The organism is Halomonas sp. ND22Bw (assembly GCF_003011945.1).
GTDB lineage: Bacteria > Pseudomonadota > Gammaproteobacteria > Pseudomonadales > Halomonadaceae > Halomonas > Halomonas halophila.
This window is the reverse complement of record NZ_PXWD01000007.1, coordinates 57261-112950: the sequence shown is the minus strand read 5'-3', so window position 1 is coordinate 112950 and position 55690 is coordinate 57261. Positions and strand designations below refer to the sequence as shown.

Annotated in this window: 50 protein-coding genes (2 of these 50 only partly in view); 23 read left to right on the top strand and 27 right to left on the bottom strand. The window is 70.2% G+C overall.

Annotation, left to right across the window (positions count from 1 at the left end):
• The 5 genes from edd to CVH10_RS10685 form a co-directional block, all read left to right on the top strand.
• On the top strand, positions 1-1118 hold the 3' portion of the coding sequence (gene edd / locus CVH10_RS10705) for a phosphogluconate dehydratase (RefSeq protein WP_035598952.1). 769 nt of this gene lie to the left of the window's left edge; 1118 of the gene's 1887 nt are visible here — the last part of the coding sequence; its start codon lies beyond the left edge, outside the window; it ends in the stop codon at positions 1116-1118.
• Positions 1119-1285: 167 nt separating this feature from the next.
• A complete protein-coding gene (glk, locus tag CVH10_RS10700; RefSeq protein WP_035598949.1) occupies positions 1286-2251 on the top strand; it encodes a glucokinase in 966 nt (321 codons plus the stop codon).
• A 40-nt stretch (positions 2252-2291) separates the two neighbouring features.
• Positions 2292-3281, top strand: a complete 990-nt coding sequence (locus CVH10_RS10695; protein ID WP_035598947.1) for a D-hexose-6-phosphate mutarotase — start codon at positions 2292-2294, stop codon at positions 3279-3281.
• The gene (locus CVH10_RS10690; protein ID WP_106488670.1) at positions 3278-4153 is read left to right on the top strand and encodes an aldo/keto reductase; all 876 of its coding nucleotides are present in this window, start codon (positions 3278-3280) and stop codon (positions 4151-4153) included. Before CVH10_RS10695 ends, CVH10_RS10690 begins: the two co-directional genes overlap by 4 nt.
• A 30-nt stretch (positions 4154-4183) precedes the next feature.
• Positions 4184-5140: a carbohydrate kinase gene (locus CVH10_RS10685; protein WP_106488669.1), complete on the top strand. Its 957-nt coding sequence runs from the start codon at positions 4184-4186 to the stop codon at positions 5138-5140.
• A gap of 16 nt (positions 5141-5156) precedes the next feature.
• On the opposite strand, the gene cra is transcribed toward CVH10_RS10685, so the two are convergent.
• The gene (cra, locus tag CVH10_RS10680; protein WP_106488668.1) at positions 5157-6164 is read right to left on the bottom strand and encodes a catabolite repressor/activator; all 1008 of its coding nucleotides are present in this window, start codon (positions 6162-6164) and stop codon (positions 5157-5159) included.
• A 216-nt stretch (positions 6165-6380) separates the two neighbouring features.
• On the opposite strand from cra, the gene ptsP reads away from it, so the two are divergent.
• Genes ptsP through CVH10_RS10665 form a run of 3 tightly spaced genes read left to right on the top strand, consistent with a single transcriptional unit; the run spans position 6381 to position 12000 of the window.
• Positions 6381-9272 carry a phosphoenolpyruvate--protein phosphotransferase gene (gene ptsP, locus CVH10_RS10675; protein ID WP_106488667.1) on the top strand — a complete coding sequence of 964 codons (2892 nt, stop codon included), beginning with the start codon at positions 6381-6383 and terminating at the stop codon, positions 9270-9272.
• Positions 9272-10246 carry a 1-phosphofructokinase gene (pfkB, locus tag CVH10_RS10670; RefSeq protein WP_106488666.1) on the top strand — a complete coding sequence of 325 codons (975 nt, stop codon included), beginning with the start codon at positions 9272-9274 and terminating at the stop codon, positions 10244-10246. Before ptsP ends, pfkB begins: the two co-directional genes overlap by 1 nt.
• On the top strand, positions 10243-12000 hold the full coding sequence (locus tag CVH10_RS10665) for a PTS fructose-like transporter subunit IIB (protein WP_106488665.1): 1758 nt from the start codon (positions 10243-10245) through the stop codon (positions 11998-12000). Before pfkB ends, CVH10_RS10665 begins: the two co-directional genes overlap by 4 nt.
• Before the next feature lie 100 nt (positions 12001-12100).
• Here CVH10_RS10665 and CVH10_RS10660 read toward each other — a convergent pair whose 3' ends face one another.
• The 4 genes from CVH10_RS10660 to zwf form a co-directional block, all read right to left on the bottom strand.
• Complete coding sequence (locus CVH10_RS10660) at positions 12101-12544, bottom strand: hypothetical protein (RefSeq protein ID WP_106488664.1); 444 nt, start codon at positions 12542-12544, stop codon at positions 12101-12103.
• Positions 12545-12823: 279 nt separating this feature from the next.
• Complete coding sequence (locus CVH10_RS10655; RefSeq protein WP_106488731.1) at positions 12824-13486, bottom strand: bifunctional 4-hydroxy-2-oxoglutarate aldolase/2-dehydro-3-deoxy-phosphogluconate aldolase; 663 nt, start codon at positions 13484-13486, stop codon at positions 12824-12826.
• 29 nt (positions 13487-13515) lie between these two features.
• Positions 13516-14181: a 6-phosphogluconolactonase gene (gene pgl / locus CVH10_RS10650; RefSeq protein WP_106488663.1), complete on the bottom strand. Its 666-nt coding sequence runs from the start codon at positions 14179-14181 to the stop codon at positions 13516-13518.
• Positions 14182-14301: 120 nt separating this feature from the next.
• Positions 14302-15810, bottom strand: coding sequence for a glucose-6-phosphate dehydrogenase (gene zwf, locus CVH10_RS10645; protein WP_106488662.1), 1509 nt, complete (start codon positions 15808-15810; stop codon positions 14302-14304).
• 229 nt (positions 15811-16039) lie between these two features.
• Here zwf and CVH10_RS10640 point away from each other — a divergent pair, with 229 nt between their 5' ends.
• Entirely contained in the window at positions 16040-16903 is an 864-nt protein-coding gene (locus CVH10_RS10640) for a MurR/RpiR family transcriptional regulator (protein WP_106488661.1), read from the top strand.
• 258 nt (positions 16904-17161) lie between these two features.
• Here the strand turns inward: CVH10_RS10640 and CVH10_RS10635 are convergent, their stop codons facing one another.
• From CVH10_RS10635 to CVH10_RS10615, 5 genes are all read right to left on the bottom strand, one after another.
• Complete coding sequence (locus CVH10_RS10635) at positions 17162-18052, bottom strand: SMP-30/gluconolactonase/LRE family protein (protein WP_106488660.1); 891 nt, start codon at positions 18050-18052, stop codon at positions 17162-17164.
• Positions 18049-18654: a 2-dehydro-3-deoxy-6-phosphogalactonate aldolase gene (locus CVH10_RS10630; protein ID WP_106488659.1), complete on the bottom strand. Its 606-nt coding sequence runs from the start codon at positions 18652-18654 to the stop codon at positions 18049-18051. The genes CVH10_RS10635 and CVH10_RS10630 overlap by 4 nt, the downstream gene beginning before the upstream one ends.
• A gap of 16 nt (positions 18655-18670) precedes the next feature.
• Positions 18671-19651, bottom strand: a complete 981-nt coding sequence (locus tag CVH10_RS10625; protein ID WP_106488658.1) for a 2-dehydro-3-deoxygalactonokinase — start codon at positions 19649-19651, stop codon at positions 18671-18673.
• An 11-nt stretch (positions 19652-19662) separates the two neighbouring features.
• Positions 19663-20811, bottom strand: coding sequence for a galactonate dehydratase (dgoD, locus tag CVH10_RS10620; RefSeq protein WP_106488657.1), 1149 nt, complete (start codon positions 20809-20811; stop codon positions 19663-19665).
• A 76-nt stretch (positions 20812-20887) separates the two neighbouring features.
• Positions 20888-21637, bottom strand: coding sequence for a FadR/GntR family transcriptional regulator (locus tag CVH10_RS10615; protein WP_106488656.1), 750 nt, complete (start codon positions 21635-21637; stop codon positions 20888-20890).
• A gap of 194 nt (positions 21638-21831) precedes the next feature.
• On the opposite strand from CVH10_RS10615, the gene CVH10_RS10610 reads away from it, so the two are divergent.
• The 3 genes from CVH10_RS10610 to CVH10_RS10600 are packed head-to-tail and all read left to right on the top strand — an operon-like array spanning position 21832 to position 24958.
• Positions 21832-22686, top strand: a complete 855-nt coding sequence (locus CVH10_RS10610; protein ID WP_106488655.1) for a putative selenate ABC transporter substrate-binding protein — start codon at positions 21832-21834, stop codon at positions 22684-22686.
• Positions 22686-23450 (top strand): ATP-binding cassette domain-containing protein, encoded by a 765-nt coding sequence (locus tag CVH10_RS10605; RefSeq protein ID WP_106488654.1) that lies wholly within the window; start codon positions 22686-22688, stop codon positions 23448-23450. Before CVH10_RS10610 ends, CVH10_RS10605 begins: the two co-directional genes overlap by 1 nt.
• A complete protein-coding gene (locus CVH10_RS10600) occupies positions 23447-24958 on the top strand; it encodes an ABC transporter permease (RefSeq protein ID WP_181244387.1) in 1512 nt (503 codons plus the stop codon). Before CVH10_RS10605 ends, CVH10_RS10600 begins: the two co-directional genes overlap by 4 nt.
• A 245-nt stretch (positions 24959-25203) precedes the next feature.
• Here the strand turns inward: CVH10_RS10600 and CVH10_RS10595 are convergent, their stop codons facing one another.
• Positions 25204-25566: a RidA family protein gene (locus tag CVH10_RS10595; protein ID WP_035596551.1), complete on the bottom strand. Its 363-nt coding sequence runs from the start codon at positions 25564-25566 to the stop codon at positions 25204-25206.
• Positions 25567-25867: 301 nt separating this feature from the next.
• Between CVH10_RS10595 and CVH10_RS10590 the strand changes: the two genes are divergently transcribed.
• The 4 genes from CVH10_RS10590 to CVH10_RS10575 all read left to right on the top strand — a co-directional run bounded on the left by CVH10_RS10590 (position 25868) and on the right by CVH10_RS10575 (position 28357).
• A complete protein-coding gene (locus tag CVH10_RS10590; RefSeq protein ID WP_035596548.1) occupies positions 25868-26149 on the top strand; it encodes a DUF2282 domain-containing protein in 282 nt (93 codons plus the stop codon).
• Positions 26150-26214: 65 nt separating this feature from the next.
• Positions 26215-27096 (top strand): DUF692 domain-containing protein, encoded by an 882-nt coding sequence (locus CVH10_RS10585; RefSeq protein WP_106488653.1) that lies wholly within the window; start codon positions 26215-26217, stop codon positions 27094-27096.
• Positions 27093-27890 carry a DNA-binding domain-containing protein gene (locus tag CVH10_RS10580; protein ID WP_106488652.1) on the top strand — a complete coding sequence of 266 codons (798 nt, stop codon included), beginning with the start codon at positions 27093-27095 and terminating at the stop codon, positions 27888-27890. Before CVH10_RS10585 ends, CVH10_RS10580 begins: the two co-directional genes overlap by 4 nt.
• Positions 27887-28357 (top strand): DoxX family protein, encoded by a 471-nt coding sequence (locus CVH10_RS10575; RefSeq protein ID WP_106488651.1) that lies wholly within the window; start codon positions 27887-27889, stop codon positions 28355-28357. Before CVH10_RS10580 ends, CVH10_RS10575 begins: the two co-directional genes overlap by 4 nt.
• Here CVH10_RS10575 and CVH10_RS10570 read toward each other — a convergent pair.
• From CVH10_RS10570 to CVH10_RS10545, 6 genes are all read right to left on the bottom strand, one after another.
• Positions 28339-29526 carry an MFS transporter gene (locus CVH10_RS10570; protein ID WP_035596539.1) on the bottom strand — a complete coding sequence of 396 codons (1188 nt, stop codon included), beginning with the start codon at positions 29524-29526 and terminating at the stop codon, positions 28339-28341. The genes CVH10_RS10575 and CVH10_RS10570 overlap by 19 nt on opposite strands.
• A gap of 70 nt (positions 29527-29596) precedes the next feature.
• Positions 29597-30451 (bottom strand): universal stress protein, encoded by an 855-nt coding sequence (locus tag CVH10_RS10565; RefSeq protein ID WP_106488650.1) that lies wholly within the window; start codon positions 30449-30451, stop codon positions 29597-29599.
• 106 nt (positions 30452-30557) lie between these two features.
• Positions 30558-30905: a putative quinol monooxygenase gene (locus CVH10_RS10560; RefSeq protein ID WP_035596534.1), complete on the bottom strand. Its 348-nt coding sequence runs from the start codon at positions 30903-30905 to the stop codon at positions 30558-30560.
• Positions 30906-30977: 72 nt separating this feature from the next.
• Positions 30978-32468, bottom strand: coding sequence for a SulP family inorganic anion transporter (locus CVH10_RS10555; protein ID WP_035596529.1), 1491 nt, complete (start codon positions 32466-32468; stop codon positions 30978-30980).
• A gap of 459 nt (positions 32469-32927) precedes the next feature.
• Positions 32928-33707, bottom strand: coding sequence for a slipin family protein (locus tag CVH10_RS10550; RefSeq protein ID WP_106488649.1), 780 nt, complete (start codon positions 33705-33707; stop codon positions 32928-32930).
• Between the two features lie 52 nt (positions 33708-33759).
• On the bottom strand, positions 33760-35313 hold the full coding sequence (locus CVH10_RS10545) for a nodulation protein NfeD (protein ID WP_106488648.1): 1554 nt from the start codon (positions 35311-35313) through the stop codon (positions 33760-33762).
• Positions 35314-35541: 228 nt separating this feature from the next.
• Here CVH10_RS10545 and CVH10_RS10540 point away from each other — a divergent pair, with 228 nt between their 5' ends.
• From CVH10_RS10540 to CVH10_RS10520, 5 genes are read left to right on the top strand one after another with little or no spacing between them, the layout of a single operon-like run.
• Positions 35542-36798 carry an ABC transporter substrate-binding protein gene (locus CVH10_RS10540; protein ID WP_106488647.1) on the top strand — a complete coding sequence of 419 codons (1257 nt, stop codon included), beginning with the start codon at positions 35542-35544 and terminating at the stop codon, positions 36796-36798.
• A 42-nt stretch (positions 36799-36840) separates the two neighbouring features.
• Positions 36841-38553 carry an ABC transporter permease gene (locus CVH10_RS10535; protein ID WP_106488646.1) on the top strand — a complete coding sequence of 571 codons (1713 nt, stop codon included), beginning with the start codon at positions 36841-36843 and terminating at the stop codon, positions 38551-38553.
• Between the two features lie 8 nt (positions 38554-38561).
• On the top strand, positions 38562-39260 hold the full coding sequence (locus CVH10_RS10530) for an ATP-binding cassette domain-containing protein (protein ID WP_106488645.1): 699 nt from the start codon (positions 38562-38564) through the stop codon (positions 39258-39260).
• Entirely contained in the window at positions 39257-39856 is a 600-nt protein-coding gene (locus tag CVH10_RS10525; RefSeq protein ID WP_035594798.1) for a sigma-70 family RNA polymerase sigma factor, read from the top strand. The genes CVH10_RS10530 and CVH10_RS10525 overlap by 4 nt, the downstream gene beginning before the upstream one ends.
• Positions 39853-40053, top strand: a complete 201-nt coding sequence (locus tag CVH10_RS10520; RefSeq protein WP_035594800.1) for a zf-HC2 domain-containing protein — start codon at positions 39853-39855, stop codon at positions 40051-40053. The genes CVH10_RS10525 and CVH10_RS10520 overlap by 4 nt, the downstream gene beginning before the upstream one ends.
• Before the next feature lie 9 nt (positions 40054-40062).
• Here CVH10_RS10520 and CVH10_RS10515 read toward each other — a convergent pair whose 3' ends face one another.
• From CVH10_RS10515 to doeA, 10 genes are all read right to left on the bottom strand, one after another.
• Positions 40063-40746 carry a haloacid dehalogenase type II gene (locus CVH10_RS10515; protein ID WP_106488644.1) on the bottom strand — a complete coding sequence of 228 codons (684 nt, stop codon included), beginning with the start codon at positions 40744-40746 and terminating at the stop codon, positions 40063-40065.
• A gap of 152 nt (positions 40747-40898) precedes the next feature.
• Positions 40899-42308 (bottom strand): aminotransferase, encoded by a 1410-nt coding sequence (locus CVH10_RS10510; protein ID WP_106488643.1) that lies wholly within the window; start codon positions 42306-42308, stop codon positions 40899-40901.
• Positions 42309-42549: 241 nt separating this feature from the next.
• Entirely contained in the window at positions 42550-44031 is a 1482-nt protein-coding gene (locus tag CVH10_RS10505; protein WP_106488642.1) for an NAD-dependent succinate-semialdehyde dehydrogenase, read from the bottom strand.
• Between the two features lie 187 nt (positions 44032-44218).
• Entirely contained in the window at positions 44219-46996 is a 2778-nt protein-coding gene (locus tag CVH10_RS10500; RefSeq protein WP_106488641.1) for an aminotransferase class I/II-fold pyridoxal phosphate-dependent enzyme, read from the bottom strand.
• A gap of 36 nt (positions 46997-47032) precedes the next feature.
• Entirely contained in the window at positions 47033-48022 is a 990-nt protein-coding gene (locus tag CVH10_RS10495; protein ID WP_081945808.1) for a C45 family autoproteolytic acyltransferase/hydolase, read from the bottom strand.
• Between the two features lie 56 nt (positions 48023-48078).
• A complete protein-coding gene (locus CVH10_RS10490) occupies positions 48079-49554 on the bottom strand; it encodes a biotin carboxylase (RefSeq protein ID WP_035594817.1) in 1476 nt (491 codons plus the stop codon).
• Positions 49555-49733: 179 nt separating this feature from the next.
• The gene (locus CVH10_RS10485; RefSeq protein WP_035594820.1) at positions 49734-50603 is read right to left on the bottom strand and encodes a carbon-nitrogen hydrolase family protein; all 870 of its coding nucleotides are present in this window, start codon (positions 50601-50603) and stop codon (positions 49734-49736) included.
• A 170-nt stretch (positions 50604-50773) separates the two neighbouring features.
• Positions 50774-51253 carry an Lrp/AsnC family transcriptional regulator gene (locus tag CVH10_RS10480; RefSeq protein ID WP_106488640.1) on the bottom strand — a complete coding sequence of 160 codons (480 nt, stop codon included), beginning with the start codon at positions 51251-51253 and terminating at the stop codon, positions 50774-50776.
• On the bottom strand, positions 51250-52263 hold the full coding sequence (gene doeB, locus CVH10_RS10475) for a N(2)-acetyl-L-2,4-diaminobutanoate deacetylase DoeB (RefSeq protein ID WP_106488639.1): 1014 nt from the start codon (positions 52261-52263) through the stop codon (positions 51250-51252). Before doeB ends, CVH10_RS10480 begins: the two co-directional genes overlap by 4 nt.
• Positions 52264-52274: 11 nt before the next feature.
• Positions 52275-53474 carry an ectoine hydrolase DoeA gene (gene doeA / locus CVH10_RS10470; RefSeq protein WP_035594829.1) on the bottom strand — a complete coding sequence of 400 codons (1200 nt, stop codon included), beginning with the start codon at positions 53472-53474 and terminating at the stop codon, positions 52275-52277.
• 208 nt (positions 53475-53682) lie between these two features.
• Between doeA and CVH10_RS10465 the strand changes: the two genes are divergently transcribed.
• On the top strand, positions 53683-55086 hold the full coding sequence (locus CVH10_RS10465; protein WP_106488638.1) for a PLP-dependent aminotransferase family protein: 1404 nt from the start codon (positions 53683-53685) through the stop codon (positions 55084-55086).
• A gap of 105 nt (positions 55087-55191) precedes the next feature.
• Positions 55192-55690, top strand: partial view of a methyl-accepting chemotaxis protein gene (locus CVH10_RS10460; protein WP_106488637.1) — the 5' portion only. It continues 1124 nt past the right edge of the window; only the first 499 of its 1623 coding nucleotides appear in the window; it begins with the start codon at positions 55192-55194; its stop codon lies beyond the right edge, outside the window.

The window sequence follows — 55690 nt, the reverse complement described above, 5'->3', positions numbered from 1 at the left end:
GAACCGAGATGCGCGAGGCGCTGACCCGCTTCGCCACCGAGCAGGCGATCCGCAACACCGAGCCCGGCGGCAGCTACCGCCCCTTCTACCAGCAGATCGACGAGCGCGCCATCGTCAACGCCGTGGTCGGCCTGCTGGCCTCCGGCGGCTCCACCAACCACACCATGCACCTGGTGGCCATGGCCGCGGCGGCCGGCATCACCCTGACCTGGGACGACTTCACCGACCTCTCCGCGGTGACGCCGAGCCTGATGAAGGTCTACCCGAACGGCCAGGCGGACATCAACCACTTCCAGGCCGCCGGCGGCATGAGCTACCTGTTCCGAGAGCTGATCGGCGCCGGCCTGATCCACAGCGACATTCCCACCGCGTTCGGCACCGACATGACCGCCTACACCCAGGAGCCGTTCCTGGAGGACGGCAAGCTGGTGTGGCGCGAGGGTCCCGAGGCCAGCCTCGACACCGAGGTGCTGCGCGGCGTGGATGAGCCCTTCGCGCCCACCGGCGGCCTCACCGTGCTCGACGGCAACCTGGGCCGCGGCGTGATCAAGGTCTCGGCGGTGCAGGAAGCGCATCGCCTGGTCGAGGCGCCGGCACGCATCTTCGAGGATCAGAACGAGCTCAAGGCGGCCTTCGACGCCGGCGAGCTGGACCGCGACGTGGTCGCCGTGGTGCGCTTCCAGGGCCCCAAGGCCAACGGCATGCCGGAGCTGCACAAGCTGACGCCCTTCCTCGGCGTGCTGCAGGACCGCGGCCACAAAGTGGCGCTGGTCACCGACGGCCGCATGTCCGGCGCCTCGGGCAAGGTCCCGGCGGCCATCCACATCAGCCCCGAGGCACTGGACGGCGGCCCGCTGTCCAAGCTGCGCGATGGTGATATCGTGCGCCTCGACGCCAACGCCGGCACCCTCGAGGCCAAGGTGGATGCCGCGACCTGGGCCGACCGCGAGCAGCGGGTGGCCGAGCTGGACCACTACCACGTCGGCCTGGGCCGCGAGCTGTTCGGCGGCTTCCGCCACCTGGCCATGCGCGGCGAGGAAGGCGCCGGGGTGTTCGGCGGCTTCGAGGCCGACGACCTGGCCCGCCAGGCCGGCCAGATCCACGACGAGGACGCCTGAGGCCTCGCCCGATGCTACGCCGGCGGTAAGCGGCACTGCCATGATGCCCGTCGCCGCCCTCATGGGGCGGCGATCGGGTGCATGGGACCGGCCCGGCTGTCGTGACTGATCGAGAGACGAATCGACGATGACCCGACCGGCATGACTGATTGAGAGACGAATCGACGATGACCCGACCCGCACTGATCGGCGATATCGGGGGCACCAACGCCCGCTTCGCCCTGGTGACCCCGGGGGGCTTCGAGCCCCACGACATCCTGAGCCTGCCCTGCGCCGACTACCCTGGCCTGGTCGAGGCCATACGCGACTACCTGGAACGGGTCGGCGCCGTGGGCGATGATGCCCCCCGGGAGGCCTGCCTGGCCTTCGCCTGCCCGACCCACGGCGAGCGGATCAAGATGACCAACAACCCCTGGTCGTTCACCCGCGCCGAAGTGAAGGATGCCCTGGGGCTGGAGCTGTTCAAGCCGATCAACGATTTCACCGCCCAGGCCCTGGGCGTGCCCCACGTGGCCGACGACGAGCTGGTCGAGGTCCAGGCCGGGGTCGCCATCCCCCACGCCGCCCGGCTGGTGATCGGCCCTGGCACCGGGCTCGGCGTGGCCGGCGTCTTTCCCGGCCGCCACGCCTGGATTCCACTGCCCGCCGAGGGCGGCCACGTGACCTTCGCCCCCACCGACGAGCGCGAACACAACCTGCTGCGCCACTTCCGCAATCGCTACGGGCGCATCTCCGTGGAGCGGCTGCTGTGCGGCCAGGGACTGCTCGATCTCTATCTGGCGCACTGCTCGCTGAAAGGCACCAACCCGCGCTACGCCACGCCTGCCGAGGTCACCGAGGCGGCCGGCGAAGATCCCCTCGCCCGTGATACCCTGCTGCGCTTTCTGAAGATCCTCGGCGACGTCAGCGGCGATGCCGCGCTCACCCTCGGCGCCCGGGGCGGGGTCTACCTGTGCGGCGGCATCCTCCCGCGGCTGCTCGACTGGCTGCCGCAGAGTCGTTTCCGCGAGGCCTTCGCCGACAAGGGCCGCATGAACGGCTACAACGCCGACATTCCGGTCCGGGTCGTCACCGCCCCCTGGACGGGCCTGCTGGGCGCCGCCGAGGCCCTGCACAACGAAGAGGTCGAATAGCTCGACGCCAGGCGTCGATCGGCCCGATGGAGGAGATCGCATGATTCCCGCATCCCTGCGCGCCCTGCTGGACGCCACCGACGGACAGCGCCGCGCCGAATGGGCCGGCCGCGAGGTGTGGCTGGCCAACGAAGCCTGGGGTGAACTCGTGGTGTCGCTTCAGGGCGCCCAGGTGCTTCACTATCTTCCCGCGCCCGATGCCGCGCGAGCCGCAGGCGCTTCTGTGTCGCCGCTCTCTAACGCGTCCGAAGACACGCGAACGCGCACCAGCACTCCCAGCCCGGATCAGAGCGAGGAAGCCCTGGTGGACGGTGGCTGGCTGTGGGTCACGCCCACGCCCCAGGCGCTGCCCGGCGCCATCCGCGGCGGCATCCCGCTGTGCTGGCCGTGGTTCGCCGACGAGAACACCGCCGACGAGTCCGAGGACCGTTCCGGTCCGATGCACGGCCCAGCGCGCAAGGCCGACTGGCGCCTCGACGCCGTGGACGAGCACGAGGAAGGCGTCGAGCTGCACCTCTCGCCGCTGGAGCGCCTGCACTCCCAGCTGGTGCCGCGGGCGGTGATCCAGGCCAACGCCAATCGCCTGCACGTGGAGCTGATCACCGAGCACCGCGGCGAGACCCCGGTGAAGATCACCGGCGCCCTGCACAGCTACCTGGCGGTGGCCGATGCCCAGGCCTGCCGCGTCGAGGGGCTGGCCGGCGCCCGCTACCTGGACAAGCTCGCCGACTTCGCCGAGCGCGAGCAGCAGGGCGAGCTGGGCGTGCGTGGCGGCCTCGACCGCATCTACCACACCAACGCCGAGCTGACGCTGGACGACGGCCAGCGCCGGCTGCGCATCGCCCGCCAGGGCAGCGACTCCGCGGTGGTCTGGCATCCCGGCGACGAACGCCCGGCCGATACCTCCGCCGCCGCGGCCGGCCACTTCCTGTGCGTCGAGTCGGCCAACACCCGGCTCGACCCGGTATGGCTGGTGCCCGGCGCCCAGCACCTGCTGGGCACCACCCTCTCGCTCGAGACCGGCGCATGAGCCACCCCCCGACCTTCGAGGCGCCCTTCGCGCTGGGCATGATGAACCTGCACCAGGCACCGGCGCTGCACGCCGCCGAACGGCTGGCCGACTGGATCGAGGCGCGCCTCGATCAGGGCCTGGCCTGGTTCGACCATGCCGACATCTACGGCGACCGCGCCGGCGAGCGACTGTTCGGGGACGCGCTGCGCGCCCGCCCCGGCCTCGCCCGGCGGGTACGGGTGGTGACCAAGACCGACATCGTCACGCCCGGGCGCGACGGCTCGCCGTTCGCCGTCAAGCACTACGACAGTTCCCCGGCCTACGTGACCCAGGCCATCGACGCCTCGCTCGCGCGGCTCGGCGTGGCGCGGCTGGACCACTTCCTGCTGCATCGTCCCGACCCGCTGATGGACGCAGAGGCCACCGGTCGCGCCCTGGACGACGCCATCGCGGCCGGCAAGATCGGCGCCGCCGGCGTCTCCAACTTCCTGCCGGAGGCCTGGCGCCGGCTGCAGGCCGGCATGCACGGTCGCCTGTCGGCGCATCAGCTGCAGCTCTCGCTCGACCATAGCGCGCCGCTGTTCGACGGCCTCTACGATGCCGTGATCGGCGACGGCCAGGCCCCCATGGCCTGGTCGCCGCTGGGCGGCGGCCGAGCGCTGGACGGCCCGGCGGCCGCGCTGCTGCGTTCCCAGGCCGAGGCCCACGGCGTCAGCCCCGCCGGACTGGCCCTGGCCTGGCTGCGCGCCCTGCCCGGGCGGCCACTGCCGGTGATCGGCAGCCTCAAGCCCGAGCGCATCGAGACGCTGTACCGGGACGCCTCGCTCGAGCTGTCGCGTCCGGCCTGGTTCGCCCTGCTCGAGGCCGCCCGCGGCCACGAGGTGGCCTGAGCCCGCCCCTTCATCACAAGGAACCCCACCATGCTGCCCGTTATCGCCTTCGGTGAAGCCCTCGTCGACATGCTCTCCAGCCGGCTGGGAGAGGCCGACGAGCGCACGCCTGAGACCTTCACGCCCTATGCCGGCGGGGCCCCGGCCAACGTCGCCGTGGCCTGCGCCCGGCTCGGCGTGCCCAGCCGCTTTCTCGGCATGCTCGGCGAGGACCACTTCGGCGACTTCCTGGCCGCCGAGCTCTCGGCCCAGGGCGTCGACGTCTCCGGCGTGACGCGCACCCGCGAGGCGCGCACCGCGCTGGCCTTCGTCTCCCGCGACGCCGAGGGCGAACGCACCTTCGACTTCTATCGCCCGCCCGCCGCCGATCTGCTCTATCGCCTGGAACACCTGCCGGCCGGCGTGTTCGCCGAACCGGCGATCCTGCATCTGTGCAGCAACAGCCTGACCGACCCGGCCATCGCCGAGACCACCCTGGCGATGGCCGAGATGGCGGCCCGGGCCGGCTGCCTGGTCAGCGTCGACGCCAACCTGCGCCACAACCTCTGGGCCGACGGCCGCGCCGACAGCGCCCTGGTCACCCGGCTGCTCGACAGCGCCGATCTGCTCAAGCTGTCCCGCGAGGAGGTCGACGACCTGCGCGGCGATCATCCCGAGGACGACTGGCTGGCCGAGCGCCTGGCGGCCGGCGTCAAGCTGGCGGTGATCACCGACGGCGGCGGCGACGTGCGCGCCCTCGGCGCCGGGCTGTCGCTGGCGGTCACCCCGCCGGCCGTACAGGCCGTCGACACCACCGCCGGCGGCGACGCCTTTATCGGCGGGCTGCTGGCCGGCCTATCCGAGCAGGGCTTCGCCGAGGGCTGGCACCAGGACGCCCAACGCCTGGAAAGTGCCCTGGCCTTCGCCTGCCGCTGCGGCGCTCACGCCGTCACCCGCCCGGGCAGCTACGTGGCACTGCCCACCCGGGACGATCTCGCCTCGGCCTGATCGCGTCGCCGCCTTCTCAGGAGGCGGCGCCCTCCCCCGCTTCTCCCGCGCGCCAGCGCATCCGCCGCGGCACCGCCCGCCGCCCCGGGGTGCCCTCGCCCCGGGCCGCGGCCAGCGCGCTCTCCAGCGTCGCCTCGGCCATGCGATCGTGATCCTGCTCGGCGGAATTGACCGCCACCGGCAGGAAATCCAGCAGCCGGCTGTCGCCGAAGGTGGCCAGCCGCAGCGATGCCGGCAGCCCGCCGGCCTCGAGCAGGGTGTCGAGCACACCGTCGAACAGCGAATAGGACGCCGTGACCAGCGCGTCCGGCAGGCCGTGCTCGTCGATGACCCGACGCATCAGCCGGGCGCCCTCGGCACGATCGTAGCGCTCCCCGGACAGCACCAGGGCCGCCGCCTCGCGCCCGGCCAGCGCCCGCTGGAAGCCGCTGCGCCGCTCCTCGGTGATCGACAGCCAGGGCACCGCATCCAGCCATACCACCCGCGACGTCTCGGGCGACACCACCGAGGCGGCGAGCCGCTCGGCGGCCTCGGCGTCGTTGCTGACCACGCTGGCGAAGCGCTCGGCATCGAAGCCGCGGTCGACGGCCACCACCGGCAGCCCCTCGGCCTGCAGCTCGGCGTAGAAGGGATCGTCCATCGGCAGGCTGCTGGCGGTGATCAGCACCTCGCAGCGCCGCGCGCGCAGCGCCAGCGCCAGGTCGCGCTCGACCTCCGGCCGGTCGTCGGAGCCGGCGATCAGCAGCTGGTAGCCCGCCTCCCGGGCGCCGCGCTCCAGGCGCTTGGCCAGCCGCGCGTAGGTCACGTTCTCCAGGTCGGGCACGATCAGCCCCAGGGTGCGGCTGGAGCCGCGGCGCAGGGCCGCCGCCTGGGGATCGACCCGATAGCGATGGTGTTCGACCACCGCCATCACCCGGTCGACGGTGTCCTGGCTGATGCGCCGTTTCTCGGCCTGGCCGTTGATGACATAGCTGGCCGTGGTGCGTGACACGCCGGCCAGACGAGCGATTTCCGCGAGCGTCATGGATTCCCCCTAGACTGGACGAGGCATTCTACGCGGGAGTGCCGCGCCACCATCCCCTGCCAAAGTCGTAGACATCTGGACTTGCCAAGCCGGATGAAGCGTTCCAGCATTCGTGTCATCGAAGGTGACACGATTCACCTTGCCCGCACAAGCCACCGCAACGCCCCGGGAACCATGGAATGGCCCGGCGTCGCTCCCGACGAACCGGAGACATCGATGTTGACCCTACGCCAGGATGACGTCCTGCTCGGCTGTCGCGCCGAGCACTGGCGCGACGCGCTGGATCAGGCCGCCGAATCGCTGCACGCCGCCGGCCTGGTCGCCCCCGAGTATCGCGACGGCCTCCATGCCCGGGAGGCCCAGTCCTCGACCTTCCTCGGCAACGCCATCGCCATTCCCCACGGCACCCCGGAGAGCCGCGAGCACGTGCGCGCCACCGGCGTGCGGGTGCTGCAGTTCCCCGAGGGTATCGAGTGGCACGATGGCCAGCGCGTCCACGTGCTGGTGACCATCGCCGCCCAGAGCGACGAGCACCTCGACATCCTGCGCCAGCTGACCCATGTGCTCGACCAGGACGGCATCGCCGAGCGCCTGGCCGGCGCCGAGCGGGCCGCCGAGATCGCCGAGCTGCTGTCGAAGGCCGTGGTCGAGGCCAGACTCGACGCCGACACCCTGTGCCTGGGCTTCCCCGCCCGCGACCATGGCGAGCTGGCGCTGGCCGGCGCCGCCCGGCTGCGCCAGGCCGAGTGCGTCGACGCCGCCTTCGTCGCCGCCGTGGCCGAGACCGCCCCGCGCGCCCTGGGCCGCGGCCTGTGGCTGGTGGCCAGCGACCGCGGCGTCGGCGTGCCGGCGCTGGCGCTGGCGACCCCGGCCGAGCCACTCGAGGCCGATGGCGCCCCGGTACAGGGCGTGTTCTGCCTGGCGGCACAGGGCCAGGCCCACCGCGGCCTGCTCGAGCGCATCCTGGCGCTGCTCGAGAGCGACGCCCCCGAGACCCTCCACCGGCTCGATGCCGACGCCCTGCTGGCGCGATTGGCCGGCGAGTCCGCCGCCGCCCGCCAGCGCCTGGCCACGGTGCTCAACGCCCACGGCCTGCACGCCCGCCCGGCCAAGCAGCTGGTCCAGGTCGCCCGCGCCCAGGGCACCGCGGTGCGTGTGCGCCTGGCCGAGGGCGGCAGCGAGGCCGTCTCGGCCGCCAGCCTGACCAAGGTCATCAACCTGGGCGCCCGCCGCGGCCAGCAGCTGATCTTCACCGCCGAGGGCGAGACCGCCGAGGCCGCGCTGGCCGCGGTCTGCCAAGCCGTGGAGGAAGGCCTCGGCGAGCACGTCGAGCCATTCGACGCCTACCGCGAGCCGGTGACCGCGGAGCCGGAAAACAGCCCGGCCCTGGAGCCGCTGGCCGACGATGTCGCCCACCCGGCGGTGGCCGCCTCGCCGGGGCTCGCCATCGCGCCGGCCTTCGTGCTGACCACGCCGAGCTTCGACTACCCGGCCCGCGCCGCCGATCCGGCCGCCGAGCGCCGGCGGCTCGACGCTGCCCTCCGCGAGGGTGGCGAGCAGCTCGAGGCGCTGATCCAGCACGCCCGCGGCGGCGAGGTCTCGCAGATCCTGTCGATGCACGAGGAGATGCTCGGCGACCCCGAACTCCACCAGGCCGCCCGCGAGGGGATCGACGAGGGCGCCTCCGCCGAGGCCGCCTGGTGGGAGGCCATCGATACCGCCGCCCAGGCCCAGGAGCGCCTGGCCGACAAGCTGCTCGCCGAGCGCGCCGCCGACCTGCGCGACGTGGGCCGCCGGGTGCTGGGCATCCTGTGCCGGGTCGAGCTGCCCGAACCGCCGGATTATCCCTACATCCTGGTCACCGACGACATCGGCCCGTCCGACGTGGCCCGCCTCGACACCAGCCGCGTGCGCGGCCTGCTGACCGCCCGCGGCGGCGCCACCGCCCACAGCGCCATCCTGGCCCGGGCACTGGGCATCCCCGCCGTGGTCGGCGCCGGCGAACGCATCCTGACGCTTGCCAGCGGCACCGAGCTGATCCTCGACGGCGAACGCGGCCGCGTGACCCCGGCCCCCGCCGCCGAACGCCGCCAGGCCGCCGAGCAGCGCCTGGCCGAGCGCCGCCGCCGCGAGGCCGAGGCCTGGGAGGCCCGCTTCGAGCCGGCCCGCACCCGCGACGGCCACCGCGTCGAGGTAGCCTCGAACCTGGGCAACACCGCCCACGCCGCCGATGCCGTGGAGCGCGGCGCCGAGGGCGTCGGCCTGCTGCGCACCGAATTCGTGTTCATGGCCCACGCCGAGATGCCCGGCCTGGAGACCCAGATCGGCGAATACCGCGAGGCCCTCGACGCCCTCGACGGCCGCCCGCTGGTGGCCCGCACCCTGGACGTGGGCGGCGACAAGCCGCTGCCCTACTGGCCGGTGCCCCAGGAGAGCAACCCCTTCCTCGGCCTGCGCGGCATCCGCCTGGCGCTGACCAAACCCGAGGTGCTCGAGACCCAGCTGCGCGCGCTGCTGATGGCCGCCGCGCCCTCGGCCGAGCCGCCGCGCGACGCCCGGCCGCTGCGCATCATGCTGCCGATGGTCAAGGACGTGGCCGAGTTCCGCGCCGCCCGCGCCATCCTCGACCGGCTGCTCGAGGAGCTGCCGGCCGGCGAGCGCAGCGACGACGTCCAGCTCGGGGTGATGATCGAGGTCCCCTCCAGCGCCCTGCTGGCGCCGACCCTGGCCGCCGAGGTCGACTTCTTCTCGGTCGGCACCAACGACCTGACCCAGTACACCCTGGCCATCGACCGCGACCATCCCGAGCTCTCGGCCCAGGCCGACGGCCTGCACCCGTCGGTGCTCAAGCTGATCGAGATGACCGTGGCCGCGGCCCACGCCGAAGGCAAGTGGGTCGGGGTGTGCGGCGAGCTGGCCAGTGACGCCACCGCGGTGCCGGTGCTGGTCGGCCTCGGCGTCGACGAGCTCTCGGTCAGCGCCCGCCAGGTGCCGCTGGTCAAGGCGCGGCTGCGCGAGTTCGACCTCGATGAGGCCCGCGACCAGGCCGCGCTGGCGCTCTCTCAGGCCACCGGCGAGGCGGTCCGCGACGCCCTGGAGGCCCGCTGATGGCTCGCCTGCTGACCCTGACCCTGAATCCCGCCCTGGACCTCTCGGTGTCGCTGGAGCGGCTGGCGCCCGGCGAGGTCAACCGCACCAGCGCCACCCACCTGGAGGCCGCCGGCAAGGGCGTCAACGTGGCCCGGGTGCTGGCCGCCCTGGGCCATGAGGTCTGCGTCTCGGGCTTTCTCGGCGCCGACAACGACGGCCCCTTCCTGCGCGCCTTCGAGGCCGCGGGGCTCGAGGACGCCTTCCTGCGCGTGCCCGGCGAGACCCGCATCAACGCCAAGCTGGCCGAGGCCGACGGCCGGGTCACCGACGTCAACGGCCCGGGCCCGGCCATCGACGCCGAGGCCTGGCAGGCGCTGCTCGACCGGCTAGAGACGCTGGCCGCCGATGACGCCCGCCGCCCCGAGGCGGTGGTGATCGCCGGCAGCCTGCCGCCCGGCGTCACGCCCCAGGCACTGGCCGAGCTGATCGCGCGGTTGCGCGGCGCCGGCCTGCCGGTGTGGGTCGATACCAGCGGCCCGGCGCTTACCGCCGCCATCGCCGCCACCCCCACCGCGGTCAAGCCCAACGAGCAGGAGCTCGCCGCCTGGGCCGGCATGCCCCTCGACAGCGAGGCCGCGCGCCTGGCGGCCGCCCGCCGCCTGCACGAGGCCGGCATCGAGGAGGCGGTGCTCTCCGCCGGCGCCGAAGGCGTGCTGTGGGTCAGCCGCCGCGGTGCCTGGCAGGCGCTGCCGCCGGCCATGACCGTGGTCAGCACCGTGTGCGCCGGCGACACCCTGCTGGCCGCGCTGCTGCACGGCGTACTCGAAGGGCACGCGCCGGACGCGGCGCTGCGCCTGGCCACCGCGCTGTCCGCCGAGGCGGTCCGCCATGTCGGCGTGGGCAACGTCCGCGCCGCCGATTTCCCGTCACTCCAACAACAGACGCGCGTCCACCGCCTTGGCGGCGACGACGCCGGGGGAGCCCTCGCATGAACGTCATCCTCATCACCGCCTGCCCCAGCGGCATGGCCACCACCTTCCTCGCTGCCCGGCGCCTCGAGCAGGCCGCCGAGCGGCTGGGCTGGCAGACCACCGTGGAGATGCACGGCGAGCTTGCGCCGGTGCAGCCGGTCTCCGCCGAGGCCATCGCAACCGCCGACCTGGTCGTCGTCGCCGCCGACCACGTGCCGGACCCGCAGCGCTTCAAGGGCAAGCCGCTGTTCCGCGCGACCATCGACCAGGCGCTGCCCGACCCGGGCGGCTTCCTCGAGCGCGCCCGGCGCGAGGCCGAGGCCTTCGTGCCCGGCGGCGAGACCCACGCCACGCCGGTTTCCGAGCCCGGCACCGCAGCCGGGGCCAGCGCCATCGTGGCCGTCACCGCCTGCCCTACAGGGGTCGCGCATACCTTCATGGCGGCCGAGGCCCTGGCCGAGGCGGGCAAGGCACTGGGCCATCCGATCCGCGTCGAGACCCAGGGCTCGGTGGGCGCCCAGGACCAGCTGACCGAGACGGAGATCCGCGACGCCGAGGTGGTGATCCTGGCCTGCGACATCGAGGTCGACCCGACCCGCTTCGCCGGCAAGCGGATCTATCGCACCTCCACCGGCAGCGCGTTGAAGCAGCCGAAGCCGACCCTCCAGGCGGCACTGGCCGAGGCCGCGGTGGAAGACGGCAGCGCCGCGCCCGCGAGCGGCGGCGAGGCCAAGAAGAGCCTCAAGGAGCGCGGCGTCTACAAGCACCTGCTGACCGGGGTGTCCTTCATGCTGCCGATGGTGGTGGCAGGGGGCTTGCTGATCGCGCTGTCGTTCGTGTTCGGCATCGAGGCCTTCAAGGAGGAAGGCACCCTGCCCGCGGCGCTGATGCAGATCGGCGGCGGCACGGCCTTCGCGCTGATGGTGCCGGTGCTGGCCGGCTATATCGCCTATTCCATCGCCGACCGCCCCGGCATCGCCCCGGGCATGATCGGCGGCATGCTGGCCTCCGAGATCGGCGCCGGCTTCATCGGCGGCATCCTGGCCGGCTTCCTCGCCGGCTACGTGGCCAAGGCGGTGACCCGTTACGTCAAGCTGCCGGCCAGCGTCGAGTCGCTCAAGCCGATCCTGATCATCCCGCTGGTGGCGAGCCTGGTGACCGGCCTGACCATGATCTACGTGGTCGGCGAGCCGGTGGCGGCGATTCTCTCCGGGCTGACCACCTTCCTCGAGAACATGGGCTCCACCAATGCCCTGCTCCTCGGCGGACTGCTGGGCGCCATGATGTGCTTCGACATGGGCGGGCCGGTGAACAAGGCCGCCTACACCTTCGGCGTCGGCCTGCTGGCCTCCGAGACCTATGCCCCCATGGCGGCGATCATGGCCGCGGGCATGGTGCCGGCGATCGGCATGGGCATCTCGAGCTTCGTCGCCAAGTCGAAGTTCTCCGAGCCGGAGCGCGAGGCGGGCAAGGCATCGTTCGTGCTGGGCTTCTGCTTCATCAGCGAGGGCGCCATTCCCTTCGCCGCCAAGGACCCGCTGCGGGTGATTCCGGTCAGCATGGTCGGCGGCGCGGTGACCGGCGCGCTGTCGATGCTGTTCGGCGCCAAGCTGATGGCGCCCCACGGCGGCATCTTCGTGCTGCTGATCCCCAACGCCATCACGCCGGTGCTGCTGTACCTGGCGGCGATCGTCATCGGCTCGCTGATCACCGGCCTCGGCTACGCGGCGCTCAAGCGCGGCGGCCAGGCGGTGGCGGTCGAGGCCGGCGCCTGACGCCTGACGCCAGCCAGCGACCGGCAGGACATCCGGCACGAGAACGCCCCGGCAGGCCATCCTGGCCTGCCGGGGCGTTCTCGTTGAGACACGGGTCGAGCTACTTCACGTGCACCGTGAGGCATTCGCGCAGCTGGCTGCACTCCTGCTGCTTGTGACGGGCGAAGGACAACAGGGCCGTCTCGAGCTCCGGCGTGGCGTTGGTGTCCAGCAGCAGGCGCGACAGCCGGCTGGCCTCGTCGGCGGCGTCCAGCGCCTCCTTCAGCGCCTGGTCGACGCCCATGGCCTCGACCGGGGGAATCGCGGGCGTCTCGTCGCGGCTGACGCAGGCGGTCAGCTCCATGCGCTCGGCGGCCTCGGTCAGGGCCTCGAGCTGCTGCTCGCACTCGGCGCCGAGGTCGGCCACCACGCGGCTGATGTCGGCGTGGCGCTTGGCCAGCGCCCGGGCGAGGCGGCGGTAGCGCTCGAGATCCCGACTCTCGAGGCCACTGGCCAGCGTCAGCCGATCCTGGGCGAGCAGGGTAAGCGGGGCGATATCGTTCATGGGTCGCTTCCTCGTGTTGTCGAAGGGACGGGCGCCGCGACGCAAGCGACGTCACCCAGACCAAGCAAGGAGCGGGCCAAGGCCTCCATCACGCTGATTTCACGCGCATTAGACCAACGTCGATGTCTCGAGAGAGCAGGCCGCGCACCGCCGTGGACGCGGCACGCCCGCTCCTGATCGTCCATGGTGCAGGCCACAAAAAAGCCCCGGCCATGAAGGCCGGGGCGCAAGGACAGCCAACGGCTGTCGAGAGAGAACCCGATGGGTCGATCGAAAGACTCAGTGGTGGAAGCGCTCCGCGGCCTCCTGGGCCAGCCGGCGGATGGCGTTCCAGTCCTCGGCCTCGACCAGCGACTTCGGCGTCAGCCAGGAACCGCCCACGCACATCACGTTGGGCTGGGACAGGTAGTCGCCGGCGTTGTCCAGGCTGATACCGCCGGTCGGGCAGAAGCGCGCCTCGGGAATCGGGCCGGCGAAGGCCTTCAGCGCCTTGACGCCGCCGCTGGCCTCGGCGGGGAAGAACTTGAAGCGGCGATAGCCATACTGCCAGCCGATCATCAGCTCGGAGACGGTGGCCACGCCGGGCAGCATCGGCACCGAGCTCGATACGCCGTAGCGATAGAGCGCCTCGGTGGTGCCCGGGGTCACCACGAAGTCGGCGCCGACCTGCTCGGCCTGGCGATACTGCGCCGGGGTCAGCACGGTACCGATGCCGACGCTGGCCTGGGGCAGCGCCTCCTTGATGCGGCGGGTGGCCTCCAGCGCGCAGTCGGTGCGCAGGGTCACCTCGAGCACGCTAAGGCCGCCTTCGACCAGGGCGGTGGCCAGCGGCACGGCATCTTCCACACGCTGGATGGCGAGCACCGGGATCACCTCGGCCTTGAGGCAGATGCTGTCGATCTCGGTGGTGCGGGTGGAAGGCAGCTGTTTGTCGATGGTCATGGTCATGGCTCCAGAAAGGGGTCCGGGGCTCAGGGCGCCCAGTAGATGCCGAGCGGGCCGGCCAGGAAGGCGCGGATCGGCAGCGCCCGGGTGTCGTCGCCGGCCAGGGCACGGCCGAGCACTGTGCGCTTCTCCTCGCCGGTGATATGCAGGAAGTGACGCGGGCAGCGGTGCAGCCGATCGGCGCTCAGGGTGATGCGCGGCTGGGGCTGGCTCGGCGTGCGCACCGCCACCACCGAATCGGCGGTGGACAGCGCCAGGCCGAGCTCCTGGCTGTCCGGGAACAGCGAGGCGGTATGGCCGTCGCCGCCCATGCCCAGGATCACCACGCTGGCCGGCCAGGTCAGCGCCGCGAGGCGCTCGCTGACCTCGGCCACGCCCTCCTCGGGGGTGGCGGCGGCGCTGGTCAGCGGCACGAAGGTGGCCGCGGCGGCCGGCCCCTGCATCAGGTGGGCACGCACCAGGCGGGCGTTGCTGTCGTCGGCGTCTTCCGCGACCCAGCGCTCGTCGGCCAGGGTCACGTCGACGCGGGACCAGGGCAGGTCCATGGCGGCCAGGGCCTCGAAGAACGGCACCGGGGTGGAGCCGCCGGACACCACCAGCAGGGCGCGCTCGCGCTCGGCCAGGTCGGCCCTCAGGGCCTCGGCCACGGCCTCGGCAAGCTGCCGGGCCAGTTGCTCACGGGATTGGCTCATCTCAATCGTCCTCGTTCCTGCCGGTCTCAGTAGTCTTCATACCAGCGGCGGCCGTCCTGGGTGATCATGGCGGTCTTGAGAGAGCCGCGACGGGTCGCCCCAGGAGCCGGCGCATATGCCTTAGTAGTCTTCATACCAGCTGCGGCCGTCCTGGGTGATCATGGCGATGGAGGCGACGGGCCCCCAGGAGCCGGCCGGGTAGCGGCGCGGTGCCTCGGCGCGGTCGTTCCAGGCCTCGATCAGGCTGTCGCACCACTGCCAGGCGTGCTCGACCTCGTCGCGGCGCACGAACAGGTACTGCTGGCCCTTCATCACCTCGAGCAGCAGCCGCTCGTAGGCGTCCGGAATCCGCGCCTTGGGGAAGGCACTGTTGAAGTCCAGGTGTAGCGGGCCGCGGCGCAGACGCATGCCCTTGTCCAGGCCACTGTCCTTGGTCAGCACCTCCAGCGCGATGCCCTCCTCCGGCTGCAGCCGGATCACCAGCTTGTTGGCGGCCAGGTCGCGCTGGTCCGGATCGAAGATGTAGTGCGGCTGCTGACGGAAGTGGATGACGATCTGCGACATCTTGGCCGGCATGCGCTTGCCGGTGCGGATGTAGAACGGCACGCCCGCCCAGCGCCAGTTGGCCACCTCGGTCTTCATGGCCACGAAGGTCTCGGTGTGGCTCGAGGTGTTGGCGCCTTCCTCGTCGAGGTAGCCCGGCACGGTCTGGCCGTCGATGGTGCCGCCGATGTACTGGCCGCGCACCACGTCACGCCCCAGCATCTCGTCGGTGAACGGCTTGAGCGCCTTGAGCACCTTGACCTTCTCGTCGCGGATGGCGTCGGCGTCGAGGTTGGCCGGCGGGTCCATGGCGATCAGGCACACCAGCTGCAGCAGGTGGTTCTGCACCATGTCGCGCAGCTGGCCGGCCTCGTCGAAGTAGCCCCAGCGCCCCTCGATGCCGACCTTCTCGGCCACCGTGATCTCCACGTGGGAGATGTGGTTCTGGTTCCACTGGGTGCCGAACAGCGGGTTGGCGAAGCGCAGCGCGATCAGGTTCTGGACCGTTTCCTTGCCCAGATAATGGTCGATGCGATAGATGCTCGACTCGGGGAACACCGAACCGATGGCGTCGTTGACCTCGGCCGAGGACGCGAGATCGTGGCCGATCGGCTTCTCCACCACCACGCGGCTCGAGGCGTCGAGGCTGCCGCTGGCGTCCAGGTGACGGCAGATGTCACCGTAGATCTTGGCGCCCACCGACAGGTAGACCACCATCGGCTGCTCGGCGCCCTGGCGCCACTCGCGGATGGCGGCGTAACCTTCGGGCTGGGTGAAGTCGAGCTGCAGGAAGTCGAGCCGTGCCATGAAGCGTCCCAGCACCTCGCGGTCGAGTTCCTCGGCCTTGACGTAGGTCTTCAGGGACTTCTCGACCCGCGCCTTGAAGGCGTCGGCGTCCAGCTCCTGCCGGGCCAGCCCCAGCAGCCGCGTGGAGGGATCGAGCAGTCCCTCGCGCTCCAGATGGAAGAGCGCCGGGAAGAGCTTGCGCTGGGCCAGATCGCCGAGCGCGCCGAACAGGGCCAGATCGATTGCCGTACCGAAGTCGCCGAAGGAACGTCCATCCTGGGGCCGCTTGTGTTGGCTCATGACCACCCTCATCTGGTTAAATTAACAAAATAATAGCCTATTGCGCCGACCATCTCCAAAAACTTCTGTAAATTTACTACTAAATATGGAGAGGTCCGAGCGGTCACGGCTGGCCGTTACCCGCCCGCGCGCGCTAGGATAGTGGACATAATGTAGTTAAATCACCACATCATATCGACACACCGGCGGCGAACGACGCCGCAACCGCCTCACGGAGACTCCCCCGCGCATGGTCAGTCACGATCTGCTGGACCGCATTCGCCGTCGCCTCGATGAGCTCAACCGATCCGAACGCAAGGTCGCCGACGTCATCCTCGCCGACCCGACCGCCGCCACCAGCATGAGCATCGCCAGCCTGGCCCATGCGGCCTCGGTCAGCGAGCCCACGGTCAACCGCTTCTGCCGCAGCTTCGACGCCAAGGGCTATCCGGACTTCAAGATCAAGCTGGCACAGAGTCTGGCCGGCGGCACGCCCTACGTCAGCCAGGCGGTGGAACCCGGCGATGCCGCGGCCGAATACACCGGCAAGATCTTCGGCGCCACCATCGCGGCGCTAGACATCGCCCGGCGCGAGGTCGACCCGGCGCGGGTCGAGCGGGTGGTCGACTACCTGACCCAGGCCAAGCAGCTGCACTTCTTCGGCCTGGGCGCCTCGGGCGCCGTGGCCCAGGACGCCCAGCACAAGTTCTTCCGCTTCAACATCCCGGTGTCGGCCTATATCGACGTGCTGATGCAGCGCATGATCGCCGCCGCCTGCCACACCGGCGACGTGGTGGTGATCCTGTCCTACACCGGGCGCACCCGCGAGCTGGTGGACATTGCCCAGCTGGCGCGCAACAACGGCGCCGTGGTGCTGGGCATCACCGCGCCGGACTCGCCGCTGGCCGACGAGTGCACCGAGACCCTGGCGGTCTCGGCACCGGAGGACACCGACCACTACATGCCGATGACCTCGCGCATGATCCAGCTGGCGCTGATCGACGTGCTGGCCACCGGCGTGACCCTGCGCCGCGGCGAGGACTTCCTGCCCCATCTGAAGAAGATCAAGGACAGCCTGCGCGAGACCCGCTATCCGATGGGCGACGCAGGCTGAAGAAGGTTTGCAGTGCCTGATTGGCTGTTTGAAGATGGGCTGATCCGGCAACAAGCCCCGGGGTGCCGGACCACCACGAGGACGCTGTAAACCCATCCTTGGGCGCTTCTTTTGCCCTGCTTCGCTCTCGCATCCTGCTCCACTTGCAGGACCGGTGCTGGCCTTCCCTGGCCAGCCCGTTCGGCGGAATCCGCCTCACCCATGGGCAAAAAAACCTCGCTTCGCCTTGTCCCCGGCGCCCATGAGAGATGGCCGGTATCAGCTCAATCGCAGCGTCGACTCGGCGATCCCCGGCACCGCAAGATCGGCGACGAATAGATCGCCGGCCCCGGGCTCGCGGGCCCGCTGCTCGGCGCTCATGCCCTCGCGGGCGGTGGTGATGTAGAGCGAGGCCAGCCCCGGGCCGCCGAAGGCCGGGCAGGAGGGCTGGGAGGTGGGAAGGGAAATGGCGTCGATCTCTCGGCCCTCGCGGTCCAGGCGCACCACCTTGCCGGCGCCCCACAGCGCCAGCCACATGGCGCCTTCCGCATCGATCACCGCGCCGTCGGGATTGCCCTCTCGCCCGGTGAAGTCCCCCCAGGGCTCGGGCTCGCCGACCGGCCAGCCTTCGGCGTCCAGCGCCCAGCGATAGACGATGCCGCGCGCCGTGTCGGCGAAGTGGGCGTGCTCGCCATCGGGCGAGAAGCAGATCGCGTTGGGAATCGTCAACCCGCTCCTGAGGCGCGAAAGCTCGCCGCGGTGCAGCCGGTAGAGGCTGCCGGCGCCGTCCTCGGCGCCCTTGCCCATGCTCGACAGCCACAGGCTGCCGTGACGATCCACCCGCGCGTCGTTGCTGCGAGTGACGCCACTGCCGGCCTCGAAGCCCATCAGCCGCTCGATCGCACCGGAGGCGGGGTCCAGGCGGCTCAGGCGATCCTCGCCCACCACCAGCATCCCGCCGTCGTCCAGCGGCGCGGCCAGCGAGGCCATGTGATCGAGCTCGATCACGCCGGTCTCGCCGCTTGCCGCCTCGAGCCAGTGCAGCCGCTGGCCGAGGATGTCGCACCACACCAGGCGGCCGGCCGAGGCGTGCCACTGGGGCCCCTCGCCCAGCTCGCAGCCGCTGGCCACCGCCGTGCGCGCGCCCCCGGTCACTCGCGCCCCACTCATGGCTGCGCCGCCCGCCAGGCCTCGACCAGCTTGCGCGCCCGCTCGCCGACCTCGTCGGCGCCGAGGCCGGGCTGGTAGAGGGCACTGCCGAGGCCGGCGCCGTCGACCCCGGCGGCCCGCCACTGGGCGAAGTTGTCGACGCCGACGCCGCCCACGGCATAGAGCTCGGTGCCTGCCGGCAGCACGGCGCGCACCGCCTTCATGCCCTCGAGTCCGACCTGCACCGCCGGGAACAGCTTGAGCGCCGTGGCGCCGGCGTCCAGGGCGTCGAAGGCCTCGGAGGGCGTGACGATGCCGGGATAGGACGCCATGCCCAGCCGGCGGGTCTCCTCGATCACCGCCGGGCGGCAGTTGGGCGACACGATCAGCCGGCCGCCGGCCGCGTGAACGTCGCGCACCTGCTCCGGCGTCAGCACGGTGCCGGCGCCTACATGGGCGCGATCGCCCAGCGCCTCGGCCAGGCGGCGGATGCTCTCCAGCGGCTCGGGGGAATTCAGCGGCACCTCGAGACGATCGAAGCCGGCGGCGAGCAGCGCCTCGCCGACGTCGACGACCTCGTCGGGGGTGATGCCGCGCAGGATACCGATCAGCGGAAGGGACATGGGACGAGACTCCTGTTCAGTCATGGTCAGGGGCAGCGTGTGCGAGGGCGGCGTGGGCCAGGCCGAGGCCGGCCAGCACCGCGCGCTGGTTGGCAATGATCTCGCTGTCGTGGCCCAGCGCCGAGAGCGCCAGGGCGTAGCGGCGACACAGCGCCTCGCCGCCGATCAGCCGCACGCTCTGGCCGGCGGTGAGATCACGGCAGGCACCGGCCAGCTCCAGGCCGATGGCGAGCCCGGACAGCCGGGCCGCCAGCACGGCGCCGCGGGCCTCGCCATCCGGCAGGGCATTGTCGAGCAGGTCCATGGCGCGCAGCCCGAACAGCTTGCGAGTGAAGGCCTCGGGCGCGGCGGCCGCCTCGGCCACCGCGGCGGTGAAGGCCTCGCGGCAGGCCGAGTTGTCGAGATCGTCCTCGGAGAGCGAGTGGGCCAGCACCGACCGTTCGGCCAGCAGGCGATAGAGCTCGCCGGTCAGGTAGGTGTGGAAGCGTTGCACGCGGCCATCCTCGAGCGTCGCCCACTTGGCATGGGTGCCGGGCAGGCAGACGAGGCCGGACACGCCGGGCTCGAGGGCCGCGAGGCCGGCGAGCTGGGTCTCCTCGCCGCGCATCACGTCGAAGCCGCCGGCGTCCGCGCCCTGGCACAGGCCGGGCAGCAGGCGCACGTCGAGGCGCGCGTCCTCGACGGCCGGGCGCACCGCGCCCTCGGCCAGGGCGTCGAGCGCGGTGGGCACCGGGCGGTACGGCGCCTCGCGCCAGCCCTGGCGGGCCCCGGCCATGCCGCACACCAGCACCGTGATGCGGCCCTGGGCGGGCAGCCAGTCGCCGATGACGGCCAGCAGCGCCGGCTCATAGTCGGCCGGGGCCAGGCCCAGCATGCCGCGGGCGGCCTCGGCCTCGGCCAGCACCGCGCCGTCGGCGGCCAGCGCCCAGGCGCGCAGGTTGCTGGAGCCCCAGTCGACGGCGACCCAGGCCAGCCGCGTGGAAATCGCTTGAGTCATCTCGGCCTCGCTTACCATTCGGCGATGGAGCCGTCGTCATGGGTCCACACCGGGTTGCGCCAGCGATGGCCCACCTTGGCGCGCTCCTCGACGAAGGCCTCGTCGATCTCCACGCCCAGCCCCGGGCCCCGGGGAATGGCGCAGAAGCCGTCCTCGATGCTGAGCGCCGTCTTGTCGACCAGGTAGTCGAGCACGTCGTTGTCCTTGTTGTAGTGGATGCCCATGCTCTGTTCCTGGATGAAGGCGTTGTGGCTGACCGCATCCACGTGCAGCGAGGTGGCGAGCGTCAGCGGGCCGAGCGGGCAGTGCGGGGCCATGGCCACGTCGTGGGCGGAGGCCAGGGCGGCGATCTTCAGGCCCTCGCTGATGCCGCCGCAGTGCGAGAGATCGGGCTGGACGATGTCGATCATGCCGTCGGCCAGCAGGTCGCGGAACTCGAAGCGGGTATGCAGGCGCTCGCCGGTGGCCAGCGGATAGCCGAGCCCGCCGGCAATGTGCTTGAGGCAAGGCAGGTGCTCGGGCGCCACCGGCTCCTCGACGAACATCGGGTGGAAGGGCTCCAGCTCGCGCAGCAGCGCCTTGGCCATGGGCCGGTGCACGCGGCCGTGGAAGTCGATGCCGATGCCGACGTCCGGGCCCACCGCCTCGCGGGCCTCGGCGACCCGCGCCACGGCCTCGTCGACCTTGCGATGGCTGTCGACGATCTGCAGCTCCGGGGTGCCGTTCATCTTGAAGGCGGTGAAACCCTGATCGACCAGCGCCCTGGCGCCCTCGCCCACGTCACTCGGCCGGTCGCCGCCGGTCCAGGCGTACATGCGCATCCTGTCGCGCACGGCGCCGCCCAGCAGCTGGTGCACGGGCACGCCCAGATCGCGGCCCTTGAGGTCCCACAGCGCCTGGTCGATGCCGGCAATGGCGCTCATCAGGATCGGCCCGCCGCGGTAGAAGCCGGCGCGATACAGGGTGTTCCACAGGTGCTCGATGCGGTGCGGGTCCTGGCCGATCAGATAGTCGGACAGCTCGTGGACCGCGGCCTCGACGGTGGCGGCACGGCCTTCGATGACCGGCTCACCCCAGCCGTAAACGCCCTCGTCGGTCTCGATCTTGAGAAACAGCCAGCGCGGCGGCACCTGCCAGGTCTTGAGTCGGGTGATCTTCATGGATGGCTCCTTTCTGAAAGCATGAACGGTCAAGCGTGAACGGCCGCCGCAGGGCGACCGCGGATAATCCGTCGACTCAGTCGGCGCGGGCGCCGGTCTCGGTGTCGACGCCCAGGTCGCGGGCGGTGCGGCCCAGCACCTCGCGGGCGGCCCGGGCGGCCCGCGGCCCGTCGCCGCCCTTGATCGCCTCCAGCACCGCGCCGTGACGCGCCAGGCTGTCGCCGAGGCCGTCGTCGCCGCGGGCAGGGCGCTGGGAGTGCTGCACCAGGGCCAGGATCGACGGCCGCAGCAGGTGGCCCATCTGGCGCCAGATCAGGTTGTGGCTGGCCTCGTAGATGGCCTCGTGGAAGGCCACGTCGTACTCCACGTGCCGGCCGGCCAGCGCCGAGGCATCGGCGGTGTCTTCCATGCCGCGGAAGGCCGCCTCGAGGCGGGCCAGATCGTCGGGGCCGGCGGCGCGGGCGGCCAGTTCCGCCACCACCGGCTCCGCGGAGTAGCGGAACGCCAGCAGCTCGCGCACCAGCTGCGGCTGGGGATGCGTCAGGCCGACCAGCCAGTCGCTCATCTGCGGATCGAGCAGATGCCAGTCGCCGACCTCACGCACCCGGGTGCCGCGCCCGGCGGTGCGCTCGAGCAGGCCCGCGGCGGTCAGGCTGGCCAGGGCGTTGCGCACCAGGTTGCGGCTGACGGCGCAGTGGGCGGCGATGTCCAGCTCCTTGGGGAAGGCGTCGCCGGGCTGCCAGCGCCCGCCGAGCAGCGCCCGAGCCAGCCGCCGGGCGAGGGCGTCGGCATCGCCCAGGTGGGGGCCCAGATCCTCGAGACTCATCGATGGTTCCTCACGGGGTCGCGGCGCCTCGGACGTCGCGGACGAAATGTCAGACATTTATGGCCACAGAGTCTAGCCGCTCCGGGGCCTCGCGTCATGCGCCTTTGGTCCAATGGTTACCTGCCGGCAGGGTTGCCATGCCCGCCACCAGCCACAACAATAGCCCCCTTCCGCTTCCTTCCAGGAGACCGCCCATGCGCTGGATCGCCGCTTCCGCCGCCGCCCTCGCCCTGTTCGCCCAGGGTGCGGTTGCCGACACTTTCCGCTTCACCGCCATTCCCGACGAGGACCAGTCGCGCCTGGTCGAGCGCTTCTCCCAGGTCGCCGACTACCTCGAGGAGCAGCTGGACGTCGAAGTGGAGTACGTGCCGGTGAAGTCCTACGGCGCGGCGGTCACCGCCTTCCGCAACGACCAGGTCCAGCTGGCCTGGTTCGGCGGTCTCTCCGGCGTCCAGGCGCGCCGCCTGGTGCCGGGCTCGCAGGCCATCGCCCAGGGCGCCGAGGACGCGGCCTTCGAGACCTACTTCATCGCCCACCGGTCGACGGGGCTGGAAGAAGGGGACGAGCTGCCCGACGCGATCGAGGACATGAGCTTCACCTTCGGCTCGCGGACCTCCACCTCGGGCCGCCTGATGCCCGAGCACTACCTGCGTCAGCGCTTCGGCGAGGCGCCGGACGAGCTGTTCTCGCGGGTCGGCTTCTCCGGCGATCACTCGCGCACCATCGCCCTGGTCGAGGCCGGCACCTACGAGCTGGGCGCGGTCAACTACGCGGTGTGGGACGCCGCGGTGGAGGATGGCCGCGTCGATACCGACCAGGTGCAGGTGATCTGGACCACGCCGAGCTACCCCGACTACCAGTGGACGCTGCGCGGCGACGCCGACGAGCGCTACGGCGAGGGCTTCTCCGACCGGGTCCGCGAGGCGCTGCTGGGGATGGACGACCCCGAGCTGCTCGACAGCTTCCCGCGTTCGGCCTTCATCCCCGCCGACAACACCATGTACGCGCCGATCGAGGACGTCGCGGAAGAGCTCGGCCTGCTGCGCTGATGGCGCCGACGGCAGACACGGGCGAGACACTGCTGACGCTCGACGGCGTCGATCTGGGCCACGGCGAGCGGGTGGTGCTGCCCCGAGTGCATCTGCGGCTGGCGCGCGGCGAGCGCGTCGCCCTGCTCGGTCCCAGCGGGGCCGGCAAGTCCACGCTGCTGGCGGCCCTGCGCACGCGGCTCGGCGGTGCGGTCGCCTGGTGTCCGCAGCACCACGGCCTGGTGCCGGGGCTGGCGGTCTATCACAACGTCTACATGGGCCGGCTCGCCGAGCATTCGGCGCTGGCCAACCTGTGGAACCTGGTGCGGCCGCTGCGCGCCCCCTGGGGCGAGGTGGCCGCGCTGTGCGAGCTGGTCGGCCTGGACGGGCTGATGCGCCGCCCCGTGGGGCAGCTGTCCGGCGGCCAGCGCCAGCGCACCGCCATCGCCCGGGCGCTCTACCAGCAGCGTGAGGTGTTCCTGGGCGACGAACCGGTGGCCAGCGTCGACCCCCACCAGGCCCACCGCCTGCTGGGACTGATCGAGCAACGCCACGCCACCAGCGTGATCGCCCTGCACCAGCGCGAGCTGGCGCTGACCCGCTTCGACCGCGTCTGGGGCCTGCGCGACGGCCGGCTGGTGATCGACGCCCCGGCGTCGACGCTGAGCCTGGCCGACCTCGACGCCCTCTATCCGGACGCCGACGGTACCGCCCCGTCCGGGGAGACCCCCGAACCCGCGGCGCCCTCGCCGGCGTCCCTGCCCTGCTCCCGGGGGCGTGCATGAGCGAGGCCACCCTGCCGCGTCGGCCGTCCTGGCTGGCCGGCCGCGCCACGGGCCCGCGCCTGGCCCGCCACACCCTGACGCTGATCGCCCTGGCGCTGCTGCTGCTGCCGCTGGCCGATCTGTCGGTGGTCACCCGCGACCCGTGGACGGAACTCGGGCGGATGCTCCAGGGCCTGGCCTGGCCGGACTTCGCCGGCATCGAGTCGCCCTTCCATGCCCTGGGGCTGACCGTCTCGGTGGCGCTATGGGGCACGCTCGCGGGCGTGGTGCTGGGCTTCCCGCTGGCGCTGCTGTTCGCCCGTTCGCGGCTGGTGCGTGCCGGCTGCGCCTTCGTGCGCGCCATCCACGAGCTGTTCTGGGCGCTGCTGTTCCTGCAGGTGTTCGGGCTCTCGGCGCTGACCGCCCTGGCGGCACTGGCGATTCCCTACGCCGGCATCTTCGCCAAGGTGTTCGCCGAGATCCTCGAACAGACCCCGCGCGCGCCGGCCGACGCCCTGCCGCCCGGCGTCGGGCGGCTGTCGCGCTTCCTCTACGCCGAGCTGCCGCTGGCCTGGACCCAGCTCGCCGCCTACACCCGCTACCGCTTCGAATGCGGCCTGCGCGCCAGCGTGCTGCTGGGCTTCGTCGGCCTGCCGACGCTCGGCTTCCAGCTCGAGACGGCCTTCCGCGAGGGCCGCTACCCGGAGGCCGGCGCCCTGCTGTGGTGCTTCTACCTGCTGATCGCCACCCTGCCCTGGTGGAGCCACCGGCGGCTGGTGCCGCTGCTGCTGGCCGGCGGCGTCTTCCTGCTCGGCCCCTGGCCGGCGGTGGACGGCGGACTGCTGTGGCGCTTCGTCAGCCAGGACCTGTGGCCGGCGCCGCTGCTGGCGGGCGACTGGGCGGGGCTGGCCGACTGGTTCGCGAGCATCCCCGAGCTCGGCCCGGCCATCGGCAACACCCTGCTGCTGGCGCTGCTCGGCACCGTCGGCGCGCTGCTGGTGGCGATGGCGCTGTGGCCGCTGGCCAGCCGCCACTTCGGCCATCCGGCGACCCGGCTGGCCGGCCGCGGACTGCTGGTGCTGCTGCGCTCGACGCCGGAGCTGATGCTGGCCTTCGTCTTCCTGCTGCTGCTCGGCCCCTCGCTGCTGCCCGCCTGGCTGGCCCTGGCGCTGCACAACGGCGCGCTGATCGCCTTCCTCGCCGCCCGCCACGCTGACGGCCTGGAGCCCGGCATGCCCGGGCTGCCCGCCTCCGGGCGGCTGGCCTACGAGCTGCTGCCGCGGGTCTACCCCAGCCTGCTGGCACTGCTCTACTACCGGGCCGAGGTGATCCTGCGCGAGACGGCGATCCTCGGCATGCTGGGGGTGGCAACGCTCGGTTACTACATCGACGAGAACTTCCAGTACCTGATGTTCGACACGGCGGCCTTCCTGCTACTGGTCACCGCCGGGCTCAACATCGCCGTGGATGCGCTCTCGCGCCGGCTTCGCCCCCGAGAGGTGCCGCTCGAGGACCCCTGCCTGCGCTAGCCGCTCCGAAAAGTGTCTGCGCTCGGTAATACGGCGTTAAAAATCTTCTCGGAATGCTCATTTACGGCCCGTAAACTCCGCTTCCTCGCTGATTTTTGCCTTGTCTTACCTTCGCTCGCCGACTTTTCGGTCATCGATGGATCGGGCACACAGGCCACTACCCAACGCAAAAGGCCGACGCATTCGCGTCGGCCTTTTACCGTTTCATGGCCGCTCGCTCAGGAAGCGGCTGCTCGAACGCCGGCTCAGGCGTCCTTCACCAGCGCGGTGACCGTGATCTCCACGCGCAGCTCATCGGCCGGCATCGGCGCACAGACGCAGGTCCGCGCCGGGGCGTGCCCCTCGGGCACCCAGGCGTCCCAGACGGCATTCATGGCCGCGAAGTCGCCGCCGTCCTTGAGGTAGACGGTGGCGGTCAGCAGGTGCTCGCGGTCGGAGCCGATCTCGGCCAGCAGGCCATCGACGCGGGCCAGCATGCTCTCGGTCTGCGCGGTGATGTCGCCCTGGCGGGCCTCGGGGCCGGCCACCTGGCCGCACAGGTAGGCCACGCCGTTGTGGATCACGGCTCGGCTCATGCGGGCCTTGGTGTCATGGCGCTGGAGGGTCATGGCATCGCTCCTGAAATCGAGGAATAAAGAGGCCCATGATCTTACCGCAGTGCAAGGCCGAGCGACCCGTCACGCCTACCAAAGTTTTCCTCATATGCAGCGATATCAACCAACTTTATAAACTAAAGCAGAAATATCATCCAGATGAATGATGAGGCATTCATGCTTCCTCTGCCTTCGGCGGCATGACCATCGTCGTGCGATTGTCGCGCTGTAAGTCTTTCCCCATTGCCACGACAGAGCAGGGCGTATCAGGCGAATCGCCACGAGGCGCACCCGACGACCCAGAAGGAGAGATCCCATGAAGCGTTCCACCATGCTGGCTGCCGTGTTCACCACCGCCATCGCCCAGGCGGGCGCCATGAGCGCCGCCCAGGCCCAGGACGACGAAGCCATGGAGAAGTGCTACGGCGTGGCCCTGGCCGGCCAGAACGACTGCAAGGCGGGCCCGGGCACCACCTGCGCCGGCACCTCCACCGTGGACTACCAGGGCAACGCCTGGACGCTGGTGCCGGAAGGCACCTGCACCAGCATCGAAACGCCCCACGGCAACGGCAGCCTGAGCGAGATCGAGCGTCCCTGAGTTCAGGCCCGACCGGAAGCCCTCCCGGCCCGCCGCGTGGCGGGTCGGCCCCAGAGGAGATCGCCATGTCGCTGCCCCTGTCCCGCTCGCTTTCCCCCGGTGCCGTGGGCATCGGCCTCAAGCCTCAGCATGTCGAGGCACTGCTCGCCGCGCCCCGGCCGGCGGACTTCCTGGAACTGCACGCCGAGAACCACATGAGCGCCGGCGGCCCCGAGCGCGAGCGGCTTCATGCGCTGGCCGAGCGCTATCCGCTCTCGGTGCACGGGGTGGGGCTGTCGCTGGGCGGCGCCGAGCGCCCCGATGCGGCCCATCTGAAAAGGCTCGCCGGGCTGGTGCACAGGCTCCAGCCGGCGCTGGTCTCGGAGCACCTGGCCTGGAGCCGGCTCGACGGCGACTGCTACAACGACCTGCTGCCGGTGCCGCTCACCGAGGAGAGCCTGACGCTGCTCGCCCGCAATATCGACATCGTCCAGCAGGCGCTGGGGCGCCGGCTGCTGATCGAGAATCCCAGCCTCTACGTGACGATCCCGATCAACACGCTCGACGAGGCCGACTTCCTGACCGAGCTGGTGGCCCGCACCGGCTGCGGGCTGCTGCTGGATCTCAACAACGCCTATATCAGCGCGTTCAACCTGCACCGCGACCTCGACGCCTACCTGGCCGCCCTGCCCTGGCAGGCCGTGGGCGAGATGCACCTGGCCGGTCACAGCCTGGATACCGCCGTCGACCCGCCGCTGCGCATCGACGATCACGGCGGCCCGGTCACCGAGTCCGTCTGGTCGCTGTACCACCGCTGGGCCCCCGCCGCTGCCGAGGCGCCGACGTTGATCGAGTGGGACGCCAAGGTGCCGACGCTGGAGCGCTGGCTCGAGGAGGCCGAGCGGGCCCGCGCCCAGCGCGCCGAGGCGCTGACAGCAACGGCGCCGACGAGGAGGATGCCGGCATGAGCGCCCTGGCCGAGTGGCAGCGACGCTTCGCCGCCGCCCTGCGTGCCCCCGACGCCGCTCCTGCCAACGACAGGGCCGACCAGCTGGGCCGGCCCGCCGGACTCGACGTCTATCGCAACAACGTCCTCCAGAGCCTGATCGAGGCGCTGGCCACCGCCTATCCCCATACCCGGACGCTGCTCGGCCCGCGCTACTTCGCCGCCGCGGCCGGCGACTACGCCCGCGATCACCTGCCCCGGGAGCCACGGCTGGCACGCTACGGCGCCGGCTTCGCCGACTTCCTGGACGACCTGCCGCCGCTGGCCGGCCATCGCTACGCGAGCGACGTCTGCCGGCTGGAGCGCGCCCGGCTCGACGTCGGCCATGCCGCCGAGGCGCCAGCCCTGGACGCCACCCGGCTGGCCGAGCATCCCGACCCGGCACGCCTGTGCGTGACGCCGCGGCCGGCCACGCGGCGAGTGCGCTGTCGCTTCGCGGTGGGTGCGCTGTGGCAGCGGCTGGAGCAGGACGAGGCGACGGACGACCCCGTCGTCGCCGGGGAGGAGGACTGGCTGGCGGTGCGCCGCGGCGAGCGCGTGCTGCTGACGCCCGTCGACGCCGTCACCGCCACGCTGTATCGCAGGCTTCGGGAGCATCGGGACACGGTCCTGGGCGACGCGCTGGCGGCGGTCGCCGAGGCCCGCGGCGAGACGGCGGCCGGCGAGGCGCTGGGCACCCTGCTCGGCCTCGGCGCGCTGTGCGAGCGCCATGAGGCGCCCGATGATGACGAGCCGCACGAGGAGGCCGGCCCATGAACGTGCTGATATCACCGCTCAGACTCTACTATCGACGCCTGGAGCCGGCCCTCGATCGACTGCCCGTCGATCTCGTGGCCCTGCTGGCGCGCATCGTGCTCGGCAGCGTCTTCTTCCGCTCGGCGCTGACCAAGGTCGACGGCTTCACCATCAGCCAGAGCACCTTCTTCCTGTTCGAGCACGAGTACGCCCTGCCGCTGATCTCGCCGGTGCTCGCCGCCTGGCTGGCGACGCTGGCCGAGTTCGGGCTGTCGCTGCTGCTGTGGGCGGGCCTGGCGACCCGCCTGGCCGCCCTGGGCCTGCTGCTCATGACCCTGGTGATCCAGACCTTCGTCTATCCCGATGCCTGGGTCACCCACGGCCTCTGGGCCACGGGGCTGCTGACCCTGCTGCTGCGCGGCCCCGGCGCACTGTCGCTGGATCGCCTGTTAAGCCGTCTGCTGGGCTGTCAGGTATCGGCGGCCTGACGCAGCACGCCCTGGGCCAGGCACCAGCCGCCGACCAGCAGCGCCAGCATGCCGGCCAGCACCAGCGGGAAGGACGCCCCCAGATCCAGCGCCACGCCGAGCACCGCCGGGGCGATGCCGGTGGAGAAGACCATGGCCGCGCTCAGCGTGGCCCGTACCCGCCCCAGATGTTCGGCGCCCCACAGCCGCACCAGCAGGCTGGTGGCGATGGATTCCTGAGCCCCCATGGCGAGCCCGCCGCCGACCATCAGCGCCCAGATCGCGAGGTGGCCGCCCAGGGTGAGCGCCAGCGCCAGGCCCAGCGCGAAGGGCAGCAGGTAGAGCCTGGCCAGTCGCACCGCGCCCAGCCGATCCACCCAGTGCCCGCCGAGCAGCGCGCCGGGCAGCTTGGCGAGCCCCATGCCGGTCAGCGCCAGGGAATAGATCGCCAGCGAGCTGCCCATCGACGAGGTCAGCTGCGCCTGATAGATGAACAGCCCGGTCATGGCCACCGGCAGGGTCATCAGCAGCGGCAGCAGGCGCCAGAAGCGTGCATCGCGAAACGGCCTCGGCCCCTGCGCCGCCGCGGCCCTGTCGGGGCGTGCGCCGGGCGCCTCGGGCCAGGGAGCCCGCACCAGCACGAGTATCCACAGCGCCGCCAGCACCGCGGCCAGCGCCCACCACAGCTCGTGCCAGCCGAGCCACACCAGCAGCCCCGCCACCAGCGGCGGCAGCAGGGTCTCGCCGAGCATCAGCCCCATGCCGGCGAGCCCCAGGGCCCGGCCACGCAGCCCCTCGAACTCGCGCCCGGCCAGGGTGTTGCCGAGATGGCTCATCATGCCCTGGCCGCACAGGCGCACCAGCCCCAGGCCAAGCAGCCCCAGCGGCCACCAGGGCGAGGCGGTCAGCAGCAGGATGCCGACGCCCAGCGCCGCCAGGATGGCCAGCGCGAAGCGGCGCGGCGCCACCCAGTCGATGCTCGGCCCCAGGCGCAGCATGGCGAAGCCGGCGGCCAGGGTGACCAGCGAATAGGCGGTGCCGAATTCCCCGGCGGAGAAGCCCAGCCGTTCGGCGATGGGCGCCTGGAACAGGCCGACGAAGAAGCTCTGCCCCAGGCTCGACGAGAACATCGCCAGGAAGGCGATGCCGAGCAGCCCCCGATGGTCCCTCAAGAGGGTGCGATAGCTCATGCGTGACTCCTTGTCGCGATGACACGAAAAGGCCCCGCCATGGCGGGGCCCTGAAGCGCGATGACGCGGCTCAGCGCAGCAGCAGCACCGGCACGCTGGCGTGGCGCAGCATGGCGGTGGTGGTGCTGCCCACCAGCAGGTGGCGGATGCGGGAATGGCCGTAGGCCCCCATCACCACCAGGTCGATGTCGTGCTCTTCCTTGTAGGCGCGCAGGGTCTCCTCGACCTCGCCGGCGCGGATCGCGCCCTCGGCCTCGTGGCCGGCCTCGCGCAGGGTGGCGAGCGCCCAGTCGAGCTGGGAGCGGTTGTCGCCGGTCTCGGCGCCGACGATCACCACGTGGCAGGCGATGCCGGCGAACAGCGGGCTCCTGGCCAGCAGCTCGACGCCCTTGCGGGTGGTGTTACTGCCGTCGAAGGCGATCATCACCTTCTCGGGGCGCTTGAAGGCCGGGGGCACCACCAGGATCGGGCGATGCTGGCCGCGCACCACTCGCTCGAGGTTGGAGCCCAGGTGCTCGCTGTCCTGGTGGGCGCTGCTGCCGCGCTTGCCCACCACCAGCAGGCGGATCTCGTCTTCCAGCTCGGCGAGGGTCTCGACCAAGGTGCCGTTGCGCTGGCGGCTGCCGGGCGCCTCGACGCCGTCCTCGACGGCCCGCTCCTGGGCCGCCTTGAGCATCAGCCGGCCCTGCTCCTGGGCCACCTTGGCGCGCTGCTCGTCAAGCTGCGAGAGCTCCTCGAGCAGGTGCTCGCGGGAGCCCAGCCCGATGTTGCCGGAGAGATCCGCCTCGGCGGTCTGGGGGTGGTTGTCGACCACGTGCAGGAAGGTCAGCGGCGCCTCGAGCGCCAGACTGGCCCAGGCGGCGTAGTCGCAGACGCCCTCGGAAAACTGCGAGCCGTCGATGGCGGCCATCACCTGTTCTGTCATCTGTCTGTCCTGAAGCCGGCGTGTGTCGTTGTCGCTGCCCTGAGTTCTACCCCATCGGCGGCGACCTGCATAGGGCCGGGCGCTGCCTGACGCCCGGCAAGCGGGCTCAGCGCTTCGGCGCGTCGAAGTCCTGAGGCTCGTCGGTGTAGACGCAGACGTTGGCGTCCGCCACGTCGCCATCCTCGGCCTCGACCTGGGTGGCGAAGAAGTGCTGGATCTCGCGGCGGTTGCAGTGCGCCTCGAAGGCCTCGCGGCTGGCCCAGATCTCGTGGAACACGATCGGGTAGCTGGTGCCCGGGGCGTTGGGGTGATCGACGTGACGCGTCACCGTGTACTGGAGGCAGCCGTCCTCGCGATGGGCGTTGGGCTCCAGCGCCTGCAGCGCGGCGAACACCGCCGCCTCGCGGCCGGGCTTGGGCTGGAACTGGGCGATGCAGTAGACCTTCTGTGACATGTCGTCATTCCTTGTCATGGTGGGGCGGGCCGGCGGTCGCGCCGGCCCGTGCGGCCGAATGCCTGACGCGACTCAGTGGCCGCCCATCAGCTTCTCGACGGCTTCCGGGTCGTCGTGGATGGCGTAGCGATCGACGATGGTGGCGCTGGCCTCGTTGAGGCCGACCAGCTCGACCTCGGTGCCCTCGCGGCGGAACTTGATCACCACCCGATCCAGCGCCTGCACGGCGGTGATGTCCCAGAAGTGTGCCCGGGACAGGTCGATGGTGACCTTCTCGACGCTCTCCTTGAAGTCGAAGGCGCGGCCGAAGCGCTCGGAGGAGGCGAAGAACACCTGGCCCACCACCCGATAGACCCGGTGACGCCCCGCCTCGGCCTCCTCGACGCCGATGTAGAGGATGTTGCCGACCTTGTTGGCGAAGAACAGCGCCGCCAGCAGCACGCCGACGAACACGCCCATGGCCAGGTTGTGGGTGCCCACGGTGACCGCCACGGTGGCCAGCATCACCAGGTTGGAGGACATCGGGTGCTGCTTGAGGTCGCGGATCGAGGTCCAGCTGAAGGTGCCGATGGAGACCATGATCATCACCGCCACCAGCGCCGCCATGGGAATCTGCGACACCCAGTCGGCGAGGAACACCACCATGATCAGCAGCATCACGCCGGCGAACAGGGTGGAAAGACGACCGCGGCCGCCGGATTTGATGTTGATCACCGACTGCCCGATCATCGCGCAGCCCGCCATGCCGCCGAGCAGACCGGTACCGATGTTGGCGATGCCCTGGCCCTTGCACTCGCGGTTCTTGTCGCTCTCGGTGTCGGTCAGGTCATCGACAATGGTGGCGGTCATCATCGACTCCAGCAGGCCCACCACGGTGAGCATGATGGCGTAGGGGAAGATGATCGACAGGGTCTCGAGGTTGAGCGGCACGTCCGGCCACAGGAACACCGGCAGGGTGTCGGGCAGCTCGCCCATGTCGCCCACGGTGCGGATGTCGAGGCCCATGACCATGGCCACGCCGGTCAGTACCAGGATGCACACCAGCGGCGACGGCAGCGTCTTGCCGATCACCGGCAGGTAGGGGAAGAGATAGATGATGCCCAGGCCCGCCGCGGTCATGGCATAAACGTGCCAGGTGACGTTGGTCAGCTCCGGCAGCTGCGCCATGAAGATCAGGATCGCCAGGGCGTTGACGAAGCCCGTCACCACCGAGCGCGAGACGAAGCGCATCAGGTCGGCCAGGCGCAGGTAGCCGGCGACGATCTGCAGCGCGCCGGTGAGCAGGGTCGCGGCCAGCAGGTACTCGAGCCCGTGCTCCTTGACCAGCGTGACCATCAGCAGCGCCATGGCGCCGGTGGCCGCCGAGATCATGCCCGGCCGGCCGCCGGCGAAGGCGATGATCACCGCCATGGAGAAGGAAGCGTAGAGGCCGATCTTGGGATCGACGCCGGCGATGATCGAGAAGGCGATGGCCTCGGGAATCAGCGCCAGGGCGACGACGATGCCCGACAGGAGATCGCCCTTGATGTTGGAGAACCAGTCTTGCTTGAGGGATCGAGTCATGCTGCGGTCCAGTCGAGGGTGGAGGTGGATGCCATGAAGGCGTCAGGGTCGTGTCGTGCGCAGCCCTTCCCGGCCTCGCGAGGAGACCGATGCCGTGGCGCCGGTCATGCGCCGAGGCACATGGAACGCATCGTGGCGCTGCGGGAAAGAGGCTGACGGTGCAAGGCGGGCGCGGGGCGCCCAGGACATCGAGACGATGCCCGGCCGTGATGACATCGTGACGACGTCATCGCGGCCCGAATTCGGGAGGGAAATGCTAGGGCGGCGTGGCCAGCCCGGAACGAGAGGGCATCACGGTATGTCGGTTCCCTTGCGTTGGATCGACGAGACAACGGGCAGATCCGGCTACCCCGTCAGGAGCGCGGGAGTCTACCAGACACGCCGGATCGCTGCATCCGGCGAGACCCGAGGATCGACGAGGGGCACCGGGGACAGGATGGCGGTTCATGCCACCTGCCATCACGGATTTCCCTTGTCGTTGTCGTTGCCGCCGGCGCCGGTCATCGACTTGAAGGCCTCCACCAGGTCGATGGGCAGCGGCACCACGATGGTGGAGGCGTTCTTGTTGCTCATGTCGCTCATGGTCTGCAGGTAGCGAAGCTGCAGCGACGTCGGGTTGCCGGACATGACGTTGGCGGCCTCGAGCAGCTTCTGCGAGGCCTGCAGCTCGCCCTCGGCGTGGATCACCTTGGCGCGCCGCTCACGCTCCGCCTCGGCCTGGCGGGCGATGGCACGGATCATGCTGTCGTCCAGGTCGACGTGCTTGATCTCCACGTTGGCCACCTTGATGCCCCAGCTCTCCGCCGAGGCGTCGATGATCTCCTGGATGTCGTCGTTGAGCCGGTCGCGCTCGGAGAGCATCTCGTCCAGGTCGTGCTTGCCGAGCACCGAACGCAGCGTGGTCTGGGCCAGCTGGCTGGTGGCGCTGACGAAGTGCTCGACCTGGATGATCGCCTTCTCCGGGTCGACCACCCGGAAGTAGAGCACCGCGTTGACCTTCACCGTGACGTTGTCCTGTGAGATCACGTCCTGCTCGGGCACGTCCATGGTGATCACCCGCAGGTCGACCACTTCCATCTTCTGGATGCCCGGGATGATGATGAACAGGCCCGGGCCCTTCACCGCCTGGAAGCGCCCCAGGAAGAACACCACGCCACGCTTGTACTCCGGCAGGATGCGGATCGAGGCCGCGATCAGCATCAGCAGCAGGACCAGCGGCACGAGATAGGAAATCAGCATGTCGGTTCTCCTTGGGTAGTGATCGAGAGAGGGGGCGGTCGATATGTGGCCGTCAGGACGATGCCTCGCGGGGCACCACCTCGACGGTGAGGCCGTCGATGGCGATCACCCGCACCGTCTGTCCGCGGCGCAGCGCCTGCTCGCTGCGGGCGTTCCAGCGTTCGCCGTGCAGGCGCACGTGACCCTCGCCCTGGAAGTCTTCCAGCGCCTCGGCCTCGAGGCCCACCAGCTCCTCCTGCCCGGTGCGCGGGGGGCGCCGGCGCAGGCCCAGGAAGCGGGTCAGCACCCACAGCATCAGGCCCGCCGCCACCAGGGCGATGCCGCCGATCAAGGGCAGCGAGATATTCAGGGTGTCCGCATCCATCAGCATCACCGATCCGATCACGAAGGCCACGATGCCACCGATGCCCAGGATGCCGAAGCTGGGCATCAGCGCCTCGCCGACGATCAGCCCCAGCCCCACCAGGATCAGCGCCAGGCCGGCATAGTTAACGGGTAGCACCTGGAAGGCGAACAGCGCCAGCAGCAGGCAGATGATGCCGATGGTCCCCGGCACCAGGCTGCCGGGATTGGAGAGCTCGAAGATCAGGCCGTAGAAGCCGATGATCATCAGGAAGTAGGCCACATTGGGGTTGGTGATCACCTCCAGCAGCCGGGTGCGCCAGTCGGGATCGAAACGCTCCACGGCGAGGTCGGCGGTCCGAAGCGTGATGCTGCCGTCCTCCATCACCACCTCGCGGCCGTCGATCTGGGCCAGGAGGTCGTCGAGGTCCGTGGCCAGCACGTCAATGACGTTCCGCTCCAGCGCCTCCCGGGCGGTGAGATTGACCGCCTCGCGCACCGCGTCCTCGGCCCAGTCGGCGTTGCGGCCGTGGCGCTCGGCCAGCGAGCGGATATAGGCCACCGCATCCTCCAGCACCTTGCGCTCCATGGCGGTCTCGCCGCGGCGCTTGGGCACGGCCTCCTCATCGCCCGCCGCCGTGTCGTCGTCCGCCGCCGTGTCGTCGTCCGCCGCCGTGTCGTCGCCCGCCCCGGCCGAGGCCTCGACGGCGTCGTCGCCTTGGGACGACGACGCCGTCGCGGCGGCCGACTTCGCCTTGCCGCCGGACGTGGACTCCGCATCCTGCGCATCGGCGTCGTCCGGCGCTTCCGGCTCGCCGATGCCGGGCAGCCCGCCCCCGCCGCCGATCTGCACCGGCGTGGCCGAGCCGAGATGGGTGGCCGGCGCCATGGCCGCCACATGACTGGCGTAGAGCAGGTAGGTGCCGGCACTGGCCGCCCGGGCGCCGCCGGGCGAGACGTAGAACGCGACCGGAATCTCCGAGGACAGCATCGCCGAGATCATGTCGCGCATGGAGGCGTCGAGGCCCCCGGGCGTGTCCAGCCGCACCACCACCAGCCGCGCCTCGCGCTCGGCGGCGATATCCAGGCCGCGCACGAAGTAGTCACCGGTGGCGGGGCCGATGGCGCCGTCGAGCGTCATCACCAGCGCCGTGCCCCGCTGCGGCTGCGCCGCGGCGTGCCAGGCGGCGAGCCCGCCCAGCAGCAGGCAGGCCAGGCTGAACCAGAGCAGCACGCGATGCAGCAGGGACGATCGGGACATCATGGCCACCTCGCCTCGATCTCGAAATGAGGGCTGCCCATATCATTAGGGCCTGCCGATCAGTGTAGTCGTCGCATCCGACGAGGACCCAGCGTTTACCATCGCCCCGAGAGGGCAACGCCCTCGCCGCGCTATGCTGGAGACGCCGTAAGGAACACGGCGCGGCCACGACACAACCGAAGCCGCTTCACGCCACTCTCATCGTTTCTTTCCATCGCCAAGGACGCCCCGATGCCCGCACGACGCTCGCCGACACGCTCGCTCCCTTTCCTGCCGCTGCTGCTGGGCGCGGCCCTGTCGCTCGCCGCCGAGCTGACCGCACCCCAGGTCAGCGCCCAGGACGCGCCGGCGACCGAAGCCTGGGCCGACGTCGAGGCCGAGGCCCATGGCCAGACCGTGTACTGGAACGCCTGGGGCGGCGACGCCACCATCAATCGCTACATCGACTGGGTCGCCGAGCGGATGGACGAGCGCTTCGACATGGAGGTGGTGCACGTCAAGCTCGATGACGCCGCCGCCGCGGTGTCGCGGGTGATCGCCGAGAAGTCGGCCGGCAACGTCGACGACGGCGCCATCGACCTGGTGTGGATCAACGGCGAGAACTTCGCCGCCATGAAGCGCCACGAGCTGCTGTTCGGGCCCTTCGCCTCGCGCCTGCCGAACTTCGCGCTGACCGCCCCGGCGGCCAACCCCGAGGTCGTCACCGACTTCACCCTGCCCACCGAGGGGTATGAGTCGCCCTGGGGCAAGGCCCAGCTGACCTTCTACGTCGATGCCGAGCGCGTCCAGGCGCCGCCCGGCAGCATGGCCGCGCTGCTCGACTGGGCCCGCGCCCATCCCGGGCGCTTCACCTACCCGCTGGTGCCGGACTTCCTCGGCACCACCTTCCTCAAGCAGGCGCTGATCGCGCTGACCGAGGACCCGAGCGTGCTGGCCGAGCCGACCTCGGCCCACGACGTGGCCACGGTGACCGCCCCGCTGTGGGACTTTCTCGACGCCCTGCACCCGCACCTGTGGCGCGAGGGCCGCGACTTTCCCAGCGGCGGCCCCGAACTCAAGCGGCTGATGGGCGACGGCGAACTGTCGCTGGCCTTCACCTTCAACCCGTCCGAGCCGGCCGCCGCGATGGCCGCCCATCGGCTGCCGCCGAGCACCCGCAGCTACGTGCTCGACGGCGGCACCCTCGGCAACGTGCACTTCGTGGCGATCCCCTTCAACGCCGCCCACAAGGCCGGGGCCATGGTGCTGGCCAACTTCCTGCTCTCGCCCGAGGCCCAGGCCCGCAAGCAGGACATCGCGGTCTGGGGCGATCCCACGGTGCTCGACATGGACGCCCTCACGCCCGAGCAGCGCGCGGCCTTCGACGTCGACGACGCCTCTCCCGCCCGGCTGCCGCCCGAGGCGCTGGGCCGCCTGCTGCCCGAACCGCACCCCAGCTGGACAGAGGCCCTGGAGGCCGGCTGGCAGGCGCGCTATGGCGATGGCTGAGCCGGCAGACGCCGCCCGGATCTCGCGCTGGGGCCGGGGGCGATGACACCGTTCGAGAGGGCGATCCGCCCCTTCCCGGGCCTGACCCTGGCGCTGCTGAGCCTGCCGGTGGCGGCGGGGCTCGTCGGTGTGGTGGCGCCGGCCTTCGGCTGGCTGCCGGCGCTGGGCGGCGAGACCCTGACGCTCTCACCCTGGCGCGCCCTCCTGCAGACCCCGGGCCTGGCCGACATGCTGCGCCTGAGCCTGGTCACCGGGCTCGCCAGCAGCCTGATCGCGCTCGCCATCGTGACGCTGTTTCTCGGCGCCTTCCTCGGCACCCGCCCCTTCCGCTGGGTGCAGCGACTGCTGGCGCCGCTTCTGGCGGTGCCCCACGCCGCCGCGGCCATCGGCCTGGCCTTCCTGCTCGCCCCCTCGGGGCTCGCCAGCCGGCTGGTCTCGCCCTGGGCGAGCGGCTGGCAGCAGCCGCCGGACTACCTGTTTCCCGGCGACCCGGCAGGGCTAGCGCTGATCGCCGGGCTGGTGCTCAAGGAGGTGCCCTTCCTGCTGCTGATGAGCCTCGCCGCCCTGCCCCTGTGCCGCGCCGAGGAGCGCTTGCACGTCGCGCGATCGCTGGGCTACCGGCGCCTCAACGCCTTCCTGCGCGCGGTGCTGCCGGGGCTCTATCCGCTGATCCGCCTGCCGCTCTATGCGGTGATCGCCTTCGCCGGCTCGACCGTGGACGTGGCGATCATCCTCGGCCCCTCGACGCCGCCGACGCTGGCCGTGGCGGTGGTGCGCTGGCTGAACGATCCCGACCTGGCGCTGCGCTTCCAGGCCTCGGCCGCGGCCCTGCTGCAGCTCGGTGTCACCGCCCTGTCGCTGCTGGCCTGGTGGCTGGCCGAGCGGCTGGTGGCGAGGCTCGCCGCCGGCTGGCTGATCGGCGGCACACGCGCCCGCGGCGAGCGGCTCGGGCGCGCGCTGGCCGCCGGGGCCACCGCGCTCTCGATCCTGCTGCTGGGCGCGAGCCTCATGGGCCTGGCGCTGTGGTCGCTGGCCGCCTGGTGGCCCTTCCCCGCCGCCTGGCCCTCGCCGATGACGCTCGACGCCTGGCACCAGGGACTCGCGTCCGGCAGCGCACCGCTCGCCCACACCGCGAGCCTGGGGCTCGCCTCGACCCTGCTGGCGCTGACGCTAGTGCTCGGCTGCCTGGAGGCCGAGACCCTGCGTCGCCGACCGCTGGCGCCGGGGACGAAGCTGATCCTCTACCTGCCGCTGCTGGTGCCGCCGGTGGCCTTCCTCTACGGCCTGGTGCAGTGGCAGGCCCAGCTGGGCCTGGCCGCCGGCTGGCTGGCGGCGGCGCTGGGTCACGCGCTGTTCGTGCTGCCCTACGTCTTCCTCACGCTTGCCGAGAGCTATCGCCGGCTGGATCCCCGCTGGGGCCAGGTCGCCGCCGCGCTCGGCGCCTCGAGGGCACGCGTGTTCTGGCGCGTGCGGCTGCCGCTGCTGGCCGCGCCGATCGCCGTGGCCGCCGCGGTGGGCTTCGCCGTCAGCGTCGGGCAGTACCTGCCGACCCTGCTGCTCGGCGGCGGCCGGCTGGCGACCCTGACCACCGAGGCGGTGAGCCTGGCCAGCGGCGGCGACCGCCGCCTGACCGCGGTCTTCGCACTGGGCCAGCTGGCGCTGCCGGCACTGGGCTTCGTCCTGGCCGCCGGCCTGCCGCGGTGGCTGTTTCGCCACCGGGTCACGCCCCACTCACCCACCACTGCTTCGACATGAGCGATGCCATGCCCGCGCCGAGCCCGCTGATCCTCGACGACGTCGTCATCACCCGCCACGGCCGCCCGCTGGTGGCCGTGGACGCCCGCATCGCCCCCGGCGAGGTGCTGACCCTGATGGGCCCCTCGGGCGTCGGCAAGTCGACCCTGCTGGCCCAGGTCGCCGGCTTCCTGGCCCCGGCCTTCGCGGCCACCGGGCGGGTCCGGCTGGGCAACGACGACCTGACGGACGCGCCGCCGGAGCGGCGCCGGCTGGGGCTGCTGTTCCAGGACCCGCTGCTGTTCCCCCACCTGAGCGTGGGCGGCAACCTGGCCTTCGGCCTGCCTGCCGGCGGCAAGCGGGCCGAACGCCGCCGGCGGGTGGACGAGGCGCTGACCGATATCGGACTGTCCGGCTTCGCCGAGCGCGCCCCGGAGACACTCTCCGGCGGCCAGCGCGCCCGGGTGGCGCTGATGCGGGTGCTGCTGGCCGAGCCCCGGGCGATGCTGCTCGACGAGCCGTTCTCGCGGCTCGACGCGGCGCTCCGCGACGAGATGCGCCGGCTGGTGTTCGGCCGCGTTCGCGCGCGGGGCCTGCCGACCCTGATGGTGACCCACGACCGGGAAGACGCCGAGGCGGCCGGCGGACGCGTGATCGAGCTCACGGCCCGGGGCACTAGGCTGGAGACATGGCGAGCGAACGCCACGGACGACGAGGAGACGACGTGATCGAGCCTTCCGATAGCCCACGCCCCGACGCGGATCGCCGGCGCCGCCTGGCCGCGGTGCGTCCGCGACTGGTGTCCTTCGCGCTGATGCACCTGCGCGACCGCACCCAGGCCGAGGACGCCGTCCAGGAGGCGCTGGCCGCGGCGCTGGAGAAGGACGACAGCTTCGGCGAGCGATCCGGCTACGAGACCTGGGTGTTCGGCATCCTCAAGCACAAGATCCTCGATGCCATGCGCGTCCAGAAGCGCCAGGGGCGCTGGACGCCACTGGAGGACGACGACACCGACGACGCCATCGACCGCCAGTTCCACCGCGACGGGCACTGGAACCCCGAGGCCCGGCCGCGCGGCTGGGGCGAGCCGGAGGCGGCCTTCGAGAGCGAGCATTTCTGGCGGGTCTTCGACGCCTGCATGATCGGCCTGCCCGACAACCTGGCCCGGGTGTTCTCGCTGCGCGAGCTGATGGGGCTGTCCACCGACGACATCTGCCAGACGGTGGGCATCAAGGAAAACAACTGCTGGGTGATGCTGCACCGCGCCCGCCTGCGCCTGCGGGCCTGCATCGAGCGCGGCTGGCTTGAGGAGGATACCCCATGATGAAGTGCAAACAGGCCACGCGCCTGATGTCGCTCAAGCAGGACCGGCCGCTCACCCTGGGCGAGCGGCTGTCGCTGCGCCTGCATCTGACGATGTGCGGCGCCTGCCGAGCCTGCGAGCGCCAGTTCTCGCTGCTGCACCGGGTCGGCGAACGCTACCGGCCCGACGACGAGGACGAGCCCTCGCCTCGCGGCTGAGCGCCGACGTCACGACGCAGGCACCAGATAGTCGGCCAGCGCCTCCAGGTCGGCCACGGTGACGTCGGGCTCGATGCCCCAGGGGTCGAACGGCGCCTCCGGATTGCGCCGCACCCAGGCCGCATGGAGGCCTGAGTGGCGCGCGCCGATCACGTCGAAGGGGTTGCTGGAGACCAGCCAGGTGTCGGCCGCATCGGCCTCCAGGCGCTGGCGCAGGTGGAAGTAGACCGCCGGATCGGGCTTGAAGCGTTTCACCTCGTCGACGCTGACGATCTCCTCGAAGCGGTCGCGCAATCCGGCGCCGGAAAGCAGTCGGGTCACTGCCTCCTGACTGCCGTTGGAGAAGGCCACGCAGCTGGCGCCGGCCTCGGCCAGTCGCGTCAGCGCCGCCCCGGCCTCGGGAAAGGCCGGCAGCCGGCCATAGCTGCCCATCAGGTGATCCTTGTCGGCCTCGGAGAGCCGGGTCTGGAGCGCGCGGTCGGTGTACTCCAGCGCCTCGCGGGTGCAGCGGGCGAAATCCACGTAGGCGCCCATCAGCCCGCGGCGGAAGCTGTACTCGAGCTGCTTGTCGCGCCAGCGGCGCGAGAACTCGGCCGCCCGCGACGGCTCGTCGAGACGTTCCTCCAGTTCGGTGACCACCCCGTGGGTGTCGATCAGGGTGCCATAGACATCGAAGGCCAGTAGCGTCGCCATGGGCGTCTTCCTCCACACGATAAACCTTCTCAAGACTGGGCCAGCATCGGGCCGGGCACAAGGAGACGAAGGGCGAGTGCGAGTGCGAGTGCGGCGCCCGGAACCAGAAACGCCGCGGGCGAGGCCGCGGCGTTCATGGAGGGCGAGCGCGATCAGGCGGTCTGCAGCACGCCTTCGCGGGTCAGCTCGTCGGTGACCCTGTTCACCGCGCGCTCGGTGCGGGCGATGATCTCGTCGACCTCGTCGCGGGTGGCGACCAGCGGCGGGGCGAAGCCGAGGATGTCGCCCTGCGGCATGGCGCGGGCGATCAGGTTCTCCTCCATGGCGGCGGCGGCGATGCGCGGCGCGACCTTGAGCGACGGATCGAAGTGGGCGCGCTTCTCCGGGTCGGCGGAGAACTCCAGCGAGGCCAGCATGCCGACGCCGCGCGCCTGGCCGACGATCGGGTGATCGCCGAAGGTGGCGGCCATGCGCTCCTGCAGGTAGGCGCCGGTCTCGGCGGCGTTGGCGGTCAGGCCTTCGCGCTCGATGATCGCCAGGTTGGCCAGGCCGGCGGCACAGCCCAGGGCGTGGCCGGAGTAGGTCCAGCCGTGGCCGATCGGGCCATATTCGCCGGTGCCCTGCTCGAGCACCTGCCACACGCGGTCGCCGACGATCACGGCGGAGAGCGGCTGGTAGGCGCTGGTCAGGCCCTTGGCGGTGGTCATCAGGTCCGGCTTGATGCCGTAGTGGTGGCTGCCGAAGTCGGCGCCGATGCGCCCGAAGCCGCACACCACCTCGTCGGCGATCAGCAGCACGTCGTACTTGCTGAGCACGGCCTGGATCTCGTCCCAGTAGCCTTCCGGCGGCGGCACGATGCCACCGGTGCCGAGTACCGGCTCGCCGATGAAGGCGGCCACGGTGTCCGGGCCCTCGGCCAGGATCATTTCCTCGAGTTTGGCGGCGCAATGCTTGGAGAACTCGCGCTCGGTCATGCCTTCCTGCTCGGCGGCGCGATGATAGTAGTACGGCGCCTCGGTGTGCAGGATGCCGTCCACCGGCAGGTCGAACTGGTCGTGGAAGGCTTTGAGGCCGGTCAGCGAGCCGGTGGCGATGCCGGAGCCGTGGTAGCCGCGCATGCGCGAGATGACCTTCTTCTTCTGCGGACGGCCGAGCACGTTGTTGTAGTAGCGCACGATCTTGAGCTGGGTCTCGTTGGCGTCACTGCCGGACATGCCGTAGTAGACCTTGGACATGCCGGGGCCGGCCAGCTCGAGGATCTTCTCGGACAGGGCGATCTGCGGCTCGTTCGAGTGCCCCACATAGGTGTGGTAGTAGGACATCTCGAGGGCCTGCTGGTAGATGGCCTCGGCCACCTCGGTGCGGCCGTAGCCGATGTTGACGCAGTACAGGCCGGCGAAGCCGTCGATGAACTCGCGGCCGTCCTTGTCGACGATGTGGATGCCCTTGCCACCGGTGATCACGCGGCCCGGCGCGTCGCCGTGGGCGAAGTCGCGCAGGTGGGTGGAGGCGTGGAAGGTCACCTTGCGGTCGCGGTCGATCAGATCCTGATGGGTGGTCATGCGTGTCTCCAGTAAGGCTCCCCGACTCCGGCGGGGAGGATATTCGTCGTTCGTTATGTCCGGACCGGCCACCGCCGGTCTTTTCTCGATACTCGAGAGCTCTGCGAGCGACGACCAGACAAGGCGGATCCTGGAGAGAACAGCGGAGTTTACGTTCTGTAAATGAGCATGTTCGATCGGACTCGCGCCCGAGACAGGATCCAACGCCGTATGGTCGAGCGCAGCAAGCTCCCGGATAAAGCTAGCTCCCGGAAACGGAGCCCAGCGCCCCCAGGCAGTAGTACTTCGTCTCCAGGTACTCGTCGATGCCGGTCACGCCGCCCTCGCGGCCCAGCCCCGACTGCTTGACGCCGCCGAAGGGCACCGGCGGGCCGGTCATCTTCACCGAGTTGACCGCGACCATGCCATACTCCAGCGCCCGCAGCAGCTTCCAGATGCGCCGGATGTCGTGGGTGTAGACGTAGGCGGCGAGGCCGTACTCGGTATCGTTGGCCATCTCGATGGCCTCGTCGTCGTCGCGGTAGGCGGTGATGCCCGCCACCGGGGCGAAGTTCTCCTCGCACCAGACCTTCATCTGCGGCGTCACCCCTGTCAGCAGGGTCGGCATGAAGAAGTTCTCGCCCGGCGCCTGATTCTGGTCGCCGGCCACCAGGGTGGCGCCGCGGGAGACGGCGTCGTCGACGATGGAGGCGGCCTTCTCCACCGCCTGACGATGGATCAGCGGGCCCAGGTCGACCTCGCCGTCCAGGCCGTTGCCCACGCTCAACGCCGCCATGCGCTCGGCGAACTGCTCGACGAAGGCGTCGTGGATCGACTCGTGCACCAGGATGCGGTTGGCCGCCAGGCAGTCCTGACCGGCGGTCTGGAACTTGGCCGCCACCGCGGCATAGGCCGCTTCCTTGGGGTCCATGTCCGGGCCGACGATGAAGGGCGCGTTGCCGCCGAGCTCCAGCGACACCCGCTTCACGGTATGGGCGCACTGCTCGATCAGCAGCCGGCCGACCCGGGTGGAGCCGGTGAACGACAGCGCCTTGATGCGATCCTCATCGCACAGCAGCTTCGAGACCTCGGCGGCGTCGCCCAGCACCACGTTGAAGATGCCGGCCGGGATGCCGGCGCGCTCGGCCAGTTCGGCCAGCGCCAGCGCCGAGAACGGCGTCTCGTGGGCCGGCTTGACGATCACCGGGCAACCGGCGGCCATGGCAGCGGCGGCCTTGCGGGTGATCATCGCCAGCGGGAAGTTCCAGGGCGTGATCAGCGCGGCGATGCCCACCGGCTCCTTGAGCGTGCCGAGGGCGGCGTTGGGAATATGGCTGGGGATGGTCTCGCCGAAGGTGCGCTTGCCCTCCTCGGCGAACCAGCGCACGAAGCTGGCGCCGTACTCGACCTCGCCGCGGGCATCCGGCAGCGGCTTGCCCTGCTCGCGGGTCATGATCAGCGCCAGGTCCTCGCGATGGGCCTGCAGCAGGTCGTACCAGGCCAGCAGACGCTCGCAGCGCTCGTCGGCGCGCAGTGCCCGCCAGTGCACGTAGGCCGCCTCGGCGGCGTCCACGGCGGCGGTGATCTGCGCCGCCTCGAGCAGCGGGATATGGCCCAGCACCTCGCCGGTGGCCGGATCGACGACCGCGTCCTCGCGGCCCTCGTCGCCGTGGGTCCACTTGCCGTCGACATAGGCGTACTGCCGGAACAGGCGCGGGTCGTCGAGCATGTTGGACAGCGTCATAAGCACCTCCCCTGAAACGCCGCCGCGAGAGAGGCGCGACGGCGATGACATGACATCCGCGGCGGTTGCCGCGTGATGGTGTCAGGGTAAGGCAGATGGGCGGGCGGGAGTTTTTGAAGTCAGGCGCCGGAGACGTGACGTTTTTTCGTTCCGGCGCCAAAGAGTTGCGTTTTTTTTGGCGCGGTCCTCAACACGCCGGCGGCTCGGCCAGGGCGGCCTCGGTGAACACCAGCAGCCCGAGCTCCGGGCGATAGCCGTGGATCTCCGTGACGTCCAGGGCCTGCAGGAAGTGCAGGATCTCCTCGCTGACCACCTGCCCCGGCACCAGCACCGGAAATCCCGGCGGATAGGGGATCACGAAGCTCGCCGAGACCACGTCCCGGCCCTGGCGCGTCTGGGCCTGAAGCTCGCCGTTGTCGAACCGCAGGTATTCGGTGTTCTCCTCGTCGTAGCTGAGGAAGTAGGCGCTGCGGATGTCGCCCTCGGGAGTCTCGGGACTGCGCCGGAAGGCGTCATGGAAGCGGCTGAAGTCGGGCAGCGGCGGCAGCTCCCGGGTCAGGGAGTGGACCCGCTGCTCGATGATCCTGCGCTCAGGGCGGCTGCTCTCCTCCCAGCGAGTCTCGAACTCCTTGGCCAGCTTGATCAGCACGTCGAGCAGATAGGCGATGGAGCCGCGGGTGGTGCCGATGTTGGTCATGAACAGCACGGTGTTGCGCGACGTCTTGTTGATCTGGATGCCGTACTTGTTCATCAGGTATTCGTTCTTGAAGGCATCGCCGTCGACGCCGGTCGCGCCGATGGCGATGGTGATCCGGGAGGGATCGATCACGAACTCGTCCCGGGCCCAGGCTTCCTCCATCTGGTTCCAGCCGGTCACCGGGTCGTAGAAGGACTCGACCCCGGACTCACGATACTCGGCGGGCACCATGTCGGCGTTCTTGAGCACCCGGAAGTACTTCTGCAGCAAGGGATGGGTATACAGCTGCTCGCGCAGCGACAGCGCCGCCTCGACCTGGGCGTGTACCAGCTCGAAGCCTTCCATCTCGGCCTGCATGCGCCCCACGTCCAGCGAGGCCAGGATCTGATAGTTGGGCGAGGTCGAGGTGTGTGTCATGTAGGCCTCGTGGAACGGGGCCTCGACCCGCTGGCGGAAATCCTGATCGAAGACGTGGATCATCGAGCCCTGACGCAGCGAGGTCAGGGTCTTGTGGGTGGAATGGGTGGCGTAGGCGCGCAGGCGCACGAGGTCGGGATCCGGCAGCAGCGGACGCTCGAGCCAGGAGGCGTCGTCGTCGGGGTCGAGGGCGTCGAACTCGGCCTTCCAGGCCGCGTACTCCTCCCGATAGGCCTCGCTGCGGTAGCGGTCACGCAGCGTGCGTGCCGCGTGCATGGCGGTGCGCGGCCGATAGGTGGGGTTGAAGGAGGCGAAGGCGAACCAGGCCTCGTCCCACAGGAACACGAGGTCCGGCTTGATCGCCAGGCACTCCTCCATCACCCGGCGCACGTTGTAGACCACGCCATCGAAGGTGCAGTTGGTCAGCAGCAGCATCTTCACCCGCTCGAGTTCGCCGGCGCGCCGATAGGCGAGCAGGGTCTTCTTGATCTCGTGCAGCGGCACCGCGCCGTACATCGAGTAGTCGTCGAGGGGATAGGAATCCAGATAGCTGACGTGGGCGCCGGCCAGCACCATGCCGTAGTGGTGCGACTTGTGGCAGTCGCGGTCGACCAGCACGATGTCGCGGGGCTTGATCAACGCCTGGACCACGATCTTGTTGGCTGTCGAGGTGCCGTTGGTGACGAAGAAGCTTCGCCGGGCGCCGAAGGCCCGGGCGGCATACTCCTGGGCCTTCTTGATCGGCCCGTAGGGCTGCAGCAGCGAATCCAGCCCGCCGGAGGTCGCCGACGTCTCGGCCAGGAAGATATTGATGCCGTAGAAGTCGATCATGTGCCCCGCCCAGTGCGAGCGGGTCACCGACTTGCCCCGCGAGATCGGCATGGCGTGGAAGACCCCGGTGGGCTTGCGACTGTATTCGCGCAGGGCGTCGAAGAAGGGCGTGCGGTAACGGTCGTCGATGGCGCGCAGAATGGTGTGATGCTGTTCGATGTAGTCGGTCTCGCGGTAGAAGATGCGCCTGAAGTGGCGGATGTCGCCGCTGGCGGTGCTCTCCACGTCGCCGCTGGTGACCAGGAACTGGTCGATCTCCGGGCGCAGCTCGCTGATCATCGAACTGAGCAGGATGCTGCGCTCCGCCTCGGACTGGTGCTCCAGCTCCTGCTCGGAGAGCCCCTCCAGATAGTTGCGCAGCGCGCTGAGGTTGTACTTCGACTTGTAGGGAAACTCGTAGCGGATCAGGCAGGCCTGGATATTGGGATTGACCAGCACCGCGATCAGGGCATCCTCGAAGCTGCGCACCGTGACCACGTCGTAGACGAAGCGGTCCTCGGGGCGACGCAGGTTGTGGAAGGCCTCGCGCACCACCTCCTCTTCCTGGGCCGAGAGGTTGTCGACGATCAGCAGCTCGAAGTAGGGCTGAGCCGAGCTGTTCGACGCCGGATGCCCACGGCGCAGCTGATTGAGGGCGTCCAGGGTCTCGAGGTCCTCGGCATCGGCGTCGGTCTCCGAGAGGTCGACGTGGCGACGCCGGTAGGACTCGCTGATCAGCGCCCGCACCAGGCGCCTGACCACCTTCTCGAGCAGCCCGTATTCCTGGCGTTCGAACAGCGCCCAGATGTGACGGAAGTCCTCCTTGGAAGGGAAGGCGTGATAGTCCTCGATGATCTCCAGCCGGGTGAGCTTGACGTCGATCGCCTTGATCAGCTGACGCTGGCCGCCCTCGTCCTTGAGGCGCACGAGCTGGCCGAGATCGCGCTTGAGGGCGTTCCAGGTGTCGGCACGCAGCTGGGAGATCTTGTGATAGAAGCCCAGCGCGGTGTAGGGCGTTTCGGAATGGCTGCTGTCGTGCATGGCGATCCCCTCTGGCTGTTCTTGTTCTGCACCCGTTCAGCCCGTATAGAGCCCCCGTGCCCCGTAGCGGACGGTGATGCGTTCCTCGGGAAAGTCGTCGAACCCCAGCTCCAGGTTGAGCCCCGGCCAGTGGAAGCCGGCACTCCCCTCGGTCGGTCGATAGACGGCGGTATAGATCGTGCCCAGGCCGCGGCCATAGTCGTGACGGAACAGCGGCGGCGACGCGAGGGCGGAGACGAGGCGCGCCTCGCCGGTACTCTCGTCGTCCACCAGGATCGACAGCTGGCGTTCGCGGATCAGCGTCTCCGAGGCCAGGGCGTGGGCATACCACTCGATCTTCTTCTGGTGGTTGGTGGCCACCGGCACGCGGCGGATGCTGGCCCGGCGGTCGGGGGCGATCATCGCCGTCACGTAGCGCCCGGCCCGGTCGGCGACGGTGATGTTGTAGGCCATGTGCGTCGGCACCCGAGCCAGCACCTCGGCGGCCTGAGGCACGTCGTCACAGGTCTCGAGCAGGTAGCGCAGGATGATCGGCGCACCGAAGCCGTCACCTACCGCCTTGCGGCCACCGAAGGCCAGCGAGACCGCCAGCCCGGCATCGTTCATGCCGTCGAGCACGCCCCACAGGCAGTCGGACATGGCGATCACCCGGCGCCGGTTCCAGCGGCTGCAGAGGATGGTGCCCTCGCACAGCTCGGGCGGATAATCGTAGTTGCGCGCCAGCACCGTCGACGACGGCCGCGCCAGCACCGCCTGGGAGCAGCCGGTGATATAGGCCGGAGGGCGATACAGGCTCAGCAGGCGCGCGCTGAGATCTCCGCCGCCGGCCAGCTCGCACAGCGTCCGGTAGGTGTCCATCAGCTCGGGCATGTGCCGGCGCAGGGCGTTGTAGCAGGCCAGATAGGCCGGTCGCTCGCGCTCGCCCTCGCTGAGGTACCACTGCTCGTAGGCCGGCCAGTGGTAGTCGAACAGCGACCGCCACTTGGGCCCCGGCAGCTCCTCGCGCACGGTGCGAAAGTCCAGCATCTTTTCCGGCCCGCTCCCCCACCTGCCCGGGGGCGGGCCGGAGTGATGTCTGCCGCTCATAGGATCTTGAAGTTGCCACCGCCGATGGCATGGCTGACGGCGACCTCCTCCACCACGGGATCCTGAAGCGGCTGGCCGGCGTACTCGCCGCGAATGCCTTCGATCCACGCGCGGGCGCGCTCGGTGAGCTGGAAGTCGTCGTCCATCAGCCGCCCGCGGGTGATCAGGATGCCGAGATCCGCCCCCTCATAGCGGAAGTCGCCCTCGCCGCTGATGCGCAGGAAGAACGCTTCCTGCTCGTTCTCGGCGGCATGGGGATGGGAGTCGTAGTGGTCGTAGGCGATGCGGCCGTCCTGCTCCATGCGCCACACCCCCGAGGCCGGCACCGCGGTCAGCAGATCGACGCTTTCCTCGGTATGCTTGATGACCAGCTGGCTCCAGCTGTCGATGCTCTCGGGATGCGACCAGCGCTCGTTGATCTCGGCGATGTCGAGGTCGAAGTCGAGATCCGAGAACTCCAGCAGGTGAAACAGGAACAGCGGGATGTCGGAGTGGGCGAAGGCCGCCACGTTGGTCAGCGAGCTGGCCCCGGTGACCCGTGGATTGAGCTCGCCGAGATAGACCTCTCCACCATCCATGTCGATCAGGAAGTCGAGCTCGAAGTAACCCCGGTAGCCCTCCTCGCGCAGGGCCTCGCCGAACTTGAAGGTGTACTCGCGGGCCTTGTCGCGCACCGTCTGGCTGAAGGCGCCGGCAAACATCTCGTTGCCGCACCAGCCACCCTTGTAGGGCGTCAGCGACTTGAAGCCGACCAGTTCGGTCATCAGCGGGCCGACCACGGTGCCGCTGCGGGTGGCACAGGCCTCGATGGCAGAGCCGCGGCAGTTGATGCGCTTCATGATCTTGACCTCGGGCTCGGCCTCGATCTCCTCGGCGACCTTGTAGTAGTCCTCCTCGCTGGCGATGAAGAAGGTGGTATGCCCGGAGTCCCCGTAGGCGGTCTGCACCACCAGATCGGTGCCGAGTTCGCGGCTCACCTCGAGCAGCTCCTGGTAGCTGCCCACCTTGGCCAGCACATTGGGCACGCTGGGCACCCCGGCCTTGTTGCCGATGCGCACGGTCTCGATCTTGTTGTCCATCCGCGAGCGCAGCGCCGCGGGCGGGAAGGCGACCTTGAGCCCCAGCTGTTCACAGACCTCCTCGGTGTGCTCGTCGAACATCAGGAAGGTGGCGATACCGGCGTCATCGCCCTGGGCGCGGGACTGGATAAAATCGATCACCTCCTTGTGCTCGAGGAGGTAGTTGTTGATGTCCTCGATACCCTCGAAGTCGCGGGGAAACTTCTCTCGCGGCACGAAGACGTTGCGCTGACGCCGATCGAAGCAGTCGATGTAGTTGATATGGCGAAAATTCCCGACCCAATCGCCGATTCCCAGCAGATTGAAGTTGGTCGCCGAGATGAAATAGATCGGGCGCTTGTTGTTGAGGAAATGACGACGGACATCGGCAATGCTTGTTATTTTGCTGCTCATCGTAGTCGCTCCCTGAGGGGCTTCGGAGGCCTCGGGTGCCGCCGCAGAGGCGGAGCCCCGGGGCCGCTCGGCGTCGGCATGGCCGGCGACCGCGGACGGATGGAACAGGCGACGCAAACCACCAAGGATTCTGGCGAACATGGTGGCTCCTCAATTCCGGAATGGTTGCTGAGAGACGATCAGTACTCCTCAAGGTTAGTGCGTTGTGGCTTTTCCAGAGGCCCCAGGGTATCCAGGAAGGGCGAGGAACCGCCCTCGTGGCGATACAGCGTGAAGTCGACGCGCCGGTCGCGGAAGCTCTTGAGCGGCTGACCGAGGCCGCGCAGGCCGGTCTCGCGCTCGCGACGCACTCGGCTCAGATCGACCTCGACGGGCATGATCTCCTCGCCGGTGCCGGCCTGGTGGATGACGTCGCCGGAGGGCCCCACCACGATGGAACGCCCGTTGCCGATGGCCCCGGCCCCGTTGATGTCGAAGAAATAGCACTGGTTGACCGCGGCGTTGGTCCGCGCGATCGACAGTTCGATGTCGCGGTCGATGGTGTCGGTCATGGTCGGATGCAGGATCACCTCGGCCCCCATCGCCGCCAGGGTGCGGGTGGTCTCGGGAAACCACATGTCGTAGCAGATCGACACGCCGAAGCGACCCACCTGCGGCACGTCGAAGACGACGAACTCCTCGCCGCTCTCCACGCCGGCCTCGTAGGGGCGGAACGGGAACATCTTGCGATAGCGCGTCACGACCTCGCCGCGGGGATTGATCACCGACAGGGTGTTATAGATGGCATCACCGGCCTGCTCGAACATCGAGCCCGGAATCAGCCAGATGCGGTGCTTCTCGGCCAGGTGGCAGAACATCGCCTCGGCGTGGCTGGGCATCGGCTGGGCGTGGTGTGGCGAGGCGCCCAACGGCATCAGCTCGCTGAACAACACCATCTGCACCTGGGGAAAGCGGCTCATCAGCACATCGATGCGATGGCGCATGGCTTCGGTGTTGTCGCCATGATGCAGGGCATGCATCTGGACACCGGCAATCGTGAAGTAGGACATGTCATACCCTCGCGTCAGGCGATCTCGAATCACGGCAGGCGGCCGGCGCCACGCATCGTGCTTGGCCGGAGGGATCGCCCGGCGTGGTGGGGAAATCCCACCGCTCTTCTAGCTTATGCCACGTGCGGCGGGGCGAATCAACGCAACAGGAACGCCGCGATCTGCCGCCCTCAGTCGGACACGAAGTCGCCGGCGGCGAATCCGCCATCGGGCCGCTTGACGCGCTTGGTGACGATGTAGGTGAAGTAGCGCTCGATGCCGGCGTCGGACATCAGCCAGGCATCGATCAGGCGCTGGTAGGCATCGATGGAGGCGGCCTCGAACTTGACCAGGTAATCGACCCCGCCGCCCACGGCCACGCACTCGGTGGCCTCGGGGGTGTCATGGACGAGTGCCTCGAAGCGGGCGAAGCTCTCGGCGTTGTGGCTCTTGAGCTCGATCTGCACCCACACCGGCGTGCGCGGCCGCAGCACCTCCGGATTGAGGCGCGCCCCGTAGCCCTCGATGATGCCGGCCTTCTCCAGCCGCCGCACCCGCTCCCAGCAGGGGCTGACCGAGAGGTTGATCGCCTCGGCCAGCTTCGACTTGGTGATGCGCCCGTCGCGGGACAGGATCTCGAGGATCTTCAGATCGTAGCGATCGAGCTTCATGACAAGGAATCGACCACCTCGGCGATCACCGCGATGGTGTCGCCCATGTTGACGTTGGCCGGGAAACGGCGCGCCATCAGCAGCCCGTCGCGCTCGGCGCGGTACTCGATGGGCGTGGCGCCGCTGCGGGTCATGTCGTAGACCCGGGCGATCACCTGGCCGTTCTCCACCGTCTCGCCCAGCGCCACCGTCAGTTCGAGCAGCCCCGAGTGCTCGCTCTGCACGTAGCAGCTGGCGTCCGGCATGTCGAGATAGACCTGGGGCTCGACGGGCGCCTCGATCTCGCCCGCGACCAGCCCGAAGTGAACCAGGAAGTTGTGGATGCCACGCTCGGTGATGGCCAGGCTCTCCGGCGTGGAGGTGCCGCCGCCGCCGAGCTCGGTGGCCACGAACACCTTGCCCTGGCGCTCCACGGCGGTGTCGAACAGCGCCTCGGCGTCGAGCTCGAACATGATCATGGCGTAGGGCGCGCCGAAGGCCTTGGCACCGTCCAGCGCGCGACGCTGCTGGTCGGCATCGTCGAGCACGTGGGAGGCGGCGAACGGCACGATGTCCAGGGTGCGGCCGCCGGAGTGCAGGTCGAGCACCGCATCGCTCATCGGCACCAGGGTGCGGGTAAAGTAGTCGGCAATCTTCTCGGTGACGCTGCCGTCGGGGTCCCCGGGGAAGCTGCGGTTGAGGTTGCCGCCGTCCATCGGCGAGGTGCGCTTGCCGGCCTGGGCCGCCGGGGTGTTCATCATCGGCACGATGATCACACGCCCCGTGACGTCCTCGGCGGACAGCGAGCTCGAGAGCTTGTGCAGCGCGGTGATGCCCTCGTACTCGTCGCCGTGGTTGCCGCCGGTCAGCAGCGCGGTCGGGCCCTCGCCGTTCTTGACCACGGTGATCGGGATCATCACCGCCCCCCAGGCCGACTCGTCGTTGGAGATCGGCAGCTTGAGGAAGCCGTGCTGGACACCGTCGGCCTCGAAGTCGACGGTGGCGGCAATGGGGCTCGGTCGCTTGCTCATGGCGTTACTCCTTACATGACGAACAGCTGGCGGGGGAAGTCGGCCAGCGTCTCGCAGCCGTCCTCGGTGATCAGGATGCTCTCGGTGATTTCCAGGCCCCAGTCGTCGACCCACAGGCCGGGCATGAAGTGGAAGGTCATGCCGGGCTCGAGGATCGTCTCGTCGGAGGGACGCAGGCTCATGGTGCGCTCGCCCCAGTCCGGCGGATAGCTGATGCCGATGGGGTAGCCGCAGCGCGCACCGCCGCGGTCGAAGCCGTACTTGTCCATGGCCGCGCCCAGCGCCATGGCGATGTCCGCGGTGCGGTTGCCGGGCCTGGCCACCTCGAGGCCGTGCTCGATGCCCTCGAGCAGCGCCGACTCGGCGCGCACGAACTCCGCCGGCGGCCGCCCCAGGAACACGGTGCGCGACATCGGCGCGTGATAGCGCTTGAACACCCCGGCGATCTCGAAGAAGGTGCCCTCGCCCTCGCGGAACGGCGTGTCGTCCCAGGTCAGGTGAGGCGCGGCGGCGTCCTTGCCGGTGGGCAGCATCGGCACGATGGCCGGATAGTCGCCCCCGTAGACCTTGCCGTGCTCGTCCTTCCAGCCTTCGATGCCGACCCGGTAGATCTCCGAGACCAGCTTGCTCTTGGGCAGCCCCGGCTCGATCACCTCGAGGATGCGCGAGTGCATGCCCTCGACGATGCGCGCCGCGATGCGCATGTACTCGATCTCCTGGGCCGACTTGATCGCCCGGCACCAGTTGACCAGACCGTTGGCGTCCAGGAAGCGCGCATGGGGCAGCTCGCGCAGCAGCGACTGGTAGGCCTTGGCCGAGAAGTAGTAGTTGTCCATCTCCATGCCCACCACGCCCTGGTGCCAGCCGCGATCGGGCATGATCGACTGGGCCAGGTACTCCATGGGGTGCATGTCCGGATTCTGCACGTAGTGATCCGGGTAGTAGGTGAGGTTCTCGGGGTCCATCCAGCAGGTGCGCAGCGCCCCGTTGGCATCCATGCGCCGGCCGTACCACACCGGCTCGCCTTCGAGCCCGAGCAGCACGCACTGGTGGACATAGAAGGACCAGCCGTCATAGCCGGTCAGCCAGGCCATGTTCGAGGGGTCGCTGATGATCAGCACGTCGATGCCCCGGCTCGCCATCTCGGCGCGGACTTTCCAGAGCCGGCCGGCATACTCCTCGCGAGTGAAAGGCAGGGAAACCTGAATCATGAAATCGCTCGTCCAACGATCACGTCACCGAATACCGGCCACCTCTCGATCCTGGAGGTGCCGGGGCGCCAAGGCGGTTGACGGCCATGCGAGGGGCCGCTTGAATTGTCATGATTGACGACAGCACAATGCATGACAATGTCAGTCAATGTCTTTCAGCCGATACTAGCACCCCCGCTTGGCCGACGGTCAAAGGCTTTATTGCATCATGACACTCGATCTGACGCCCTTCCTGCAGGACGCCGGCCCCAAGTACCTGGCCATCGCCCGAGCCCTCTCCGAGGCCATCCGCCAGGGTGAGCTCGCCCCCGGCACCCGGCTGCCGCCGCACCGTCGACTGGCCGAAACCCTCGGCGTCAGCGTGCAGACCGTCTCGCGCGCCTACGCCCAGGCCGAGAAGATGGGCCTGGTGCAGTCGAGGATCGGCAGCGGCACCTGGATCAACACCCTGGACGACGCCCGGGAATCGGCCTACCTGCGCGGCCAGGAACCGCGTCGGGAGAGTGCGCTGGTCGACCTGTCCATCGCCCATCCGGTGTGCACGGCGGCCCATCACCGCCGCTTCCGCGACACCCTGGCCTCGCTGGCCCAGCACGTTCGCCCCGAGGTGATCGCCGCCAACCGTCCCATCGCCGGGCTGCTGCACCAGCGCGAGCGCGCCAGCGACTGGCTGGCCGGCAGCCTCGGCGTGCCGGGCGGTCCCGAGGACCGGGTGCTGTGCAACGGCGCCGCCCACGGCCTGATGCTGGCCATCTCCACCGTGGTCCAGCACGGCGACCTGGTGCTCACCGAGGCGCTCACCGATCACGGTCTGATCGCCCTGTCGCGCACCCTGGGCTTCCAGCTGCGCGGCGTGGCCATCGACGAGCGCGGGGTGATTCCCGAGGCCCTCGACCTGGCCTGCCGGCGCCTGCGGCCGCGCGCCGTGTGCCTGACACCGACCCAGCTCAACCCCACCGGCGCCACCATGGACGAGGCCCGGCGCGACGCCGTGGCCCGGGTGCTCGACCATCATGGCGTGTGGCTGATCGAGGACGACGTCCATGCGCTGCTCGAGCCGCCGGGGCTCTCGCCGCTGGCCGCCCGGCTGCCGCACCTGTGCTTCCACGTCACCAGTCTGACCAAGGTCGCCCTGCCGGGGCTGCGCGCCGGCTACCTCAGCGTGCCCCGCGGCCAGCTGCACCACGCCCTGCCGCGGATGCGCGCCACCACCTGGATGGCCACCCCGCTGGTCTTCGAGCTGGCCGACGCCTGGCTCGCCGACGGCACCCTGGCCCGACTGGCCGTCGAGCAGCGCGAGCTCTTGGCCGAGCGCCAGCGCCTGGCCGGTCGCCTGCTTGCCGGCCACGAGTTCAGCGCCCGACCCACGAGCCTGCATCTCTGGCTGTCGCTGCCCAGCGCCTGGCGCGCCGAGGAGCTCCAGCAGCAGGCCGAGCAGGAAGGCATGGCCGTCACCACCGCCACGCCGTTCATGGTCGAGCAGGCCCCGGCGCCGCGGCGCATCCGCCTGAGCCTCGGCGCCGAACCGGATCTCGAACGCCTGGAAGGCGCCCTGTCGCGTCTGGCCGGGCTGCTCGACGAGGCCCCGCCGCCGATGCAGATCATCTACTGACCGTCTCGTGCCCCCAATGATTTTTAGAACTTCGTGATCTAAAGAAGCGATCTTCCATGCCGATAGGGAGGCGTCCCTTTCCTGTCCACGCCAAGGTCGCTCCCCATGCTGCAACGCTTCTCCATCGGCGCCCGCCTCGCCATGGCCTTCTCCCTGATCGTCCTGCTGCTGCTGGCCGCGGGCGCCGTCGGCCTGCGCGGCCTGTCCCAGGTCCGCGACACCGCCGTCGACACCCTGAACGTCGATGCCGCCACCGCCCTCAACGCGGCCCGCGTGCAGCAGCTGTCGCTGGAGCTGCGCCGCTACGAGAAGGACACCTTCATCAACCTGCGCGAGGCCGACCGGGTCGCCTCCTATCGTGACAAGTGGCTGGGCGCACACGCCGACCTCGATGACGTCCTGGCTCGTGGCGCCGAGCTGGCACCCACGCCCGAGCTCGGCGACCTCTACCGGGAGGCCGACACCGCCCTCGATGGCTACGCCGCCGGCTTCGACGCCACCCATGCCCGCCTGCGCGACGGCGACTTCACCACCACCGCCGAGGCCAACCGCGCCTTTTCGGACTACAAGGCGGCGGTCTATCGGCTGCAGGATGCCGCCGATG

Coding starts and splice junctions, on each gene's coding strand:
- CVH10_RS10485 (WP_035594820.1), bottom strand. CDS start 50,603: ATGTCCTACTTCACGATTGCCGGTGTCCAGATGCATGCCCTGCATCAT.
- CVH10_RS10495 (WP_081945808.1), bottom strand. CDS start 48,022: ATGCTGGACTTTCGCACCGTGCGCGAGGAGCTGCCGGGGCCCAAGTGG.
- CVH10_RS10595 (WP_035596551.1), bottom strand. CDS start 25,566: ATGACCCTCCAGCGCCATGACACCAAGGCCCGCATGAGCCGAGCCGTG.
- CVH10_RS10510 (WP_106488643.1), bottom strand. CDS start 42,308: ATGACCACCCATCAGGATCTGATCGACCGCGACCGCAAGGTGACCTTC.
- CVH10_RS10540 (WP_106488647.1), top strand. CDS start 35,542: ATGCCCGCACGACGCTCGCCGACACGCTCGCTCCCTTTCCTGCCGCTG.
- CVH10_RS10635 (WP_106488660.1), bottom strand. CDS start 18,052: ATGAGTGGGGCGCGAGTGACCGGGGGCGCGCGCACGGCGGTGGCCAGC.
- CVH10_RS10590 (WP_035596548.1), top strand. CDS start 25,868: ATGAAGCGTTCCACCATGCTGGCTGCCGTGTTCACCACCGCCATCGCC.
- doeB (WP_106488639.1), bottom strand. CDS start 52,263: ATGAGCAAGCGACCGAGCCCCATTGCCGCCACCGTCGACTTCGAGGCC.
- CVH10_RS10490 (WP_035594817.1), bottom strand. CDS start 49,554: ATGAGCAGCAAAATAACAAGCATTGCCGATGTCCGTCGTCATTTCCTC.
- doeA (WP_035594829.1), bottom strand. CDS start 53,474: ATGATTCAGGTTTCCCTGCCTTTCACTCGCGAGGAGTATGCCGGCCGG.
- CVH10_RS10660 (WP_106488664.1), bottom strand. CDS start 12,544: ATGAACGATATCGCCCCGCTTACCCTGCTCGCCCAGGATCGGCTGACG.
- CVH10_RS10625 (WP_106488658.1), bottom strand. CDS start 19,651: ATGACTCAAGCGATTTCCACGCGGCTGGCCTGGGTCGCCGTCGACTGG.
- CVH10_RS10555 (WP_035596529.1), bottom strand. CDS start 32,468: ATGACTCGATCCCTCAAGCAAGACTGGTTCTCCAACATCAAGGGCGAT.
- CVH10_RS10615 (WP_106488656.1), bottom strand. CDS start 21,637: ATGAGTCTCGAGGATCTGGGCCCCCACCTGGGCGATGCCGACGCCCTC.
- CVH10_RS10665 (WP_106488665.1), top strand. CDS start 10,243: ATGAACGTCATCCTCATCACCGCCTGCCCCAGCGGCATGGCCACCACC.
- CVH10_RS10605 (WP_106488654.1), top strand. CDS start 22,686: ATGGCGCCGACGGCAGACACGGGCGAGACACTGCTGACGCTCGACGGC.
- CVH10_RS10580 (WP_106488652.1), top strand. CDS start 27,093: ATGAGCGCCCTGGCCGAGTGGCAGCGACGCTTCGCCGCCGCCCTGCGT.
- CVH10_RS10575 (WP_106488651.1), top strand. CDS start 27,887: ATGAACGTGCTGATATCACCGCTCAGACTCTACTATCGACGCCTGGAG.
- CVH10_RS10505 (WP_106488642.1), bottom strand. CDS start 44,031: ATGACGCTGTCCAACATGCTCGACGACCCGCGCCTGTTCCGGCAGTAC.
- pgl (WP_106488663.1), bottom strand. CDS start 14,181: ATGAGCCAATCCCGTGAGCAACTGGCCCGGCAGCTTGCCGAGGCCGTG.
- pfkB (WP_106488666.1), top strand. CDS start 9,272: ATGGCTCGCCTGCTGACCCTGACCCTGAATCCCGCCCTGGACCTCTCG.
- CVH10_RS10550 (WP_106488649.1), bottom strand. CDS start 33,707: ATGCTGATTTCCTATCTCGTGCCGCTGGTCCTGCTGCTGATGCTGATC.
- ptsP (WP_106488667.1), top strand. CDS start 6,381: ATGTTGACCCTACGCCAGGATGACGTCCTGCTCGGCTGTCGCGCCGAG.
- CVH10_RS10465 (WP_106488638.1), top strand. CDS start 53,683: ATGACACTCGATCTGACGCCCTTCCTGCAGGACGCCGGCCCCAAGTAC.
- CVH10_RS10515 (WP_106488644.1), bottom strand. CDS start 40,746: ATGGCGACGCTACTGGCCTTCGATGTCTATGGCACCCTGATCGACACC.
- CVH10_RS10585 (WP_106488653.1), top strand. CDS start 26,215: ATGTCGCTGCCCCTGTCCCGCTCGCTTTCCCCCGGTGCCGTGGGCATC.
- CVH10_RS10630 (WP_106488659.1), bottom strand. CDS start 18,654: ATGTCCCTTCCGCTGATCGGTATCCTGCGCGGCATCACCCCCGACGAG.
- CVH10_RS10530 (WP_106488645.1), top strand. CDS start 38,562: ATGCCCGCGCCGAGCCCGCTGATCCTCGACGACGTCGTCATCACCCGC.
- CVH10_RS10520 (WP_035594800.1), top strand. CDS start 39,853: ATGATGAAGTGCAAACAGGCCACGCGCCTGATGTCGCTCAAGCAGGAC.
- CVH10_RS10570 (WP_035596539.1), bottom strand. CDS start 29,526: ATGAGCTATCGCACCCTCTTGAGGGACCATCGGGGGCTGCTCGGCATC.
- CVH10_RS10500 (WP_106488641.1), bottom strand. CDS start 46,996: ATGCACGACAGCAGCCATTCCGAAACGCCCTACACCGCGCTGGGCTTC.
- dgoD (WP_106488657.1), bottom strand. CDS start 20,811: ATGAAGATCACCCGACTCAAGACCTGGCAGGTGCCGCCGCGCTGGCTG.
- glk (WP_035598949.1), top strand. CDS start 1,286: ATGACCCGACCCGCACTGATCGGCGATATCGGGGGCACCAACGCCCGC.
- CVH10_RS10565 (WP_106488650.1), bottom strand. CDS start 30,451: ATGACAGAACAGGTGATGGCCGCCATCGACGGCTCGCAGTTTTCCGAG.
- zwf (WP_106488662.1), bottom strand. CDS start 15,810: ATGAGCCAACACAAGCGGCCCCAGGATGGACGTTCCTTCGGCGACTTC.
- CVH10_RS10690 (WP_106488670.1), top strand. CDS start 3,278: ATGAGCCACCCCCCGACCTTCGAGGCGCCCTTCGCGCTGGGCATGATG.
- CVH10_RS10535 (WP_106488646.1), top strand. CDS start 36,841: ATGACACCGTTCGAGAGGGCGATCCGCCCCTTCCCGGGCCTGACCCTG.
- CVH10_RS10560 (WP_035596534.1), bottom strand. CDS start 30,905: ATGTCACAGAAGGTCTACTGCATCGCCCAGTTCCAGCCCAAGCCCGGC.
- CVH10_RS10655 (WP_106488731.1), bottom strand. CDS start 13,486: ATGACCATCGACAAACAGCTGCCTTCCACCCGCACCACCGAGATCGAC.
- CVH10_RS10545 (WP_106488648.1), bottom strand. CDS start 35,313: ATGATGTCCCGATCGTCCCTGCTGCATCGCGTGCTGCTCTGGTTCAGC.
- CVH10_RS10640 (WP_106488661.1), top strand. CDS start 16,040: ATGGTCAGTCACGATCTGCTGGACCGCATTCGCCGTCGCCTCGATGAG.
- CVH10_RS10610 (WP_106488655.1), top strand. CDS start 21,832: ATGCGCTGGATCGCCGCTTCCGCCGCCGCCCTCGCCCTGTTCGCCCAG.
- CVH10_RS10480 (WP_106488640.1), bottom strand. CDS start 51,253: ATGAAGCTCGATCGCTACGATCTGAAGATCCTCGAGATCCTGTCCCGC.
- CVH10_RS10600 (WP_181244387.1), top strand. CDS start 23,447: ATGAGCGAGGCCACCCTGCCGCGTCGGCCGTCCTGGCTGGCCGGCCGC.
- cra (WP_106488668.1), bottom strand. CDS start 6,164: ATGACGCTCGCGGAAATCGCTCGTCTGGCCGGCGTGTCACGCACCACG.
- CVH10_RS10695 (WP_035598947.1), top strand. CDS start 2,292: ATGATTCCCGCATCCCTGCGCGCCCTGCTGGACGCCACCGACGGACAG.
- CVH10_RS10685 (WP_106488669.1), top strand. CDS start 4,184: ATGCTGCCCGTTATCGCCTTCGGTGAAGCCCTCGTCGACATGCTCTCC.